51 protein-coding genes and 1 riboswitch (2 of these 52 running past the window's edge) are annotated in these 57,671 nt (G+C 43.8%); of the genes, 14 read left to right on the top strand and 37 right to left on the bottom strand.

Annotated features, from left to right (window positions below):
- A protein-coding gene (locus MKX46_RS20260) for a nucleotidyltransferase domain-containing protein (protein ID WP_029517593.1) crosses the window boundary here: on the bottom strand, window positions 1-587 show its 5' portion. 232 nt of this gene lie to the left of the window's left edge; only the first 587 of its 819 coding nucleotides appear in the window; the start codon lies at window positions 585-587; its stop codon lies beyond the left edge, outside the window.
- Window positions 588-606: 19 nt separating this feature from the next.
- Window positions 607-2,175: a hypothetical protein gene (locus MKX46_RS20255; RefSeq protein WP_029517594.1), complete on the bottom strand. Its 1,569-nt coding sequence runs from the start codon at window positions 2,173-2,175 to the stop codon at window positions 607-609.
- A gap of 199 nt (window positions 2,176-2,374) precedes the next feature.
- Here MKX46_RS20255 and MKX46_RS20250 point away from each other — a divergent pair, with 199 nt between their 5' ends.
- Together MKX46_RS20250 and MKX46_RS20245 are read left to right on the top strand one after the other, a co-directional pair.
- Window positions 2,375-3,700, top strand: coding sequence for a helix-turn-helix transcriptional regulator (locus MKX46_RS20250; RefSeq protein WP_029517595.1), 1,326 nt, complete (start codon window positions 2,375-2,377; stop codon window positions 3,698-3,700).
- Window positions 3,675-4,475, top strand: a complete 801-nt coding sequence (locus tag MKX46_RS20245) for a WYL domain-containing protein (RefSeq protein WP_340931420.1) — start codon at window positions 3,675-3,677, stop codon at window positions 4,473-4,475. The genes MKX46_RS20250 and MKX46_RS20245 overlap by 26 nt, the downstream gene beginning before the upstream one ends.
- Window positions 4,476-4,560: 85 nt before the next feature.
- Here the strand turns inward: MKX46_RS20245 and MKX46_RS20240 are convergent, their stop codons facing one another.
- From MKX46_RS20240 to MKX46_RS20190, 11 genes are all read right to left on the bottom strand, one after another.
- Entirely contained in the window at window positions 4,561-5,538 is a 978-nt protein-coding gene (locus MKX46_RS20240; RefSeq protein WP_341071696.1) for an aldo/keto reductase, read from the bottom strand.
- A 339-nt stretch (window positions 5,539-5,877) separates the two neighbouring features.
- A complete protein-coding gene (locus tag MKX46_RS20235) occupies window positions 5,878-6,636 on the bottom strand; it encodes a TraX family protein (protein ID WP_340884460.1) in 759 nt (252 codons plus the stop codon).
- A gap of 46 nt (window positions 6,637-6,682) precedes the next feature.
- On the bottom strand, window positions 6,683-7,462 hold the full coding sequence (locus MKX46_RS20230) for a LytR/AlgR family response regulator transcription factor (protein ID WP_029517599.1): 780 nt from the start codon (window positions 7,460-7,462) through the stop codon (window positions 6,683-6,685).
- Window positions 7,459-8,697: a sensor histidine kinase gene (locus MKX46_RS20225; RefSeq protein ID WP_230585094.1), complete on the bottom strand. Its 1,239-nt coding sequence runs from the start codon at window positions 8,695-8,697 to the stop codon at window positions 7,459-7,461. Before MKX46_RS20225 ends, MKX46_RS20230 begins: the two co-directional genes overlap by 4 nt.
- 228 nt (window positions 8,698-8,925) lie before the next feature.
- Complete coding sequence (locus MKX46_RS20220; protein ID WP_230585093.1) at window positions 8,926-9,522, bottom strand: accessory gene regulator AgrB; 597 nt, start codon at window positions 9,520-9,522, stop codon at window positions 8,926-8,928.
- Between the two features lie 9 nt (window positions 9,523-9,531).
- Entirely contained in the window at window positions 9,532-11,325 is a 1,794-nt protein-coding gene (locus tag MKX46_RS20215; RefSeq protein WP_081317629.1) for an ABC transporter ATP-binding protein, read from the bottom strand.
- Window positions 11,326-11,339: 14 nt separating this feature from the next.
- Window positions 11,340-11,897 (bottom strand): DUF5823 family protein, encoded by a 558-nt coding sequence (locus tag MKX46_RS20210; protein ID WP_341071695.1) that lies wholly within the window; start codon window positions 11,895-11,897, stop codon window positions 11,340-11,342.
- 15 nt (window positions 11,898-11,912) lie between these two features.
- Window positions 11,913-13,184 (bottom strand): lanthionine synthetase C family protein, encoded by a 1,272-nt coding sequence (locus MKX46_RS20205; RefSeq protein ID WP_107735013.1) that lies wholly within the window; start codon window positions 13,182-13,184, stop codon window positions 11,913-11,915.
- Between the two features lie 10 nt (window positions 13,185-13,194).
- Complete coding sequence (locus tag MKX46_RS20200; RefSeq protein WP_341071694.1) at window positions 13,195-16,278, bottom strand: lantibiotic dehydratase; 3,084 nt, start codon at window positions 16,276-16,278, stop codon at window positions 13,195-13,197.
- Between the two features lie 4 nt (window positions 16,279-16,282).
- Window positions 16,283-17,224: a S8 family serine peptidase gene (locus MKX46_RS20195; RefSeq protein ID WP_341071693.1), complete on the bottom strand. Its 942-nt coding sequence runs from the start codon at window positions 17,222-17,224 to the stop codon at window positions 16,283-16,285.
- A gap of 66 nt (window positions 17,225-17,290) precedes the next feature.
- Window positions 17,291-17,452, bottom strand: coding sequence for an epilancin family lantibiotic (locus tag MKX46_RS20190; RefSeq protein ID WP_080561132.1), 162 nt, complete (start codon window positions 17,450-17,452; stop codon window positions 17,291-17,293).
- A gap of 326 nt (window positions 17,453-17,778) precedes the next feature.
- Between MKX46_RS20190 and MKX46_RS20185 the strand changes: the two genes are divergently transcribed.
- Complete coding sequence (locus MKX46_RS20185; RefSeq protein WP_256026159.1) at window positions 17,779-17,907, top strand: hypothetical protein; 129 nt, start codon at window positions 17,779-17,781, stop codon at window positions 17,905-17,907.
- 944 nt (window positions 17,908-18,851) lie between these two features.
- Here the strand turns inward: MKX46_RS20185 and cysK are convergent.
- Window positions 18,852-19,775, bottom strand: a complete 924-nt coding sequence (cysK, locus tag MKX46_RS20180; protein WP_029517608.1) for a cysteine synthase A — start codon at window positions 19,773-19,775, stop codon at window positions 18,852-18,854.
- A 216-nt stretch (window positions 19,776-19,991) separates the two neighbouring features.
- Between cysK and MKX46_RS20175 the strand changes: the two genes are divergently transcribed.
- Together MKX46_RS20175 and MKX46_RS20170 are read left to right on the top strand one after the other, a co-directional pair.
- The gene (locus tag MKX46_RS20175; protein WP_029517609.1) at window positions 19,992-21,200 is read left to right on the top strand and encodes an MFS transporter; all 1,209 of its coding nucleotides are present in this window, start codon (window positions 19,992-19,994) and stop codon (window positions 21,198-21,200) included.
- Window positions 21,201-21,329: 129 nt separating this feature from the next.
- The gene (locus MKX46_RS20170; RefSeq protein ID WP_165149987.1) at window positions 21,330-21,821 is read left to right on the top strand and encodes a DUF1036 domain-containing protein; all 492 of its coding nucleotides are present in this window, start codon (window positions 21,330-21,332) and stop codon (window positions 21,819-21,821) included.
- 124 nt (window positions 21,822-21,945) lie between these two features.
- Here MKX46_RS20170 and MKX46_RS20165 read toward each other — a convergent pair whose 3' ends face one another.
- From MKX46_RS20165 to MKX46_RS20155, 3 genes are all read right to left on the bottom strand, one after another.
- On the bottom strand, window positions 21,946-22,944 hold the full coding sequence (locus tag MKX46_RS20165) for a glycosyltransferase (protein ID WP_235307374.1): 999 nt from the start codon (window positions 22,942-22,944) through the stop codon (window positions 21,946-21,948).
- 54 nt (window positions 22,945-22,998) lie between these two features.
- Window positions 22,999-24,036 carry an aminoglycoside phosphotransferase family protein gene (locus MKX46_RS20160; protein WP_340933858.1) on the bottom strand — a complete coding sequence of 346 codons (1,038 nt, stop codon included), beginning with the start codon at window positions 24,034-24,036 and terminating at the stop codon, window positions 22,999-23,001.
- 146 nt (window positions 24,037-24,182) lie between these two features.
- A complete protein-coding gene (locus MKX46_RS20155) occupies window positions 24,183-24,875 on the bottom strand; it encodes a pectate lyase (RefSeq protein WP_029517613.1) in 693 nt (230 codons plus the stop codon).
- A gap of 554 nt (window positions 24,876-25,429) precedes the next feature.
- On the opposite strand from MKX46_RS20155, the gene MKX46_RS20150 reads away from it, so the two are divergent.
- Window positions 25,430-26,002, top strand: a complete 573-nt coding sequence (locus MKX46_RS20150) for a shikimate kinase (RefSeq protein WP_029517614.1) — start codon at window positions 25,430-25,432, stop codon at window positions 26,000-26,002.
- 104 nt (window positions 26,003-26,106) lie between these two features.
- Here MKX46_RS20150 and aroD read toward each other — a convergent pair whose 3' ends face one another.
- From aroD to MKX46_RS20135, 3 genes are all read right to left on the bottom strand, one after another.
- Window positions 26,107-26,871, bottom strand: a complete 765-nt coding sequence (gene aroD, locus MKX46_RS20145; protein WP_069012909.1) for a type I 3-dehydroquinate dehydratase — start codon at window positions 26,869-26,871, stop codon at window positions 26,107-26,109.
- Between the two features lie 102 nt (window positions 26,872-26,973).
- Entirely contained in the window at window positions 26,974-28,230 is a 1,257-nt protein-coding gene (locus MKX46_RS20140; protein ID WP_341071692.1) for an MFS transporter, read from the bottom strand.
- Window positions 28,231-28,359: 129 nt separating this feature from the next.
- Window positions 28,360-29,271 carry a LysR family transcriptional regulator gene (locus MKX46_RS20135; RefSeq protein WP_069012907.1) on the bottom strand — a complete coding sequence of 304 codons (912 nt, stop codon included), beginning with the start codon at window positions 29,269-29,271 and terminating at the stop codon, window positions 28,360-28,362.
- Between the two features lie 216 nt (window positions 29,272-29,487).
- On the opposite strand from MKX46_RS20135, the gene MKX46_RS20130 reads away from it, so the two are divergent.
- Both MKX46_RS20130 and MKX46_RS20125 read left to right on the top strand, forming a co-directional pair.
- Window positions 29,488-30,678, top strand: coding sequence for an MFS transporter (locus MKX46_RS20130; RefSeq protein ID WP_029517617.1), 1,191 nt, complete (start codon window positions 29,488-29,490; stop codon window positions 30,676-30,678).
- A gap of 29 nt (window positions 30,679-30,707) precedes the next feature.
- Window positions 30,708-31,598: a shikimate dehydrogenase gene (locus MKX46_RS20125; protein ID WP_029517618.1), complete on the top strand. Its 891-nt coding sequence runs from the start codon at window positions 30,708-30,710 to the stop codon at window positions 31,596-31,598.
- A gap of 151 nt (window positions 31,599-31,749) precedes the next feature.
- Here MKX46_RS20125 and MKX46_RS20120 read toward each other — a convergent pair whose 3' ends face one another.
- The 8 genes from MKX46_RS20120 to MKX46_RS20085 all read right to left on the bottom strand — a co-directional run bounded on the left by MKX46_RS20120 (window position 31,750) and on the right by MKX46_RS20085 (window position 40,369).
- On the bottom strand, window positions 31,750-32,976 hold the full coding sequence (locus MKX46_RS20120) for an RtcB family protein (RefSeq protein ID WP_165149979.1): 1,227 nt from the start codon (window positions 32,974-32,976) through the stop codon (window positions 31,750-31,752).
- A 243-nt stretch (window positions 32,977-33,219) separates the two neighbouring features.
- Complete coding sequence (locus MKX46_RS20115) at window positions 33,220-34,656, bottom strand: metallophosphoesterase family protein (RefSeq protein WP_341071691.1); 1,437 nt, start codon at window positions 34,654-34,656, stop codon at window positions 33,220-33,222.
- Window positions 34,657-34,904: 248 nt separating this feature from the next.
- Window positions 34,905-35,906 (bottom strand): Gfo/Idh/MocA family protein, encoded by a 1,002-nt coding sequence (locus MKX46_RS20110; protein ID WP_029517621.1) that lies wholly within the window; start codon window positions 35,904-35,906, stop codon window positions 34,905-34,907.
- 197 nt (window positions 35,907-36,103) lie between these two features.
- The gene (locus MKX46_RS20105; RefSeq protein ID WP_013308920.1) at window positions 36,104-36,745 is read right to left on the bottom strand and encodes a deoxynucleoside kinase; all 642 of its coding nucleotides are present in this window, start codon (window positions 36,743-36,745) and stop codon (window positions 36,104-36,106) included.
- On the bottom strand, window positions 36,745-37,365 hold the full coding sequence (locus MKX46_RS20100) for a deoxynucleoside kinase (protein WP_029517622.1): 621 nt from the start codon (window positions 37,363-37,365) through the stop codon (window positions 36,745-36,747). The genes MKX46_RS20105 and MKX46_RS20100 overlap by 1 nt, the downstream gene beginning before the upstream one ends.
- A 144-nt stretch (window positions 37,366-37,509) precedes the next feature.
- A complete protein-coding gene (locus MKX46_RS20095; RefSeq protein ID WP_029517623.1) occupies window positions 37,510-38,109 on the bottom strand; it encodes a response regulator transcription factor in 600 nt (199 codons plus the stop codon).
- Window positions 38,106-39,239 (bottom strand): sensor histidine kinase, encoded by a 1,134-nt coding sequence (locus MKX46_RS20090; protein WP_029517624.1) that lies wholly within the window; start codon window positions 39,237-39,239, stop codon window positions 38,106-38,108. The genes MKX46_RS20095 and MKX46_RS20090 overlap by 4 nt, the downstream gene beginning before the upstream one ends.
- 68 nt (window positions 39,240-39,307) lie before the next feature.
- A complete protein-coding gene (locus MKX46_RS20085; RefSeq protein WP_029517625.1) occupies window positions 39,308-40,369 on the bottom strand; it encodes a fatty acid desaturase in 1,062 nt (353 codons plus the stop codon).
- A 213-nt stretch (window positions 40,370-40,582) separates the two neighbouring features.
- Window positions 40,583-40,667: riboswitch (ZMP/ZTP riboswitch) on the top strand.
- Window positions 40,668-40,780: 113 nt separating this feature from the next.
- Here MKX46_RS20085 and MKX46_RS20080 point away from each other — a divergent pair.
- From MKX46_RS20080 to MKX46_RS20070, 3 genes are all read left to right on the top strand, one after another.
- Window positions 40,781-41,647, top strand: coding sequence for a bifunctional 5,10-methylenetetrahydrofolate dehydrogenase/5,10-methenyltetrahydrofolate cyclohydrolase (locus tag MKX46_RS20080; protein ID WP_029517626.1), 867 nt, complete (start codon window positions 40,781-40,783; stop codon window positions 41,645-41,647).
- Window positions 41,644-42,279, top strand: coding sequence for a cyclodeaminase/cyclohydrolase family protein (locus MKX46_RS20075; RefSeq protein ID WP_069012904.1), 636 nt, complete (start codon window positions 41,644-41,646; stop codon window positions 42,277-42,279). The genes MKX46_RS20080 and MKX46_RS20075 overlap by 4 nt, the downstream gene beginning before the upstream one ends.
- A gap of 214 nt (window positions 42,280-42,493) precedes the next feature.
- Complete coding sequence (locus MKX46_RS20070; RefSeq protein WP_341071690.1) at window positions 42,494-43,996, top strand: stalk domain-containing protein; 1,503 nt, start codon at window positions 42,494-42,496, stop codon at window positions 43,994-43,996.
- Window positions 43,997-44,112: 116 nt separating this feature from the next.
- Here the strand turns inward: MKX46_RS20070 and MKX46_RS20065 are convergent, their stop codons facing one another.
- Window positions 44,113-45,105: an ABC transporter substrate-binding protein gene (locus MKX46_RS20065; RefSeq protein ID WP_341071689.1), complete on the bottom strand. Its 993-nt coding sequence runs from the start codon at window positions 45,103-45,105 to the stop codon at window positions 44,113-44,115.
- Between the two features lie 194 nt (window positions 45,106-45,299).
- Window positions 45,300-45,692: a winged helix-turn-helix transcriptional regulator gene (locus tag MKX46_RS20060; RefSeq protein ID WP_068938572.1), complete on the bottom strand. Its 393-nt coding sequence runs from the start codon at window positions 45,690-45,692 to the stop codon at window positions 45,300-45,302.
- Between the two features lie 144 nt (window positions 45,693-45,836).
- Between MKX46_RS20060 and MKX46_RS20055 the strand changes: the two genes are divergently transcribed.
- Window positions 45,837-46,511 (top strand): NAD(P)H-dependent oxidoreductase, encoded by a 675-nt coding sequence (locus MKX46_RS20055; RefSeq protein WP_069012902.1) that lies wholly within the window; start codon window positions 45,837-45,839, stop codon window positions 46,509-46,511.
- Window positions 46,512-46,612: 101 nt separating this feature from the next.
- On the opposite strand, the gene MKX46_RS20050 is transcribed toward MKX46_RS20055, so the two are convergent.
- The 4 genes from MKX46_RS20050 to MKX46_RS20035 form a co-directional block, all read right to left on the bottom strand.
- Entirely contained in the window at window positions 46,613-49,462 is a 2,850-nt protein-coding gene (locus tag MKX46_RS20050; RefSeq protein ID WP_318628233.1) for an S-layer homology domain-containing protein, read from the bottom strand.
- Between the two features lie 422 nt (window positions 49,463-49,884).
- Window positions 49,885-50,592, bottom strand: a complete 708-nt coding sequence (locus tag MKX46_RS20045) for a hypothetical protein (RefSeq protein ID WP_029517090.1) — start codon at window positions 50,590-50,592, stop codon at window positions 49,885-49,887.
- A gap of 136 nt (window positions 50,593-50,728) precedes the next feature.
- Window positions 50,729-51,655 (bottom strand): hypothetical protein, encoded by a 927-nt coding sequence (locus MKX46_RS20040; protein WP_029517091.1) that lies wholly within the window; start codon window positions 51,653-51,655, stop codon window positions 50,729-50,731.
- A 383-nt stretch (window positions 51,656-52,038) separates the two neighbouring features.
- Window positions 52,039-52,455: a MerR family transcriptional regulator gene (locus MKX46_RS20035; protein WP_029517092.1), complete on the bottom strand. Its 417-nt coding sequence runs from the start codon at window positions 52,453-52,455 to the stop codon at window positions 52,039-52,041.
- A 339-nt stretch (window positions 52,456-52,794) separates the two neighbouring features.
- On the opposite strand from MKX46_RS20035, the gene MKX46_RS20030 reads away from it, so the two are divergent.
- Window positions 52,795-53,835, top strand: a complete 1,041-nt coding sequence (locus MKX46_RS20030) for an NAD(P)-dependent alcohol dehydrogenase (protein ID WP_250267495.1) — start codon at window positions 52,795-52,797, stop codon at window positions 53,833-53,835.
- A 580-nt stretch (window positions 53,836-54,415) separates the two neighbouring features.
- Here MKX46_RS20030 and MKX46_RS20025 read toward each other — a convergent pair.
- The 3 genes from MKX46_RS20025 to MKX46_RS20015 all read right to left on the bottom strand — a co-directional run bounded on the left by MKX46_RS20025 (window position 54,416) and on the right by MKX46_RS20015 (window position 57,140).
- On the bottom strand, window positions 54,416-55,795 hold the full coding sequence (locus tag MKX46_RS20025; RefSeq protein ID WP_318628231.1) for an amino acid permease: 1,380 nt from the start codon (window positions 55,793-55,795) through the stop codon (window positions 54,416-54,418).
- 382 nt (window positions 55,796-56,177) lie between these two features.
- A complete protein-coding gene (locus MKX46_RS20020; protein WP_341071688.1) occupies window positions 56,178-56,624 on the bottom strand; it encodes a GNAT family N-acetyltransferase in 447 nt (148 codons plus the stop codon).
- A gap of 48 nt (window positions 56,625-56,672) precedes the next feature.
- Window positions 56,673-57,140, bottom strand: coding sequence for a MarR family winged helix-turn-helix transcriptional regulator (locus MKX46_RS20015; protein WP_039272432.1), 468 nt, complete (start codon window positions 57,138-57,140; stop codon window positions 56,673-56,675).
- 197 nt (window positions 57,141-57,337) lie between these two features.
- Between MKX46_RS20015 and MKX46_RS20010 the strand changes: the two genes are divergently transcribed.
- A protein-coding gene (locus tag MKX46_RS20010) for an SDR family NAD(P)-dependent oxidoreductase (protein ID WP_340954341.1) crosses the window boundary here: on the top strand, window positions 57,338-57,671 show its 5' end (the start). Its footprint extends 542 nt past the window's final position; the window shows 334 of its 876 coding nt (coding positions 1-334); the start codon lies at window positions 57,338-57,340; the stop codon falls past the right edge of the window.

Here is a 57,671-nt window from a genome sequence, read left to right as displayed (position 1 = left end):
AGTTCCTCTAGCAATTCTACGAATTCCATTGGAGGCATGCTGTTGTGACGTTCAATCCAGCTACAGGCCAGCAACGGGCGCAGCACGTAAAAATACTTTTTAATCTTCACCTGTTCTCCCTGCAAATAATCCCGATAATTTCCCCGCGCCATATTCAGATAATGGTACATGCAGGACTTCGGAGAGAAGGTTAACGGCGAGATCGCACGAATCTGATCAGCCACTGCATATTGCTCCAGATAGGAAATCGGAGATTGCAGCCATTCCAGCAAAGGCGGATTGGATTTGCGAAACAATTGGAGCGCCTTTTTTAAATCCCAGCCGTTTATATCCAGCAAATCGCTGATTGGCCGTTCAATCACATCCCGCTTATCAAAAATAGATAAATACCATTCTATGGGTCTTACATAGATAAATCGTACATCATAGTCACTGTCCTGTGAAGGAAACCCCCACGCCCGACTACCTGATTCACAGGCGTATACAATGCGCACCTGCTCCGCTTGCTCCAACGCGCGCAGCTCACGCAAAATCGTCTCACGCATTTCCGGTTGAATGAAACCCTGCCCATGCTTCATATCCGTCATGTTGTTCCCTCCCTTATCATTAAAGTATTTCCCGAATCTGTTCTCTAATCGACTCCTCCGTTTCATCTATCGATAAGCGGCGAAGACGCTCTGTCGTTTCCTCTCCCCACATCTCAGAAGGCCATTCCTTGAGTACATGAAGTGCTGCATGACGATTGGAGATCACCGGACTCCAAAGTCCGGCAGCAACTAGCTCTTGTCCCATTCCTTCGTAAGAAGACAATAGCTGAAGCAAAATACCCAGACATTGATGCGCTTCATACTCCGGTCCAAAGCCCGGCACATCAGCAGGACCAGAAGCAATTTCTTCCAGAGGCAAGTGCTTTTCTGCAAAAGCCACCAGCTTACGAGCCCGCTGTTCATCCTCTGTCTTGATGAGTTCAAAGTATAGATTAGGCTTGACTGGATATTTACTTAATTGATCAAATAGCACGGGCCATACATCTAGTGCTAGCATTCGAGCTACGCGAATGGCGCAGTGGAGATGCGGTGAATCTGCATACTGCAGTTCCTGCTCTACCGGCTTCACCCACTGCGGATCGTCCATCATCTGCTGGCATATTGACGCGTAACGTTTACGTAATTCCGGCGTCCATTCATGCTCATAACGTGCCTCCCATGAATCGTCTTCTTCATCGAGAAAATCCGCAATATCCATGATGATCGTAAAATGCTTCACAGTCGTACACATGGTCTTAGCATGGCGAAGGTAGTTGCCTATGACCATAGTGGCATGCTCATAATCGTCTATACTTTCCGCAGGTCCGCCTGCTGCCAGCAAAGCCGATAGAATATCACCCGCCCCGTCAAACAACTCCTGATCAATGTGCGGTACAGCGATGGCTGTATGCAGTTCGCCTTTATGAGCACACTCATAAGCAAGATACTCATACATGACATTGTTGCGGAATCCTTCCCTTAATAACCAGTCACGTATTTCCTGCCGCGCAGGCTCCAGCCGTTCTACTACGTGAATACGTCCCCAGCCATGTACCTGTGAGGCTAAATTATACAATTGTTCGTTGGCCTGCTCCGAAATATTACGGATAGCTACAGCTGCATATAGCGTGAATTCATCATGCTTGGCTAGTGTTAAAATAAGTTCGTGGTGCTGATCCGTCTCCAGTAATCCAAGCAGCGCAATACCGACCTTCACCACATTGCGATGTGCTCCGTGTTCAGCCAGCCAACGTGCTTCCTCATACAATCGATCCGGCTGAATTGCTGGATGCTCGCGCACCGCATCTAGCAGCGGATCAATCAGGCTGAGCGCATTTTCCTCCATCAAGCGTACATACGTCTCACGTCTCGTCTTCATCCCTGGCTTGCGGCATTGTCTGGACAACAACTGCGCCAGATCCTTAATTTTGTCAGTCTCTCCATCTCCGACAGCGCCATGATGCCCAAATGCTCCATCCAATCCTCCTGCCACCCAACGCATCGTGTGACCTGCCCAATATTCTTCATCATCTGGTAAATGATCATCCGTAAGCCTGCCCTGAGGGTCCAGTCCCTGCTTAATCGTTTCATAAATCGAAAGCTTACCTACCCATGGATATAACACTTCATTTTTGCGTCGTCCAAACATGTTGCATCACCCTTCTGTTATGTATTGCTTCTTATTTCATCGTGCTATCTTATACTCCTATGATGCTTTATTTTGGAAGTCGTGAACATGGTGAAAGTATTACAAAGATGAATAATTTCCCTTTTTCCTGCATCCCTTCCCTGTTAGAATAAAGGGATACTTGCTTTCGGAGAACGGCAACAGAAACGGGGAATGCATCATGGCGAGAGAAAGTTTTGATAAAGAAATTCAATTCCTGCGTATGCTCACATTAACAAGCGGCGCCTATAATCGGCAGCAATTCGCAGATAGACTGGGCATTTCGGTACATACCTTTGATAAAACAATCCGGCGTCTCAAGGAAATTGTCCAATCGGTACAACAGCAGTTGCCTGCGGAACACGGACATGATTTTAATGAGATGCTGCGCTTTAATTATTACGAATCGGCTGATCCATTATTGTTATTTCTGTTTCGGGCCAAATCGCTCAAGGAATCGGAAAGCGTCCGCTTATCCCTTCTGCTGACAGCGCTACAGTCACAGCCTATGACCACCATGGAACTATTGGATGCTTGCTGCAACGGGCTGCCTTCCGACAGTTCACTACCGGATGAGAAAACGATTCGTTCCGATCTGAAATATCTGGTTGAAGTCGGCGTCGTTCGCAAGGAACCCGGCGGCAGACCTTACCGCTATGCTGTCCGCAACGATCTGGTGACAGAACTGACGGACGAGGAGCTGCTGGACTTATATGATTTTGTAGACATTATGGCCAACACCCAGCTCCCCTCTGTACAGGGATATCTGCTGCGAGATCATCTTAAAAAAGCCATGCGCCGTCAGCTCGGAGATCGGGAGATGGCCGAACCTTTTTTATATAAATACCACTATTATTCACGCATTCTGGACGAAGCCCATATTCATCCGCTTCTACACGCCATTCGGCAACGCCGCTGTGTAACTTTTTTATATTTTTCGACATCCAAACGAAGCATGTACGGGTCACAAAACACAAACCCGCTGTTTGAAAAAGAGACCGACGGCCGTGAACACACCATTCTGCCCCTACAAGTCATCTATGATCATCAATATGGACGTTGGTATATTCTGGGTCATGTAGGCGGTAAAGGAATCATGAAGTTTCGTATGGAGGGCATGACTCAATTGGTGGAGGGCAAGCCTGTACCAGAGCAGTTTCATGCCGATCTGCTAGCGGTGTTGGAAGAAAAAATGCGGTACAGCTGGCTTGTTGATACGGGTCGTCCTGTGAAGGTGCGGGTACGTTTTTTCAATCCTGAGGGCGCGAAGCGCAACTTTATTCGGGAACGTGTGCTGTCACAGGGACAATGGGGTACGATCGCGGAGGAGGAAAGTGAATCCTTTATCTATGAAATCACAGTGAATGGAATCACTGAGATTAAACCGTGGATTCGCAGCTTCGGATCAAGCTGTGAGGTATTGGAGCCTCAGCGGCTACGGAAGGAATTCAGACAGGAATGGAAGGAGCTGCAAGCCTATTATGAGCCTGTTCGAGAAAATATTTAACTACCAGATCGTCTCACGGCTGGATGAATCGGGCGCTTTTGCTACCACATCACAGGAAAGAATTTGGCTCAAATCTATGCTTGCAGACTCGGCAGCGACAGAGGCTTTTACCCCGGCTACACTTGATAAGCTTCGGCAATTACTTGCAGACGACGAGCCGCTGGAGGCCGATGGAAGTTTGCGGGAAAAAGCAGGTATCCCTGCTGTATCGGTATACCATCCACTCTTGCGTGAATTGCGTTCCATTCTGCGATCCCGTTCTGGCATCTGTGTGACCTACAAACTGCGCAACGGACGCTTGCATGAGCGAATGTCCGGTTTTCCATATAAGCTGGAGTTTTCCATGGTCAAAAAAGAATGGAGCCTCCTGTGGTATAATCGCAGACACCGCGCGCTCATGTCTACCAAGCTATCTAATATCGTGAACATCACGGAAGATGAGCTTCTACCCGAAGAGGCCGATAAATTCACCCAACGTATACTCGGTATACTGGAGTCGCGCAAGGAACAGGGCATCATCGAAATTGTTCCTGTATATAACGGTGAAATGTCTCGTATTTTATATGCTTTTTCCTGCTTTGAAAAAGAGGTCGAATATGTTCAGGAAGCAGATACCTATCGTATTACACTCACCTTCCAGGCAGACGAATGTGAATATATGCTATCCAAAATCCGTTTCCTTGGCAAACGTGTCAAGGTCGTCCAAGGCTCACGGCTGATCTCACGAATGAAGGAAACAACCGCCAAGGCCCTTGCACGCTACGAAGAGGAATAGCTACTGAGGCAATATGAGATGCATCCATGTAAATAAACCCTCCCCTCGTCTGTTAATGAGACGAGGGGAGGGTTTATTAAACGAGTTACGGCAAGGCTTGTCCGCGCGCACTGACGTACAATTGATACCATTCCTCGCGGGTCATCAGCTCGCTCTGGCGTTCCGCATCCTGACATGCTTGGATTCGTTCAGGATTGGCGCTGCCAATGACAGGCTGAATCCGTGCTGGATGCTTCATAAGCCAGCCAAGAACGATCGCTTCACGTGTCGTTTCCTTTTCAGAAGCCAGCTTTTGCACCAGCTCTGCCGTCTTAACGACATACTCAGGCGCCCCTTCCAAAGAACCTCCGCTAAAACGTCCCTGCGCCAGCGGTCCCCAGGCTTGGAGCTGAATATCCTCGGTTTGGCAATATTCCAGCAAACCTTCGCCAAAATGTACATTCGTCCCCGTCTGCTGGTTCACATGTACGGTCTGATCTACAAAATGCAGATGCGCCAGGCTCATTTCCAGCTGATTAGCGATCAACGGCTCCGTTAGGCTCCGCTCCAGAAAACGAATTTGGCTTACATTCATATTAGAGACGCCAAAATGCCTTACTTTGCCGGATGCCTTGAGCTCACTGAACGCTTTCGCTACTTCTTCCGGCTCTACCAGCGGATCGGGGCGATGCAGCAGCAGGATGTCCAAATATTCCGTACCGAGGCGCTTCAGGATACCATCCACGGACTCCATAATATGAGCATATGAGAAATCAAAACGGCCCGGGAGCGTACCATCCGGCAGAAAAATGCCACATTTGGACTGAATTACGATTTGTTCACGCAAGCCCGGCTGTCCCTTTAAAATCCGGCCGAAAATCTCTTCCGCTTTCCCCATACGATAGATATCCGCATGATCGAACATCGTAATCCCGATGGATCGTGCAGCTTCTACAGCTCTTTCTGCTTCAACGACATGCTCCTGCGTAAACGGCGCATGGCTCCATTCACCACCAAAAGGCATACAACCAAGCGCCAGCCGACTATCGGAGATTCCACGTTTCTGTAAAGGCATAATCTTCATGCTTCTCCTCCTTTAATCTTCAAAATATTCCCTGCTTCATCCACATATGAAGAGTCCGTGGGACCGCTATCACACACCTATTTTACCACTTACTTACGATCGTGTTCGACAATGCTTGTATTGAGTTCAGTCCTTCCACAGCATACTGAAGAAAGAACTGATTCACCTTAATCGTTATGAAATCCGGGACGAGGCCAAGCAAGGTATTTTTGCGTATATTGGCGGACTTTCACCGCCAAGTTATCATTCATACCGATCGCACTATATAAAAAAATAGACGGAAAACATGTCGTTTCCCGTCCAATTTTTTTATTTTAGTTACTTATTAGACAGCCCTTCTTATATGTAATAATCAATAGCCAACTTCAGCAGATAAAGCGCGAGCAAATGCAGCGGATAAAACAAATAGAAGAAGGTTCGTGAGCCTTTTCCCCTCTCTCCGTTATATCGGGATAGCAGAGGGAGGGCAAAAATACAGGCCCCGCCGATCGCAAACGGATAAAGATATTCGTTCATTGTGCTGGCGTTGATGCCCATGATGCTGAGCGAATCGGGAACAGCCCATATAATGATGACTCCGAAAATGAACATAAGCGCAATTATTGCAATAATCCATCCGTTGTAAATCTTCTGTTGTTTGCGAGCGACATAGAAAGCTAGAACCAGTAACACTCCAATTACACTCCAGTCTCCCAAAAAAGAGACTACGCAAAGAGCCGAAATCGCCAAGTATTTAAGTACAGAATTGGTCGTGTTGTCATAGAACCATATTGCCAGTAGGCCCATCAACAACGTTAGCATGATGTTTCCCGAAGTATACCAATCTTTAAATACCAATCCGTAAGGCACCACACTGGCTAGCCCGGTTAGAGCAAGGCGTATTGTATATTTTTTGAAGCTTCTGGTATGGATATATCCTTCGGCTACAAAAAAAGCCATGATAGGCAATGTAATTCTGCCTACCACCTGAAAGCCCAAAAAATCGGCAAAAAATAGCCCTCCAATATGATCAATTAGCATTGCTAATACTGCAATTAATTTTAAACTGGTGGCATCAATGCCCTTCACCTCTGCTTGAACGGATAATCTTTGTTCCATATTCCTCCCCTTTTCTTCCCGAAGGACTATGCCCTCCATATCTATTCTATTCGTAAACAGGTCTGTTCAGGAGGCTCCGGTCTCCCATCTTATCTAAGAGGTGCTTCAACAATTGGCGGGAAACGGGAATAATGCGCCTTGCTTCTCCGGAATTCTGATTGGTTTGAAAAATGATCTCCTTCTTGCTCTTATCTATAGATTCCACCTTCATCAGGTTTACGATAAATGCCCGATGACACCGGAACAACCTGGGGTCCTTAGCCTCAATATCTTTCAGATCGCCGTAAAACTCAAGAGTTCTGTTTTCGGAAACCAGACGGATTTTGTGGGGAACACCGGTTGTTTCAAAGTAATAAATGCTGGAGAAGGAAATTTGAAATTTCGTAAATTTATTGTCGAGTATAAACCAATCATCGACATCCAACACAGGCTTTCTTTGATGGGCAACAGCAAGAACGTCTCTTACCTTTTTTTCCATTTCATCCTGAGTAGCATCCTTGATAATGAAATCAAGAGCTGCTACCTTGTATTGGAAGGTAAGCGGAGACAGATGACCGTGGGTAGTTACAAAGACAATATGCCCATACATATCATATTTTCTGATTTCTTGGGCAACTTCCAGTCCCTTCATCTGGCAACCCGAGATTTCAATATCAAGGAAATACAAGTTATTCGCACAAGCTTTAGATTCAAAAAGCAGGAGATCCGGCTTACTGGTGACAATGAGATTGCTGCAGCAGATGCCAAGTTCCTCGCAGCTTTTACGGACCATCTTTTCCATTATGCGCTGCTGGATAAACTGATCTTCCAGGATAAAAATATTCATGATGTCGCTCTCTTTATAATTAATGTTTGCGTGAAAAAATCCGGTTCCTTTTTGGTATCCAAAGTTACATACTTGTTGCTGCGCAGCACCTTTGCTATATTGTACAAGCCAAGACCCCGATTGTCCGCTTTCGTTGAAAAGTTCCGTTTGTAGAGATCATTCACCTTAATCCCGTCAAGTGCAGAATGATTATAAGAGTTTCGTATCGTCACCGTCTGAATATCGTCTTCATGGATCAGTACAATATTTATGGACGGATTGCAGGTCTCTAATGCCGCATCGATTGCATTGTCCAGGAAACAAGAGATTACTCTGCAAAGGTCTATAATATCCATATACATTTCACTGATACCGCTATCAATTTCCAGTTTTACGTCAACTCCACGCTTCTTTGCCACCAGCACCTTGGATGTAATAATACTCTTGAGCTCACTCACGTCCAGATTAATCAGGTTATCCAGACTATAGGAATATCCGTTCAACTGTGAAGCAGTAGGTTGGATAGAACTCTCATATATCCGCTTGATCATCGACAAATCCCCAGTTCTGATCCCCTCGTCCAGCATTAACAGGATATTGGTATAGTCATGTCTGAAGCCGCGGATGTCTTCGTACATTTTTTCAATCTCCATAATATAAGCCTCCAGCTGCAGGTATTGTTCCGTCTTGTTCTTCTCTAGCTCACGTTCACGCAGGAAGCGATACAGCCAATTGATCGTCATCAGGAAGATGGAGGTCAAGCCGATCAGCATCAACACAATCTTTAATCTGCTTGGATACGGATTGTTGCTTTCACACTCCGAATAGATAATGAGTCCGAGTCCGATGATCCCCAAGACTAAGATTAAAGAAGCTCCGACGATAAGCTTAATCCGATATAGCTTCAAAAGCCTGACCGCCGGAGTAGGAAACAAATAAGACACAAGCTTTCGGAGCGCCAAGTAGATCAGCGGAGGTGAACAAGCGGTTAGGAAGGGCGCCGTCCATTTGTTTTTATATTCATAAGGAACCGCATAGCTGATTACCGTTATGAAATAACCCAGCAGTGTCGTAATAAAGATGGTAAGGATGGCATAGAAGCCTATGACCCACAAGGATTCATATTTGTCGGTCAACCACCCGTATAATGCCAGTAGCACAAATAGAAATAGGTAAACAATCAGTCCGAAGTTATTCAGAGCTGTTATTCCGATAAAATAATACATGACTAAAAACAGCAGCAGCTTATAATTCATACGGAAAACGCTTAGACCATTGCCGCTGACCATATGATATATTACAAGATAGCTGGTGTATTGCAAAAAATAAATGCCGGATGTAATCATTTTTTGTTCAATTTCCAAACTTTTGGGTTGACTGGTTCATAGAACAACCCGAAACAAATCCCTCCTCCTTCACCTCTTTTACTCATATGCTCCAGTAGCTTAGCCTTGAGTCTCTGGGTATGGTTATTTCTGTGTTCTTTAATATTCTTGATATTGTTCATAATTGGCATAACTCCTTCTCATTATGGAATAGAATACTGGTGTGATGACGACTGCTTCAAGAAACAGCCCGAATATTAACCAAGGATAAAAATCTAGTGCGATGGCCACGAAAACAAACACTATACTTAAAAAGATAGCTTGTAATCTGCATGCTCTTCTTAACTTCGGATCTACCAATGGATTGCACTCCGTATCGGCCGGAGCGTATCTGGCAATCAGAATGATAGAAAGCAGACAGAGCGTCGCCAAAAAAAAGCGGTTCCATTCTACTTCCTTTAAGAGCCAGGGAACAAACACAAAGGTCAGTAGACTGACCCAGGTGCAATGATGCGACTTGCGAGCATGCCAGCCAAAGGACTTTCGCCGGACCACTGTATAGGAAAGCAGCATCGCAGCCGTTTCGGCTAATACACCGAGCAAACAGGCACTGACCAATACAAGAAGTATTTTTTCTGTGCCAGCCAGTATGTTCTCTAGATAATAAAGCACATAAGCACGCTTCTCCGCTTCCAATTCTTCGTCTTGAAAGTATTTATCAATGATCCACGTTGACAATTGATGATACAACGCCACCGCCCCTCCCTAACTTAATTGTGTGGGAAGCTGGAATTGAACATAATCACGATATTTATCATGCCAACTCATTAATTCGTGATGCGTGCCTACCCCCGTTACTTCTCCTTTATCCAAAAAGATTATCTGGTCCGCTTTGTAGATGGTTGACAAACGATGAGCGATAACAATGGTCATTTTATTCTTGGAGAGAAGCTTGATTACATCATGTACAAGCTGCTCTGACTCGCTATCCAGATTGGCGGTAGCTTCATCAAACAGCAGAATCTCATGGTCTGAAAGCAAGCATCTGGCAATCTGGATTCGCTGCTTCTGTCCCCCCGATAATTTGACTCCCCTTTCTCCAACAAAGGTATCCAAACCATCCGGTAATTGATAAATTACCTCCTTCAAGCCTACTGTATCAAGAGCCGCATAAATCTCATGGTCATCCGCGTCTCTGTTTAGGCCATATACCAGATTGTCTCTCACTGATCCTACCAGTAAGTCACTATCCTGCATAACATAGGATATTTTGCGACGCCATTCTTCCGTCCTAATCTTATCCAAATATACATTATTGTAATAGATTTCTCCATTATATTCTGAGTAAAATTTCTCTATTAAAGAAAATATTGTTGTTTTTCCCGAGCCGGAAGGCCCTACGATCGCTGTAGTAGTACCGCCTCTGAAGGTTAACTCCACGTTGGATAATACCGGTTGGCCCTGGTTGTACGAGAAAGAAACATTGGCAAAATGCAGGATATCCGAATTCTGATCATGACTTTTCATGTCCGGCACACTGCCTAACTTTTCTTGCTTCTCATCCTGCTGGTTATATATGGTATAAATTTCCTTGCTTGCTCCCTTGGCCTTCTGATACTGCGAGAAAAAACTGCTGAGCTGGGTCAGAGGCGAAACCATTGTAAACAAATAAAAGATCATGGATACCAAAGTACCTGTAGTGATATGTCCAGCGGCAATGCCGGCGCTTCCATACCAAAACATTCCTACCAAAGCTAGCATGATGATAATTGTTACAATCGGCTCAATGACAGCTGACAATATTCCCTCTTTGATGTTCAAGCGAAAGATACGTCCAAGTATCTCCCGAGTATATTTCATTTCAAGCTTTTCCGACGTCGTCGCTTTAATGAATCTGATGTTATAGAGAATTTTGGATAACTCACCGGAAAAATCTGCGGCTGCATCCTGTGCCTCAATCGCTACTCTATTCATCCTTCTTCCAATGGGATAGATTAGTAGCGCCGTTATAGGAATCAGAGCAACGAGTACACTCATTAATCTCCAATCCAACACAAATAACATGATGATGCAACCAGTGACCATCAGGACATCAGCCAGAATAGAAGGCAGAGTGATAGCCAGAAAATTACTTACAATAGCAAGGTCGTTCGTCATTCTGCTGATGATTTTGCCGTTCTCGTTGTTATCAAAATAATTAACCGGCAAATGGATAATTTTTTCCCAAATTTTCAGTCGCAGTTCCTGAAAAAACTTGCTCCCCACATATCTGAGGAGCAGAGAAGACACGGCGTTTAAAATCCCTCCGGCCAGAAACAGCGAAATAAGCACAGCTGCGGTCTGGATCGTCAGCTCCATAGCTGAGATCTTATCGACAAGCTTGCCTGTAATGATCGGCAATACTAATGAAAAAGCGGCGGAAATCAGTGTAAATACGATGCTCCAAGCAAGCGCAAGCTTGGGCCATCTCGCAATTTTGATTAACTCCAGCAAGGAATGGGCCGTTTGTTTTTCTTCACCAATCTTTTTATATGCCGTGCTCTCCATATTCAATTCCATTATGGCTTAATCACCTATTTCTCTTTGTGATTTTCGTATTCTAGCAAAAACTTCATTGCCATTGTATAGACACCTGCGGCTATCGCTACTATGACAATATAGGAGAGCGACAGCTTGGTTCCTATCCAGTCCGTTTGGTTGCTTAATTGGAACAGTAAGAAGCACACGGCGCTTCCGGCAAGAAACTCCAAAGAGTAGGAGAATTTCCGCCCTCTCTTCAACCTATCTAGTATAATATCCACTATAATTACAGCGGATGTAAGCATAAAAGAAATTTTATACAGCATAATCTTATCTCCAGCAACAATCTGCTGATCCTCAAAACTTGCAAAGTATCTGGCCAAAATTGTACCGATTACTAGGTATAATACGACAACTAGCACATTTATTCCGACACATTCGGCTGTGCTGTAGGTAATAGTCCCTTCGCTTCGTTGAACCAGGGTCGCTGCCAAGCTTGAAATAAACAGGACCAGAAACCAAATATAAAAATATGCATCCAGTTGAAAAGAGAGAAAATCGGTAATCAGTCCCACCATGACTGTAATAATTTCTTTTAATAAAATGAACATTACCGTCTCCTCCTTTTAGCTAAATACCAGCATCTGCTTCCATGTACTCAAGTTCTCATTATCACAGGTCAGCAGTGTCAGCAATACACCTGCACATCCATCGAGCAGCCCTACTTTATCGAGAGATAACGGATCATCGACGCTTCCCTCAAGGTCTGTAAAGGGTACTGCCTCTTGAGTATTCCGGTATGATAACATACGATGCAAAAAATCATTCTTGAACGGTATGGCTGCCGTACGGCTGAAATGGTGCTGAATCAGGAGCAAGCCTGCATAGCCGTGACAGATCGTCGGTGAAATTACCTTTCTTAGCGAATCTGGTCTGGAGTAGACGGTATTGAACAATTGCAGAGCCTGCTGCTGCAGCGCTTTGTCCTCCAGGGCCAATCCCAGCCGGAACATAGCCACAGAAGCTCCCGGTGTGCCGTAACACCATGCATCTCTGTGATAACCTGGATTCCGACTAGTCTCTGCGGATTCATCCGGTGTGAACATATTAGGTATGACAAGGGTGCCGTTCCACTCTCTGATATTTCCGAGTAGAAAAGTCTTGGCAACTTCCAGTACTTCTCTCAATCCTGTTAACGGGTAGCGGCGGAGATGTGCAACAGCCAGCAAATTAATGGCTCCTGTAATTCCGTGCGCCATGCCAAGATTATAGTAAATGGTCTGTTCGGGAAGTTCCCCGAAATGTCTCAGCTTGCCTACAGCATCCGTAATCAGTTGAAGGATCTTAAGGAGCACCGCATCCAGCTTCCCAGCGTATCTGTCTTGGCGTTCCTTAACCTCCATTAATGCAGCTGCAATCCCCGTCCATCCTGAAATCAAATCCAAGTCGCTATCCTCAATCAAGGAGTCTTCCAATTTCCCCCTTGTCTCCTCATAGAATTCCCCATAGCTGCTAAGAAACATATCCAGCGTCTGTGAGAGCACATTCGTATATCTTGTTGAACCTCTTGAACACTCGTTGAACAGATAAATAACACCTGCCAATCCGGTATACAGTGACAATGAATGGAACGGTATATTGCCGATTAAGCGCACAATCTCCTGATTGTACTTGAAAGCAAGCGCATCCCACCCTTCCCCCGGGTAGACTTCATCTAGTTTATCCAGAAGAAGGCTGATCCCGGGATATCCTGAAGCCAATGATATCAGCTCCATTTCAGGGTAATCATGCATGGCGTGCTTCTTGATTAGCAGGGTTACAGTATCTATATCTTTGTAAATTTCTGCGCTTTGTCTGACTATTTCAGATAAATTTCCCGGGACTTGTTTGACCGCCATAAGCTCCTCCTCAATAAGCAACATGGTATTTGCTTACCTGTAAATAATCTTCCAAACTGTAGTAGCACAGGTGTAGGGCAAGCTCTTCCTTTTCCCGGTCCAGGCCGAACACTCTGTTGCAGAACATGTGCATGATGCTGAACATAATATCATCGTAATAATTGGTTCTGTCGTCAGCTTCCCGGATAGCCGTGAAATATGCAGCGTATTGCCGCAACCTGTCGCCTGTATCGCTTGCTGGCAAGGATATGGAACGGGTCTGTTGAATTCTTTGGAATAGCGCTTCTTTGTGTTCCCGATACTCCTGTCTGAATTTCTTTGGATCAATAATCGCAGCCATAGCCTTCAATTGATCTTCTGCCAGCGGATACGCGCAGTTCACAACCTCAAAAAGTCCGGTACAGCAAAATAACATCTGATCGGTTGCATTAATTGACCTCTTGCCTGCATAATAGCCTGAAACTAGATAAGAATCGATAGCAAATAACCTCTCCGCTTGTTCAATGAAGGCTGCGCCGCCATACCGCAAAATTTCAGGCCGGTAAGGAACAACCGAATAGGAACTAACCAATCCGGACGAGGTTACAGTATTCAGGAAATCAAAAACATAGTTCAAGGCCGTGAAACGCTGATGCTCTACGCTTCCCGACATTTTGCACCTTAGCCTGATATGCGGCTCCTTATCTGCATACTGGACAAAAAAAACCTGGTCAATGAAGTACTCGGCGCTATTGTCCATGAATGTCTTAAATGCACTGCCCAGCAAATCGGTTAGCATTTCCTGATTGTAATATACCTGCAGGGATATCCAATCCGAACCTGGATAATAAACGGCATTCACCGAAGAACTCAGCACTTTATTTAAGCTTTTATCGGTAGCCTGTGCAGACAATCTGTCTATCGGCAAGTACTGAAACATCGGGCTTTTGCAAAAAAATACGCACTCCTCCATATATCGGTTAGCGGAAGCGAACAATTCTTTCTCCGTTTCCATAATAACGGCCGCCTTGCCTTCCGGATTCCGGGTATATTCTTTGTGCAAAAGCTTTCGATGATGATGGCGATCCAAATCCAGCAACAGCTTATTGTCCAGCTCCACCAAATATACATATCGCGGAATGTTATACTTTATGATCCAATCCTCCAGAAAGGACAGAAACTGTTCTTCGCTCTGGAGCTGTTTATCCGCATATAATGTCCATTTTTTGGGACAGATGGTGATATTTTTATAGGTTACTCTCGGTGTAAAAGAAGAATCATAGAGATACTCCTCCAGATGGGACCATCCGGTCTGATACTGCAGATTAATATCATTCAGAAACCGGATCAGATAAGGCGCCAGCTCTGTATTGTACATGCTGCTGAGTTTGGGAAATACCAGTTCGCCTGTTTCCCTGTGCTTCAGATAAAAGTATCCCGAATCCTCCACCCCTACCAGCAGCTGGGAAACATCTAATTTCCGATTCTCGGGAAACGTGGCCATATCCATAGATTGGTCTGGTGTCGGGCCTGCCGTCATAATATTAGTTATTTTGGGACTGAATGGGTAAAATGAGATTTCAGCGGCGCTCTCCCCTGCTTTCTGATCCTTCGGGTTCCTGACAAAATTGAAGATTTCATCACGGCTATCCTTGTCAAACATGTAGGCAAATCTTCCGAAGCTCTGACACGCTTCCAATGATCCGGCTCTGTTGTTTAAATAAAACGTAACTTCACCTTGCTCATTCTCCATGCAGGAATAATACAAATCGAACGAGACATGGACATTCTCCAGACTCAATTCAGACAGCTGTTGGATTTTGACCTCGTCAAGCACGATATCCGAATGATTGACAAGCGCTTCGGTCTGCCACTCCGCAATTAGCGCCTTAAGCTGTCGGAACCTGCCTTCATCCTTGTGCCTGTACTTATCTCCGTTCTGGTAGTGGCTCTTGTACTCTTCAGGTTTGCCGAGCCCCAAGGTTTTACTGAACAACTGCAATAAGGGCACTTCTTCATATACTCCGTACTTCTCAGTAAATTGCTGACGATAGTCGGAAAGTGTATCCTCTTTCCTGTACGTAGAAAGCATGCTCAATATTGAAGCTATTTGGGCCAACGATTGCCTATCGCTGTCCGACAATAGAATTTCATTTACCTGATTCAGTCTTACGTCTATTTTGACCAAGTCGCCCTGATAATCGGGAAGGATAAGCTGGACTAGTTTTCGGACAGCCTCAATGCCTTCGCGTTTGACCGCAGCAACTGTAATGTCCTGAATGGCTTGTCCAACTCTCTCCAAAATATCTGAGTAATATGCTGCCTTGGGAGTAGCAAGCAGCTTTAGTGTACGTATCAGATGCGCCAGAGGAGCGCTATCCCGAGGATTGGGAATCATCTCACTTACCAAAAAGCCTTGTTCTATCAATTGCTGCAAAAAATCTGTGCTGATCGTGTCATCCACGCCGAAGGCGTCTTTTATAGCTTGCATAAGCTGCAGAAAAGTCTGCTGCTCTTTATCAAGGATCTTCATGATGAAATCTATGACCGGGGTTTTGAGAATAGATATATTTTCAGTGCTTCGTTCCTCCTGATCTGCTGCAAACAGAGTCTGATAAGAGATGACGAGCCTGTGATGGTCAATGTAAGAGGTGTTATTTACACTCAGTCTCAATTCATTGCGGACATCCGCATCCCCATGGAAAAGCCCTATTAAGCGGTAAATTAGGCTATAATCCGGAGTTGCCCAGACGACATGTTCCCCGGCGCCTCCCGTTTTTCCAAATCGGGAAATGCCTACTCCCGCGAACAGTCCAAACGGTGTTGGTCTACAAATTGCCCGCGAAATGAACTTGCTTAGACTTAGGATAAGATTCCGCTTTTTTTTGGACTTCAATGTTCTGCCTTGTTCCAGGCTTTGCAGTGCAGCGTAGGTCGAGGGGCTGGAGACATAAATGGAATCTATCAACCCCTGCTGCTGAACGAACCGTACAAGTCTGTCAAGGTATTCATCATCATCTAGTTGTTCATGATCAAATATCTGCGTATAATACTCCATGCCAAGCAACGTTTTCCGGTACATGTAATTTTCCGAGATTTCAAAGTTCTCCAACATGCAATCAACCTCTCATCTGTCTTAAAGCACGAATTGAACCGGCAAGGCTTACTTCATAATAATTCCGCTGAACATCAATCAGTCTCGCGCCTTGACGGAGCAGACACTCCATTTCTGTGCGTCCGGCATTCATCCCCTGCGCGATAAGCTCTCCGCTAAGAGAGGCAACAACTCCGCTGAATAAGGCGCTGGCAATACTCGTACCGATACCCACTGTGTATGCTTTGTCAAATCCCAGCACTTCATATAAGTAATCCTCTGTGTCGAAGCTCGATTTGGCAACCATTACCCAATCATTGTTGTAATTGATTTCATACTCATCACCACTCGGCGCAAAAAATTGATCGTTGAGCGTATTGCTGAACCCGGAGATATCCCCGTTCTTATTAGTTGATCCAATTGGGTATACTCCCTTTAAATTCGCAGGTACTCTGTACTCCTGCGTAATATCGCGTCCATCGTTTCCTGCGGAACAGACTACCCATATGCTTTGCGCATTGGCGCAGTCAACCAAAGCCTGAAACCTATTGAACTCGAATAAGTCGACCTCATATTCTGTACGATAGCTGACGTTGATAATTGGATATCCTTTAGCAATACCCTCTTCCAGCGCTCTATACAACCATTCAAGCTTGCTTATTCCTTTTTTGTCCGTAATTTTGTAGACAACAACCCGAGCGAAAGGGCATATCCCCTTCAATATATATTTGCCGGTAACAGAGCTAACCATTTGTGTACCATGCCCGACGTAATCGCTTAGACAAGGCTCATAAGGTACAAATGACTTGCATTCTGCCTCAACTAGATTACCTTGGATCTCTGAGTGGGATTTATCGACGCCTGTATCAATAAACAGGATAGTAAGCGGCTGACCAACAGTTGCACCACAACTAAAATGATCGGTCAGCCGGGCTACATGCCAATTGTATATATTAGGTTTTATCATGCAATCTCCATAATGTAAGTAGGGGTAGCCTATTTCACTACCCCTGACTTACGAATCGCTTATGAATTATTTACAATTGGAACAAGAACCGGTACAGATACAGGTAAGAGTTTTACATACTGCTTTGGATACCTTAATGGTTGTTTTGATGATTGAAGCTTGTGGGCTAAGCTCACTGGCCTCATAGCTCTTTCTTAAATCAAGGTCAAACATTTGATCTACTTTCATTTTCCTCTTCCTCTCTGAATTAGATTATAATAAACATGATTTCAGTGGTACCCCTAAATCACGTTTATTGTGAGTGACCGTATGTCATATCTTGCTGTCGATGAATAAAGAATATATCTAATTCTCCCGTTTTTTATACTTTATTCCTGAAAGGTATTCCAAACCTCCTAAATTGCAGTCATTTTGCTGCCCATGCGGCATGGCATAAAAAAATACCGACACAGAGCGAAACGATTGACGCTTAGAGCATGGCGTATGCTTGCAAGAATCCGATATGTTCTTATACAGGTGTCTCGTATAAATCGGCTGAAGAAGAGATGCTTAGCATGAAGCGCTCGTCCTATGGCTACGATGTGCTGGCTCTTGTGGACGAACTGCGATTCAAACAGGACATGACTGTAAAGGAACTGACTGACGCACTACAGGCATCCCAACAAGTACCCAAAATCTGTTGAGCGATATCAAGCTCTTTTTGCTGCATCTCGATGACCATATTCGTACGATACTGGCCGAAACGACGGAACAAAACGGTGACGTTCTCTTGTCTATGGGTGGAGTCCAGCCGGAAAAAGGCAATGAAAAATTGTACGTCTTGCGCGAAGTCTTTAGTGGAAACGTACTAGCCGCCAAAAATATGAAAAGTGAGGCAGCGAGCGATCGTTTGCTGTTCAGTCCATTTAACCTCTATAGGTGCGTTCGGAAGAGTTGTGGCCTGATGGTGTGCGAGTGGTCACAATCGATACGTGGACAACCGATCAACCCACTTGCGTAGCCGCTGCATATTTTTGATAAATAGCTTGAATTGGGTATAATCGCTGCACGAATATTAGAGAAGCCAAAAAATGTCAGCGTACATTATACTATTTTCCACAACCATTTAAGCAGTCAACTAATAAGTTGACCCGTTTGAGGCAGCTCTTGCTGAAATGGATAATAGGCTCGGTGTTTCCTTCTCTGATTATTTGGGTTTTTCAAGAGGATCCTGAAGAGACAAATAAGATCGAAGAACGGAGCATGAACCGTGAGACTTTTAAAATTCTCACGATTATAAGCTATAATCGACAATTAATAAGCCACAACCTTATGGATTTTGGCTTATTAATTGTCAGGAGTGAAATTAACCTATGAATTATGAAAAGGATGTATTCAATGTCTATGTTCCTCCATTGAAAAAGAATCTACTATATCGCTCCCATCATCCTTTATTCTTTCAAAGATAATATTTCAAGGTCGAGCTATAATAGGCTAGTGAAGAAGTAGGCGCTCCAGGAGTCATCTTGTTATACTTGTGTATTCTTGATTGCCATATCGCCAATTCACTTTTGTTACTTCGCTTAATGAGGCTGGATCATACTACATATAAATGAGTCGAATCACTTTGGTCCCAATCCACATCTTTTTATCCGAATATCCCCATGCTCAGATATCGCTCTCCGGTATCCGGGGCAATGCAAAGTACCCGTTTGCCTGCTCCCAAACGCCGAGCTTCCTGAATCGCCGTCCATATCGTAGCTCCGCTAGAGGGGCCCACCAGAATCCCTTCCTGGGCAGCAATCGCCCGTGTCGTAGCAATCGCATCCTCATCCGAAACCTGCACGATTTCGTCATACACTTCCGTATTCAGCACGGTGGGAACAAAGCCTGGACTGGTGCCAACCAGCTTATGTGGACCGGGTTTTCCCCCAGATAGTACTGGCGAGCCCTTCGGCTCAACTACAACAATCCGCAGATCTGGCAAATGCTGACGCAGCACTTCACCCGTTCCCGTAATGGTACCGCCCGTTCCCGAAGAAGCGACGAACACATCCAGTTTCCCTTCCGTCTGTTCCAAAATTTCAAGTGCTGTGGTCGTACGGTGGATATCGGGGTTTGCCTCATTTTCAAATTGATGCGGGATAAAGCTCCCTTCAATTTCAGCCCCCAGTTCAAGTGCCTTGCGAATTGCTCCTGGCATCCGTTCTTCTGCTGGTGTCAGTACGACCTCAGCCCCGTAGGCTTTTAAAATGTTGACCCGTTCCTTCGTCATATTCGAGGGCATCACCAAAATCGCACGGTAACCTCGGGCTGCCGCATTCATCGCAAGGCCAATTCCCGTGTTGCCACTCGTCGGTTCAATAATGGTGCCTCCCGGCTTTAGATGTCCTGCCTTTTCCGCTTCGGCAATCAGGTTGCCCGCCGCCCGGTCTTTAACACTGCCGCTTGGATTAAAATACTCCAGCTTCACATACACTTCCGCATCCTGCGGCCCTGTGAGCCGTTGGAGCCTTACACAAGGTGTATCTCCTATTAAATCTGTAATACTATATACCACTTTAGGTGCCATCGTTGTATCCTCCTTGGATCGTTCCTTACAACGTTATTTACGATCTTCATATCATACTACCAAAATAACACACTTGGCTCCTTCCTACCTGTCGCTTTTGTAAATTACATAAAACTTATCAACTTAGTATGTAAAATTCTTGCAAAATGGGTCGCCAGATATCGCCTGTAGTGATATACTCGCATTACTATTTTTTCAGGAGGATACAAGACACTTATGAGTACTCAAGAAAATATGACAGCAAACCGCTTCCCTCCCTCCTTGCTATGGTTGACCCTTGGTGCCTTCGCCATTGGCATGACCGAATTCGTCATTATGGGACTACTGCCCAATGTAGCCCATGATCTTCATGTTACAATTCCGCAAGCCGGGCAGTTAATTACCAGTTACGCACTTGGTGTGGCTATTGGTGCACCTGTGCTTACCGTATTAACCCATAAGGTACCACAGAAAAAGCTGCTATGTCTGCTAATGATCATATTCATTTTAGGCAATCTTTTTTCCGTCATTGCTCCCAATTACGAGTTTCTGATTGCGGCCCGTATGGCTACTGCATTATCGCACGGAACCTTTTTGGGAGCTGGTTCCCTGATCGCTGCCCGACTGGTTCGTCCTGACAAGCGTGCGGGTGCTATTTCTATGGTGCTGACCGGTTTGACCGTGGCGAACATTATAGGCGTACCCTTTGGTACCTTTATCGGACAACAACTCGGCTGGCGTGCTTCCTTTGGAGCCATTGTGGTCATCGGCTTGATTTCTCTGTTTGGTATCATTCGTTATATTCCGGTGATTCATCAGGACAAGCCTTCCAGTCTCAAACAAGAAGTCCGAAGCCTGTTTAATCCAAAAGTGCTGCTGATGTTGCTCACAGGTGCAGTCGGTTGTGGCAGTCTGTTCACTGTCTTTACGTACATTACGCCTTTGCTTACGGATATTAGTGGCTTTGCCGAGCATAGCATTACCTGGATTCTCGTCCTGTTTGGCCTAGGGGTAACGATCGGCAACATCGTTGGCGGCAAGCTTGCGGATTGGAAACTGCTGCCATCCCTGATCGCAAACTATGCTGTACTGGCTATTATTTTGGCCATTCTGACGTTTACGCTTCAAAACAAGGTACTGGCGGTTATTACTGTCTTTATCTGGGGCATTGCTGCGTTCGGCATCATGCCGGGTATTCAGGTTCGCATCATGAATCTGGCCTATGAGGCTCCTTTGCTTGCCTCTACCTCCAGCCATTCCGCATTGAATCTGGGCAACGCAGGCGGCGCTTTTATCGGGGGAGTTGTTATTAATCAAATGGGGCTAGCCGCTATTCCATGGGTTGCATCGCTAATTACTGTCGGCGGTCTGCTACTCATGGTAGTTAGCTACATTGTGGATCGCAAGACAGCTCATACTGAAGCGATAGCGGAGATACAATCATAGAATCGTTTAGCAAGTTGGACGTAAACGAATGGTTCATTTTTCATAGATTGAGAGATATTGTCCACTCTCTTCTTCTACATTCCTCATAGTATGACATTGTAATACCAATTTATGAGGAAAGAAGTGTGCATGATGAGCCTTTTTTTTACAAACAACACGAGTAACACCATCTATGCTGCCTATGCTTATCCTGATTCCGACTGTCATCCCATGAATTATTCTAAAATGGGCTGGTATCGGCTAGAGCCTGGTGATACGAGAGAAGTATGGAGCGGGTCTGTAGGGGGAACCACATTCTATTATTATGCTGAGAATCACTCCAATAGGTGGCGTGGTACGTACCGCACACGGCTTCCGAGAAGTACTGACCATGATTTTCATTGGTGTTGGAACGATAGCAGTGGATCATCCAGACGAGTGGGGATGCGCCGACTTGCCATTGATTCATCTGTAGACAATTACACTGTTGAGTTCAGCAGAACCAATCAAAGCTTACTGTCAACAAAGAAAACTCGTAGAGCATTACCTTCCAAATCGGAGGACTCCGGCATTAACAGAATTCCGAGAAGACCGGTTCGCTTTAAAAAAGGAACCCCGGTTCCAGTAAAGTCCAAACGATAAGTCAATGATGAACCGTAACCCGCAAGATGGAATTTTTGAAAAAAAGTGACCCCCTTGCGGGTTATTTTTATTTCACTCTGGATACCCAAACGCGAGTTGCAACCACAGTATTATGCCTCGCTGCTCAGCTTAACCAATGATCAAAAAAGTCTCGGTATCCCTGCTTCATCACCTGACTTGAAAACTGTTCCATGGCGTATGCCTGATTTTCTGTAGAAACCCGACGGGGTGAGGCGGCAGCCATATTGACCAGCTCAAACCAGTTTTTCTCATTCCCTGAAAAAGAATGCGTAGAGCTGATATGTCCATAGCAAGGATGCTCTGGCTTAACCACGATTTTACCCATAGCGAGCGCTTCGGTCAGCGGCATGGCGAACGTATCAAATTTGGAGCAGCTCCAGTACACCTTCGCCGTGTTCATCAGCGCAAACACCTCATCTTGCGTCAACGCAAATTGAAGTTTAACATTGTCCGGGATATCATATTTCTTCATACTTTCCTTGTAGCGTTCACCGCCAAATACCATATAGACATCCTTGTCAGGATTATGCCTCGCATACTCCAGTACCAAATCCGGACGTCGGTTCTCCTCATCTCTACCAATCCACATCACCCGGTTCTCTACCACTTGCGAGGGATCAAAATGCTTTTCCACCAGCCGCTCATTAAATCCGATCGGGATGACTGTCACATCGGTTACGCCAAACTTCGAAGCCATCTCCTGCTTGAGAAAGGCAGTCTGTACGATAGCCTTGTCCACGATCTGATAAAAAGGCTTCATCATTTCATAGCCTGTCAGTGCCGGATCAGGAAAACTATGCGGAAAAAGCACGCTGTTTTTAAAAAACATGTTCAAATAGGTAAAGCCAGATACCGTATAAATAACGTGCTCAATCTGCTGCTCATGGAGTTGGTCCAGTACGATGTCATAATTGACCAGGTCGCCTTTTTCGTGTTCATAACCCGGAAGCCAGTCATGACTGCTCACATGGCGCTCCGGTGATACAAATACGATGTCCACCCCCAATTCCAACCCGATCTGCTTCAGACGCTCTGCAAAAATACGTGGACCCTGTGCTTCAGCAAATTGTATTTTTCTCATGACCAAACCAACTTTTTTCATGGATATATTCCCTACCTTCTTTGGCTAACTAAATACGGTCTATGTCTTAAGCTACTATCTACATCGCTGGGCTTGTCCCCAATCCATCATTACAGCACACTGGTTCAAACAGGCTAACGTTTCGTCCAACTGGGACTCTAATTGCTCTTTTGACCATTTGTCGCCGTTTCTATGCAGGTGCGTTCCAATCCTTTGCAAATCACTTGTGATTAACAACAGCATCCAGAGCGAAAATACCACAGCAAACATGCCATATTCCAGCATAAAAGCCGTTCGATCCACTCTTATCCCCAACAGCTCCAGCTGCTCCACGTAGGTGTCCAGTATACGAATACGCAATTCGGACGTCATGCGTCGGGGAAACAACGGATGGGACATGTCGATCAGGTGATATACATCCCACAGCGGTGTGTTCAGATGAGTATGCTCCCAATCCAGCACCATAAGCCGTTCCCCGCTCAGCGCATAGTTCCCCGGATGAAGATCACCATGAGACAGTACAAGCTGCTGTGAAAAAGATACATGCTCCAGCTGTACATACATACGCTGCATCTGTTGCTTAGATAATCCTAGTGAGCTGCAAAGCTGTAACACATCCGGCTTGCGCGTGTATAGCTCGGAAACCATCTCCTGAATGAGTGGCTTTGGTCCCCGCAGCGGTATCCCAGCAAAACGATCCGTCGGCAAAGCATGCCACCATGCAACAAGTCTAACAGCTCGCAATAAAGTTTCGTCTGCGTGTAGATGATGTAACGGACCAAGATCCTCAAAAACCATCCATTCTTCTCCGCCATCCACACCTGCATCAGACCAGGCTAGCAATCGGGGATAGATCGGTGATAACGCAGGAAGCACATGCTCATACACCCATCTCTCCCGCCCCTTCTGATCATCGTTGGTTAGCGGTTTAAATATATAACTTTCAGAGGATGACACGTAAAAACGTTCCACATGCCGGCCATTCGTACCTGTATATAAAACCTCACGATTCCGCACCAGCGTATCATTTAAGGTACCGTCAACATTCACATATTTATGAAAAGGATTCATAGCCACCCAACTTTTTTGTATAAAATGTAATAGCACGATCATATCACAGTCCTCGTTCCGAACGAAGCCCAGATCATTTTGGGGTAACTCGCTGCACCCAAAAAGGGGCTTGCCCAAGCAGATCATACGACCTGTTGGGCAGCCCCTTATCACATCCGTACTCCTATCCTTACTCTCTTCTATACCAATTAATATTGAGTATTGCCGGATTCACTCGTATTACTGGATTTAAAACCTTTGAACAATTGTTTTACATTATGATAACGAGTATTCGTAATTTTAGCTTTGCTGTTAGGACCGTCCGATCTCAGGATCGAGTCCTTTACATTGGAAATATCCGAGTTATCCAAAGTCATATTCACTCTGAATGTAGAGCCCCCAAGTTGGCGAACCAGCTTACCGATATCATCGGCTCTAAAGTTTTTAATGTTAATCGTACCTTCGGCATTAATTTGGAATACTTTATCATATGCGTGGAACGCTCCACCACCCGTAATGTTTACCGTGCCTGGTTCTTTAAGCGTCAAGGCATCTTCACCGACATCCTCCCACGTTACGTTGGAGATTGTGCCGTTGCCATATACATGCACCCCATCCGCAGCAGGGGCAGCGATGATCACATTTTTCAGTGTTGCATTATTTTCAAGCTTGAAAATAGGCTTTTGGGCCTCTTTCTGGCTTCCATCTCCCAAGGTATCGGGATCAGCCACTACAGTCTTGCCTTTACCATCGTAAACTTCTCCAGCTTTAACAAGTATGGTCTTATGAACGACTTCTGGAGCTGCATGTGCAGAATAATTGCCGACAAATAAGGCGACCAACATTCCTGATAAAGCGATACTGATTCCCTTTTTCAATACGTTAGCTGTGTTTGTTTTCATGTCAATTCATCCCTCTCGTAGATATTTTTCATTGTTCCAACTCTTCGTTGACTAGAACGTGTAGACCGTATCACCACCTTCGCACAATGAACCCAATGACCGATACACGTCTATAAAGCATCATTCAACTATTTGCATATGTATACTTGGTTTTTGGTTCAAAGTAATTTTGTCTCATAAATTATATAAAGCACAAATTGTAAATAGAGCGATTACATTTACAATTTGTATAATTCTATTATAATCACACTTCCAGTAATTTCAATATATTTCTCGGCAAAATATGTCCTTTTTTTCAATTTAGTACATAAAATTGCCTCTTTTATACTTGTACAAGTTTGTTTTTCTTCAATTTACACATTAAACAATACTTGAATACCTTGTTTCGTTTGCCTGCTGTTTATCACTTAATTGGTATTCAGAGTCCCTTTTATCGTATACCTCATTGCTGATGTGATCTATACTATTGAATGACACGTTTGATGAACGTATAATGTATTTAGTGCTTTGAAGCGTTACATCTCAACATTACTGGTGAGAAAAGAGTGGTTATCGTGCAAAACAATAGTGAGATTCCATTAAAAGAACAAAATATTGTGCTCATCGGCTTTATGGGTGTAGGTAAAACAACGATCGGTTCCCATCTAGCGCGCAAGCTGTATCGCGATTTCGTGGACATTGACCAGGAGATTGAACAAGAGTACAACATGCCAACAACAGAGATTTTCAAGACTTATGGAGAGAAGCGTTTCCGTGAGATTGAAAAAGAGCATATTTTGAAGCTGTGCAGCAACACACGCCTTAAAATCATTTCCGTTGGCGGTGGTGCATTTTTACAGGAAGAGGTGAAGCAAGCTTGTTTGGCTTCATCGATTGTTTTCTTCTTGGATTTAAATTGGGATTCCTGGAAAGATCGGCTCAAGATGCTGATTGACACCCGTCCTAATCTACAAAACAAGACTTTAGGGGAAATTGAGGATTTATTCCGTTCCAGACAGGACATCTACGCGGTGAATCACTCCAAGATCGATACAGATCAGTTGGATGCGGAAGAAGTCGCAGACTATATTATTCAAACGCTGAATCTAGGTTGGGAGTTATATGAACCTACTCGGGGATTGAATTAAGAGTTACACCAAAAAGGAGGGCTCCAGCATGCTTATCGCATGGGGGCCCTCCTTTTTGGTTCACTGCGGATATATTACTGACTGGCGAGCATGCCATCCGTCTTTTAAGAATGGCTATGCAGCACCGTCAATATCTCTCTCAGTTCAGTGACAGGAATCTGCCCCGGTGCGGAAGCTTTCTTAGCGGCACCAAAGGTCAAAGCCGAACCAAACAGTTCTCCGGTCAGGCGGCTCACGACACCTTTCCCCGCCATCGACATCGTAATAATCGGCCGATCTGCATGCTCTTCTGCCATAGTACGCGTGGCATCCAGCAAAGTGAGCACATCGGCTGTATTGGTCGGCATCACTGCTATCTTAGGCAGATCGCCTCCCAATTCCTGCGCCTTGCATAATCGGGAAACAATCTCCTCCTTCGACGGCGTCTTATGAAAGTCATGATTAGATATAATCACATACACGTTATGCTTATGTGCTGCTTCTACCAGCGTCTTCACATCAGCCTCCTCATTAAAAAGCTCTACATCAATAAGTTCGACTTGCCCCGTTGCGGCTATTGTACGATTCAATTCCACATAACTCGCCGCACTGATTTCCTTTTCTCCGCCTTCCCGAGCGCTACGGAACGTAAATACGAGTGGAATATTGGCTAAAATAGACCGAATTTCATGTAAGGCAGCCTTTACCTTTTCCAGATCCTCCACATGTTCGAAAAAATCGACTCTCCACTCCACGATATCCAGGTCGAGCGTACGTAAATAAGTAGCTTCTTCCTTCAACTGCTCCAACGTTTCTCCCACCATGGGCACACAAATTTTTGGCGCTCCTTCACCAATCAGGACATCTTTCACCTTTACGATTTTAGCCATCTCTTTCTCACTCCCAAATTACAGTTTCAAGTCGAACATGTACAATAATTCATAGTATAACGCATTCTGAATAAGCATGCAGATGATATGATCCAGTCGTCGTTATTTGGGTTCAAGTGCAATTTTAGGCGACAATTTGCGACTTGCTGGAAAAACTAAACTGTACCGAAAATTAACAAACACCGCCAGTACGATCCCTAGCACATTCACAATAATAGCTAGCATAAAAACACTCGATATCTGAGAATGTTTCAACAGAAAGCCTGTAAACACAGGAATGATCGTGTATGAAAGCGAGGTTGCTGTATAAACAAACCCGGTAATCTGTCCTTTTCGTTGACTAAAAAATTCACTCATTACGGTTAATGTTAACTGAAGTACACCTGATATTGAAAACCCGATAACACTCGCACAAATAATGGAGGCAGCCCCTGACTTGAAAAGGAGAAGCGCTCCAAAAGCCAACAGGGAAATACATGGATAAATAAGAATAATGTGAACTGGTTTAACCCATTTTCTTAACACAATGACCAATACAAACACGGAAACCAGCGAACCCATATTGTAATAAACTAATAATCTGAGAGACTCTGATTCGGTCATACCGATAAACTGTTGTCCAAAAGTAGGCAACCATAACTGCACAATATAAAGCAAGGTAGGTCCCGTAAATCCGAGCAAGATAAGGCATAGCCCTTCCTGCCAAAACCGCGGCTTACTCCGGTCATTTGCCTCCAATTTTCCCGCTAGGCTTGATACAGAATTACCGCCACTTTGCCCCTTGGCGGGCTGCACGCGCATGTCTGGGAACTTCATTTTGAACAAGTACATTGCATTCAAAGCAAATATGAGGGCAGGTAAAAAGAAAGAGAACCCGTAGAAAATATCGTGATTCATAAAAAAGATAATCATTAGCGGTAAAAATGCCGCCCCAACGGATATAAAACCTCTCACCAATACTGTAGCCGAACCAGAGGATTGGGGGAAAGCTTCGATCAGCGCTGGATAAGTACCTGAATCAAGAAAAGAATTCGCTACGCCTGCCAGCACAGCCAGTACGATCGCCATCTCAAAGCTGGAACTCAGCGGTATACCGACCAAGAATACAGTCATCAGTAGCCCGGCTGCCACAATAAACGGTTTGCGACCATAACGGTCGGAGAGCACCCCGGATATGTACAGGGTAAACAACCTGCCAAATCCCATCGCAGAAACCAAGAGACTGATGCCCGCCTGATCTGTATGCAAATGCTCTGTTAAAAAGGACATGTGCGATGCCAGCATAATATTAAACATGCCGAACAAAAGATAGTTTACATAAAGTCCTGTCGCCACTGGAAAAGAAGTACGTTTCATCATGAATTCACCTGCTTTTGTAAGTAAGTCTTGTAGTATCAAAACGTGAATCATTTCACATTGCTTGCGTCGATGATGAAGTATAGAACACAATTTAAAATTTATCAAGTTTAAATATTGCGAGACTCCGGCTTAGACACGCTGATGCGTTTTCAGATAAAACTCCTTGCCATAACTTAGGGCAAAGTTCCGAAACTCTACTACTGCCGGGGATAAATATCTATTTTTAATGCTGGCTAGGTAGATAAAACGCTCGTATTCTGGATTAATAATAGGCAATGTTTTGACGTTAAAATAATCTAACGATGAAATGCGGGGCATAACTCCGATCCCGTAATTGATAGACACCAGTCCTGCCATTGCCGTATCTTCTTCAATCTCGCAAATAATCTGTGGCGTAACGCCCGCCTTGGCAAACAAATTCTCAATAATGGGCCGAACCCCACTCTTTTTGTTGAAGAAGATCACCGGGTAATCTGCTGTATCCTTGAGATCAATTTGGTCCAGAGAAGCCAGCGGATGATCAGGTGAAACAATGACCACCAGTTCCTGCTGAGCCAGCGGAATAAACTCCACATCCGGTTCATTTTCTACGTGAGAGCAGAACGCCACATCATAGTGTTCCTGCTTCAGGCCTTGAATAATATCGTTCGTATTCCCTTGGTGAAACGAAAAGGAAATGTCTTTACGGGCATCCAGAGCTGAAAAGGCTTGGATTATTGCTGGAATGAAGTGTGAACCTAGTGTGTAAATGAACGCCAAATCTATATTACCATGACTTGGACTCACTAATTCCCGTAAGTTATGCTCCCCCTTTTCCAATTCATCCATCGCGTGCTCCACATACTTCAGAAAAAATCGTCCGTATTTGTTTAACCGAATATTTCTCCCCTGCTTCTCAAACAGATGAACGCCCAAATCCTTTTCTAATTCTGAAATCGCATGACTTAAACTGGGTTGAGTGATACATAGCCGCATAGCTGCCTGAGTAAAATGCTCCATCTCCGCAAGTACACGAAAATATTGTAAGTGCTTCAGGTTCATAATTATGTAATTCCCTTCTTTAATTCATATTTTAAATTATAGACCCAAACTATGAAAAACGATAAAAATATGCATTGGATTTATAATATCACCCCTTATATAATTAAGACATAGACATTATGTGAATATTTTCACTTGTTTGTGGGCGTACTTTAATACACCTGGACGATGCCTACCTAGGCCATTGATCTAAAATTTATGTTGGGAGTTACACTTATGAAAAATCCTTATATCAGAATGGCAACAGGGCTTTATATCAACTATTTTCTTCTGGGTATGATTAATGTTATTCTCTCGTCGAATATGAGCTTTCTGACCGTGCAATTGAACACGGATAAAGCAGCCATCGGCTATCTGGTGTCAGCGATTGGAATCGGTAAACTGCTCGCTCTCGGAGTAGCCGGAAAAATGTCAGATAAATACGGAAGGAAACCACTGATTGTTATTGCATCATTTGCTTATTTAATCTTCCTAATCGGTATTCCGCTTGCACCTAACTACACCTTGGCATTCGTGTTTGCCATTATCGCAGGGCTCTGCAACTCGATGATGGATGCGGGGACTTATCCCGCACTCATTGAAGGGTTCGGAAAAAAAGCCGGGTCTGCAACCGTCCTAGTCAAAGCATCCATCTCGATCGGTGCCATTGTTATTCCTTTCATGATTGCATTTTTTATTAATCACGATATGTTCTATGGATATTCCTTCTTTATTCCAGCAGGAATTTATCTGCTGAACGGGATTTTCTTGTCAATGACCGCTTTCCCCAACCACAAAGCCGAGGAACAAAAGGCTCCAGCCGAGACTGGTCAATCAACGGATTCGTTCCACAGCGAGCCTAAGTTTTGGCAAGAAGGTTTGTCTCTGATTATTATCGGTTTTACTTCAACTGTATTGTTCATGATCGTGCAGCTATGGCTTCCTACCTTTGGACAAGAGGCTCTTGGCATGGACAAAGCCAGCGCCATTAAGCTGCTTAGCTACTATAGTATAGGTTCACTAGTTTCCGTTATTTTGTTGGCTATGGTACTTGGTAGATTCATTAAGCCCATTACCGTCATGATTGTGTATCCGCTTATTGCCCTGCTTTCTTTGCTGGCTTTAATTGTATGGCACAATCCTGTCGCTACCTTGATCAGTTCATTCTTAATCGGCTTGTCTACCGCAGGCATATTCCAAATTGCCCTTACGGTAATGACGGAATTTTTCCGCAAGAACAAAGGAACTACGACTTCTCTCGTAAACATAGCAGCCAGCCTATCGTTCATCCTGATGCCTTTGGCTACCGGGAGCATGTCCAAAAGTCTGGGAATTACCTCCGTATTCATTCTGGATATTGCGATTGCTGTAGTCAGTATTTTGCTGGCCGTGTTTGTTGCTTATCGATATAAAAAAGTGTTTCATTAAACTACACACGTTACTTGGAGGCTTATATCATGAAAAATGCTGGACGTATTGACGGAAGAACACAATTAATCGGACTGCTAGCTACACCGATCGGACACTCTTTGTCCCCGGCTATGCATAATCTTGCGTTTGAAAAGCTGGGCCTAAATAACGCGTATATGGCCTTTGAAGTAGGCAATGAACAGCTTGAAGAGGTCGTACGGGGGATGCGCGCTCTGAACATACGCGGTTATAACGTGTCCATGCCTAACAAAACAGCTATACTCCAGTATCTTGACGAGCTAGACGACAGCGCTAAATTTACAGGTGCCGTCAACACTGTCGTGAATACGGATGGTAAGCTGAAAGGCTACAGTACAGATGGATCAGGTTATGTTCGTAACTTGCAGGAGAACGGCATTGATCTGAAAGGTAAGAAAATGACACTCGTCGGCTCAGGCGGTGCTGCAACGCCGATTGCTATTGAAGCCGCTCGAGCTGGTCTCGCTGAAATTTCAATTTTCGCTCGTAATGACCAGTTCTTTGCCCGGGCGGAAGAAAATGTCCGTATGATTAATGAAGAGATGAAACATGCCCAAGTCAAGGCGAATATCTATGCATTAGAGAATCAGGAGAAGCTGCGTGAAGAGATTCTTACAAGTCATATTTTCGCTAATGGTACAGGTGTGGGTATGAAACCGCTGGAAGGCAAAAGTGTAATTGAGGATGTGTCCATGCTTCGTTCCGATCTGATTGTAACCGATGTAGTATACAGCCCAGCTAAATCCAAGCTGATGGAACAAGCTGAATCCGTAGGTGCAACCGCCATTAACGGTCTGGGCATGATGCTGTGGCAGGGCGCATTAGCCTTCGAACTGTGGACAGGCCAAGAGATGCCAGTCGCTTATATTAAAGAACAGCTTTTTGCTGATCAACTGTAAGATTTAGAGCTGCTCAACAAGCACATCAAGCCATGAGTTCCTTCTATTATATACGCATATATGTACTTTAAAGACGATGCTCGGCGAATGAACACTTCTGCCGGGCATCGTCTTTTTTATGGGTACAGCCCCGTTCTTCCTTCTCTTTTCATTAATCCTTATACGGGTCAAACTCATTGGCCCCAGCCATGCATACCCCGATTGGCTTCAGCACATGCATAACTTCCACGGTCTCGGAATGAGCGTCCAGTACCTCGCGCAGTTTGCGGTAGACGAACGGACTTTCGTCTGTACCTGCTCCGCGCAGCTCGACACCGTAGTTCCGAACAGCCTCCTTCATCTGTACATCCGTGATTTGTCCACCACTCCGTGTGCGGGTTTTCCAATTCATTTTACCGGCTGCCTGGGTACGACTCATAATACGACCTGCGCCATGGACTGTACTATAGTAGGAATCCCGATTTTCTACCGAATCTTTCCCACGCACAATCACCGAGATATCGCCCATGCTTCCTCCAATAAAGCCCATTTGGCCAGGGGCCGAGGGGGTTGCGCCTTTGCGGACTACAATGGTGTCGCGTCCATCATGCTGTTCCTTCCACGCGTAATTATGGTGGTTATGCACCGTAAAATCCGCTTCGGTCCCCATAATACCAAGCACTTGTTCTATCACATAGTCACGTCCCGCATACGCATAGCGTCCGGCAAGGCGCATCGCACGGTAGTACATGTCTCCCAGCTCACTGTTCATATCCAGCAGTACAGGCGGCTGATCCATATGTTCTCCCGGCGCCTTTCCGAGAAACTCCCGTCCTGCAGCCAAATTTAGAAACCCGCTTGCTGTTTTGTGCCCAAAGCCTCGGCTGCCGAAATGATTGGCAATCCAGACCTGTCCTGTCGCTTCCTCCACAAATACATCAACAAAGTGATTACCACTCCCTACTGTACCCAGCTGTTCCCTCGCCAAGGACTTCAGTTTGTCATGTTCTTGTTTCCCAATCGCCGCATATACTGCCCAATCTGGGTCATCGAACAGCTCATGGTCTACCTGAATTGCATTCACACGGCCTACGCCAAACGAAATATGACGTGCAATCTCATCCATCACGGCTGAAATACGTGGCATAATATCTGCGGCAAACAGCTTGGATCTTACCGCCTTATTCCCGCAGCCGATATCATACCCTACACCTGAAGGTGAAATTTGTCCGTCATACACCATCACACCGCCAATCGGCTGACTGTAGCCTTTATGATGATCTGCCATCAGTAGCGCCTGAATCACATTACCATTTTCGGCACATGTGCGGGCTTGAGATAGTGCTCCCGGGTCAGGTGATCCCCATACGCGTACTCCATTGATTTCTTGATAAGCCATCGCTTTATCCCTCCATATTTTGCAAGAAAATTTCTATATGTAAAATTGACTACTTTTGAACTTTGGATCTCTTAATAGCATTATGTACGGTTTACCCGCTTCCGAACAGGGCGTAAGTATTACAAGCACAACATCAGACGTCTCTATAAGAAAGTCCCTATAAGAAAATGAAAAAGGATATCCATGCAGCCGACCAGACTGTAGGATATCCTTTTATGATTATTTAGAAACCATTAATCAATTTTACTGATATTTTTTGATGATTCCGAATTGATCCACAATAAAAGGTTTGGCATCATTTTTGTTTTGATCAATTTCGTACGTTACGGCTGTAAGTTTATTTTCGTCTACGGTGATGCCAACAAAATTCTGTACCTGTCCTCGTACAGGTCTACGATTGTCACTCGGATCCGGGCCATATACTGCCGCATGATTCTCTTCAGCTAGTTCAAAGAGATTATAGTACTTATCTCCAAGTTTTTCACTCGGGTTCTTGTAGTAGACTTTGGGGCCAGCAGTTGCTGGGATGACATAGATACTTCCATCCGGATTCACACTATATTCAATCTTCTTATCATTTAATGTATCTTTTAATTTGGTTGACGTTGTTGCTTTACCCTCTTGGTTGATTGGTTTCGTCCGAGCATAAATATGATCGTGCCCCTGCACGACAAAGTCGATATCAAGTTTGTCCATGAGTGGAGCGATTTGGTTACGAACTCCATTGTTATCCATGATGTCAGAATCTGTTGCATGGTTAGAGGTAGTGTAGGGACCTTTGTGAATGTTAACAATGATCCACTTTGCACCTGCCCTTTTGGCTGCCGCAGCATCTTTCTTTAACCATTCAACTTGATCTTCAGAAAAATTGGCATATTTCTCTGAGTCCTCATTGGAGTTCAGTACGATAAAGTGAGCATAGCTGTAATCAAAGGAGTAGTACGCTCCTGTTTTAGTAGCAGAACCAGCTGGTTGATTAATATTAAAGTGATCATAAAAAGCGTAGTTCTCATCCTCATGATTACCTGCTGAAGGAACAATGGTTGTATTCAAAAGACTTTTTTGTGAATGTCCCAACAACCAGTCCCACTGCTCTTCTTTGGTACCGGTGTCTACGATATCTCCGTTGTGGACTACAAACTGAGCATTACCTACAGTTTGAAGTGCTTTTTCGAGCGTCTGTGAAGACAATATGGCTTCATCTTCGCTTTTCGCTTGTGTATCAGCTAAATCAATGAAGGTAAATTCGCCGCTCTTAGGAGCCGTTTGAAACGTACCTGTTTCGCTCCATATCCCGCGCGCTGCATCACCCACACGATAATAATAAGCTGTGTCCGCTTGAAGACCTGTAGCTACAGCTTTATGGACAAGCTCTTCTGGAGAATTGGTCGATGGAGAAGAAGTCCCTTCAAATGTAAGAGCACTCGTAAAATCAGCTTCAGAAGCCGTTTTCTTGATTACTTGAACAGTGCTCTTCGTGGAAAGTTTTGAAGTATACCAGGTAAATCCTTTGGAACCTTTTGTGTCTCCATAAAATGTAGCTGTAACTTTACTAATACCATGATCTGTATTCCCTGATGACTCAGCATGGACAGGCAAGGCTGACATGCCCGTAATCAAACCTAGTGCAAGAGCAACAGACATAGATGTTGCTGACCATTTTTGAAACTTCTTAAACATGTGTACACTCCTCTGTGTAGTTAATATGTAAAAGTTATAAATATGATCATATCAATCAAATGTTAATACGTTGTTTTAGGAAATATAGTAATTTGTAAAAACGAGGTGTTAAGTGACCTAGCGATTGAGGAGAAGGATAACTGCTTTACCCTTTTAGGGCTACAAAGCCAAATAAGGCTAACCGTATATTTGCAAAGTTTGCAAAATCGGCAGCCCTTTGTGCATTGCAATTTCGATCATTCCACTGACTAATGTGCAGAAGTATTTTTCAAATCTGCTTCATAACGAAGGCCGAATTGTTGTCTTGCCTCCTCCATCACTTCAGCGACTGTAAGTGAACACTCCAAAGAGTTAATGGAACTGTTGCGTTCACCAATCTTGATCAGATCTATAAATTCCTGAATTTCATAATACATGGGCTCACGCGTCTGAGCTTTGGTCAGATCCTCAATCGTGCCGTCCCGATAATGAATTTTCACCTCATAGGGCTGACTGATTTTGTCGATCACCATCGTTCCATTCTCACCCTGAATTTCAGCAGGCAGATAGGAATCTGTAATTTTGGAATACATGACGATAGCATCCATATCAGGATACTTCATCACGATACTGCCCTCGCCATCGACACCAGAGGATAAAAGCACACCAACCGCCCGAACCTCCTCAGGTTTGCCGAACAAAGTCACCATAGGATACAAACAATACACGCCAAGGTCCATCAGGGAACCATTGGAAAAGGCCGGGTTAAACGCATTCAATACCTTACCTTGCTTAAAAGCATCAAAGCGGGAGGAGTATTGACAGTAGCTTGCAAAATAACGCCGAACCCGGCCTATTTTATACATATGATCCTTTATTATTTTAAAGTTAGGCATAAGTGTGGATTTAACGGCCTCCATCAGCAGAACATCGTTGTTGCGCGCGGCTTCGATCATACTCTTCACCTCTGCTGCATTAGACGCAAAAGGTTTCTCACACAACACGTGCTTTCCGTGATTCATACATAAGATCGCCTGCTCCGCATGTAAGGAATTGGGGCTGGCAATATATACGGCATCGACCTGGTCACTTGCGGCCATTTGCGCCAGGTCTGTAAAAACCTCCGGCTGGCTGTTATATTTGTCAGCAAAAGCTTTGCCCTTATCCTCTGTGCGTGAGTATACCGCCGTCAGGGAAAATTCGTCCGTCTCCATCGCAGCTTGAATAAACCTCTCTGTTATCCAGTTGGTTCCAACAATACCAAAACGCATCACAGTATCCCATCCTTCCCGTGAGTCATTACAATTCATATGTACCTATTCTCGCATTCCAGCCTAAACTTGTCCACTATACCGTTAGTCATATCTCGTGCTTCAACATGTTTATTCGACAAAAAAAGACTGCTGTCTATCAGCTTAATTTATACTGATTGTACCACAGTCCCTGTCAGTTATTTGGGGTTATATCTCTATTTTTTTGATATTACTTTTCCTACTTCTTCCAAAATAGCATCCATGGAAGCAGGGTCATGTACATCATACTCATCAATGTTCAGACGCAGTACAGGACAGGCATCAAATTCGTTGATCCAATTGGAATATCTGCGATGCATTTGCTCCCAATAAGAACGCTCGGTCTGGATCTCCATCTCGCGACCGCGCTCCTCAATCCGACTCAGAATGGAGGGCAAACTGCCTTCCAGATAGATCAGCACATCAGGGTGAGGGAAAAACGGTGTCATCACCATCGCCTCAAACAGGCTAGTATACGTTTCATAATCGGTAGGATTCATCGTTCCCTGATCGGCATGCATTTTCGCAAAAATGCCTGTATCCTCATAAATAGAACGATCCTGCACAAAGCCTCCACCAGACAGGAAAATATTCTTTTGTTCCTTGAAGCGTTCCGCGAGAAAATAAATTTGCAAATGAAAGCTCCATCTTTCGAAATCGTGATAAAATTTCTCCAGATAGGGATTATGATCGACCTGCTCCAAAGAGGTTTTAAAACCAAGGCGTCCGGCCAAAGCACCGGTCAACGTGGATTTACCTACACCCACTGTGCCCGCTACCGTAATCAAGGCATTTGCAGGAATGTTGTAATTATTCACTATATAAGCTCCTTTACATCGGAAACAATTTGTTTAAATTGTGCCTGATTTTCTACAAAATCAATTTCATTCCCGTTCACGGTCAATATACGAGGGGAAGGGGACTGTTCAGCGAGAAACTGCATGCCTTTATCATAATCTATGATCAATTGCTCCAGATAGGCAGGGTCCATCTCCTGTTCAAAAGAGCGTGCACGCTTGCGAATTCTCCCCAGCAAGGTATCCAAATCTGCTTTGATATAAATGATAATGTCCGGCTTAGGCATATCATCTGTGAGCAAATGATAGATTTGACGATATTTTTCGAGCTTCACACCCTTAAGCGTACGTTCAGCAAAAATCAAATTCTTGTAGATATGATAATCAGAAATAACAGGCTGAGCTTTCTCGATATATTGCAGACCAGTATCCTCCAACTGCTTATACCGATTGCAGAGGAAGAACATTTCCAACTGGAAACTCCACTCATCTATATTCTGATAAAATTTATCGAGAAATGGGTTCTCCTCGACAATCTCTTTGATTATCGGCCAATGTAGCTCGGTTGAAAGCATCGAAGCTAACGTCGTTTTGCCTGCTCCGATGGGCCCTTCAACGGCTATAAATGGGGCTTGTTTCATGCGGTTCTGCTCCTCCTTGTACTCCAGTCCATCCTGTGGACAACTATCCTATTGTATCACAAGGTAGTACGCTAAAGGCATACCAAATCTATGGATAAAACAAAAAAACAGAGCGCTATATTTGCTTCATAGCGTCTCTGTTTCTCATTTAAACCAACCTTTTTCATTAAAACGTGTAATCGCTTCGATCCGGTTACTGACACCCAACTTATCGAGAATGACTGAAATATAATTGCGCACCGTCCCTGTCGTTAAATACAGTTCACCAGCAATCTCTTTTGTGTTCTTTCCGTCAGCGATGAGCGCCAAGACGGTCTTTTCACGCTCTGTTAGCGGGTTGACTTCGGCATAAGCATCATCGACCAGTTCCGGAGCATAGATACGCCGACCTGCCATAATACTGCGAATGGAGGAAGCCAGCTCTTCACTGGGACTGTCCTTGAGTAGATAACCGTGTGTCCCCGCCTTGATCGCTCGTTCAAAATACCCAGGGCGGGCAAACGTAGTTAAAATCAGCATCTTGCAGTTCAAGCCTTTGAGTTCTTCAGCCGCATCCAATCCGCTCTTTATTGGCATTTCGATGTCCATAATGCATATATCCGGTTGATGCAGCTTCACCAGTTCTATAGCTTCTTCCCCGTTGCTTGCTTTTCCGACTACTTTCATGTCCTCTTCCAAGTCTAGCAGAGAAGCTAGAGCACCCAGCAGCATACGCTGGTCTTCTGCAATGACAATTCGAATCATGGCCCCACCTCCTCGTTCGGCTTTTCAGGGATATTGGGCACTTTAATGACCAAGGTCGTTCCCTGATCTGAACGCAGCTCCATACATCCGTTCACGAATTCGAGCCTTTCCTTCATACCTTGCAGGCCGTTTCCACGAAGGGTTCCATTTTCTCTCGTAATACCGACTCCATTATCCTGAATCCGAAGAGTTAATTCCTTACGAGACGGCTCAATCGTGATGGAGCAAGCGGTAGCTCCACTGTGTTTCACTACATTGGTTACGGCTTCCTTCATACACATGCTAAGAACATTTTCATTCATTAATGATGTATGCTCCAGCTTCGGGTCTCCCTCTAGAGTTAATTCAATGTGAGCAGCCTTTAAAATCTGCCGAATACGTAGCAGCTCATCCTCTAGTCGCATACCGCGCATTTGAGTAACCATTTCCCGTACCTCTTTTAACGCGCTTCTTGCCGTGAGACGAACATCGTTAATTTCGACATGCGCCCGCTCCGGGTACTGATCCATCAGTTTGCCCGCCAAATCGCTCTTCAGCCCAATGAGTGACAACTTCTGACCTAAGGTATCGTGCAGGTCACGCGCAATTCTTTGCCGTTCCTCCAGCTTAATCAATTCCGATATTTTCTTATTGGCATCCTCCAATTGAACTTGGAGCCGATCGCTTTTGTTGCGATTAAAATTCGTAATCGGAAGGAGAATCACACCGATCAGATTAAGCAGGATAAAAGGAATCTGTTTAATAAAAACGGGATTCTGAGAAACAAAACCATAATTGATCAATCCAATCGTAATAACCATTAAAATAATATACAGCGTCGTAAATGCAGCCTTACTTTTAATATTACCGATCAAATAGGCGATAAATATGGAAAAGTACATATAGCTGAACAGCAGTGTCATGGTAATCGATATGGCAATCTGTACACTGGTCCAAAAGTATATGAGCCAGCCTTTTGAGACAAAAGCCAGTACATAACATGCAAAGAATACCAAAATAATAGCAGTACCCAAAATAATATGACCTGTAGATGAAGAGCTAAAGTAGTAAAAGGGCAGGATGTAAAAGACGACCCAAACATAAGGGCTAAGCCCTGTATTTCTTTGGAAGATCTGATACCATTTTTGCATCCTGCCCACCCTCTTCTACTTCACATGACTTATATTCCTTATCTTATCATACCAGGTTTTGTTCAACGTTATTTTCTTTCTGTGCCTACAACAGGTGTAGGCATGGGTTTCGTAACTGCAACACGTTTGCTGAGGAGCGGCTTCACTTGTTTAAAGGTCAAAAAGGTTTTCGTATTTTCATCCCAAAGTCGGAACTTCAACGATTGCAGACTGCTACTCACTGTGATCGTGGTCGCCTTTTGAAGTAACGGTGTCGCTTCATGTGCTTTTTCCAAATTATAATTTGGAACTTTGGGACTCAGGTGATGAACGTGATGAAATCCGATATTGCCCGTAATCCATTGCAATACTTTAGGAAGCTTGTAGTAAGAACTGCCTTCTACGGCTGCATTAATATAACTCCACTCTTCATCGTGCTCGAAATAAGAATCCTCAAATTGGTGTTGTACATAGAATAGCCAGATTCCCAACATACCGGATACAAAAAAGATAGGTGCCTGTACGAGAAGGAAGGCCTGCCATCCAATAGCCCAGCACAACAGTGCATACAATGCAACGATGGATATATTCGTCACATGAGTGTTCATTTTTTCCTTGCGTTTGGCTGTCTTGATATTAAAGCGATAGGAAATCAAAAAAGTATAGATCGGACCTAGTCCGAACATAACCCAAGGATTTCGGTATATGCGATAGGCCAACCGTGTCCATGTGGAAGCCTCTGTGTACTCTTCTACCGTAAGCACCCACATGTCACCTGTGCCTCTTTTATCCAGATTACTGCTGGTTGCATGGTGGATCGCGTGACTATTTTTCCATTGGTGATAAGGGCAGAGCGTAATAATACCTGTAATCGTTCCCACAATGTCGTTCAGCTTGCGGCTTTTGAAGAAGGATTGATGACCACAATCATGAAAAATAATAAACGTCCGTACCACAAACCCCGATGCAACAATGGCAATGGGAAGCGTCAGCCAGTACGAAACCGACAGGCTAAGATAAGCAGCATACCACAATAGGATCAGTGGACCCAAAGTATTGATAAGTTGCAGAACGCTGGATTTCGTGTTTATTTTCTCGTAGGGAGCCATATTTTTTTTCAATTGGGCTAATGGGAGTTGTGTCATACTCATTATGATCCTCCTTAAAGATGACGCCTATACCTTGATCCTGTTAGGCGTACATGTTGATCTAATCTCAGTATAAGGAGAACGCTCTAGGCGCTGTAGTCATAAACGTCAGTTCGTGTATATGACATTTGTCATATAGACAAGTAACATAACCCGTTTTCCAAATGTTCGCGGGTTTCTTTTCTGATGATTGTTTGTTAAAATATAAGGTATAATAACGCTGTATGTGACTGGCGAAGTCAGTGGAATGAACCACGAGGGAGCATACAAAAAAAGCGTACCGTTCGCCTGGGAGAAGTATTTGCAGAGGATTCGTCTGTCTTGACGACCTTGTGCAAATACTTTTTTTCGTTTTACAAGACCATGACACCCTGTTGATTCCATTATGCAATAAATTCAGAGGAGGCTCGGACTATGGCTATTATCATGAAATCCAAAGAAGCAGCTGAGCAAGTATATGCAACGATCCGTTCACAGGTAGAAGAAATGAAGCAGCAAGGACACCGTCCCCATCTGGCAACCCTATTGGTAGAAGGTGATCCGGCATCTGCATACTATGCACGGACCAAGCAAAAAATAGCGGAGAAGCTGGGCATCTCATTTCATCTCCATACGTTTGATCGTCATGTTAGCGAAACCGAGCTACTGCACCTGATCGGCAGTCTGAACGATGCATCCCATGTACATGGCATTATGCTGGAACTGCCGCTTCCCCAACATCTTTCCGCCTCCGTTATTAAACAATCCATTGCCCCCTACAAGGATATTGATGGGATTACACCCGATAACAAGCTGGCTACTGTAACAGGTGACGCCGGACTATATCCCGCAACACCTCAAGCCTGTATCGAGCTGCTCAAGCATTACGGTCACACATTGGCAGGCAAAAATGTCACGCTCGTGGGCATCGGACAGACAGTGGGACTTCCCCTTTTCCACATGTTGCAAAGAGAAAACGCCACCGTTACCGCCTGTCATGCAGGTACGCGTGATATTGCAGAGCATCTGAGCCATGCAGACATTGCCTTCGTGGCAGTCGGATGCCCTGATGTGATTACGCAAGATATGGTTCATCCCGGTCTGATTTTGGTAGATGCGGGAATTAATGAGACGCTAGAGGGAAAAATAGTGGGAGATGCCGCTTTAGACGTGGGGGAAAAAGTACATGCTATTTCTCCGGTTCCCGGCGGTGTTGGCACCTTAACGACTGCGATTTTGTACAAAAATTTGCTTAAAGCGATACATCTGCAACACTACTCCAGAGAGGTGGTTTACTCATGAGTGAACTGTCGTGGAATCATTCCATCGGACATTTTCTGAAAGAGGCTGCAAGTGCAGCTCCTACCCCTGGCGGAGGAAGTGTATCCGCACTGGCTGCGGCACTAGGCGCGGCTATGACCTCCATGACCGCCAACCTTTCACAAGGAGAAAAATACGCGCACATCCATGAACAAATCACGGACGTCATTAGCAGCATGGAAAGATTGTCTACACATTGTGAGGAATTAATGGTCGCAGACATCCAATCCTTTGAACAGTATATGACTGCCCTGCGTTTGCCCAAGGAAACAGACGAAGAAAAGCGCTATCGTACCCATTCCTTACAGACAGCGGTGATCGCTGCCATTGAGGTACCCATGCGCCTGCTGGAAGTATGCCGAGACGGATTGTCGCAAGCCTATAACATTGTGGAAGTGTCCAATAAAAATGTGATTTCGGATCTTGGCATCGGCGCGATCCTGTTCGAAGCCGCCGCTCAATCTGCCCTGCTTACCGTCGACATTAACCTTGCTTCGCTGAAAGATTTGGATGTCAAACAATCCTACGAAGCTAAAACAGCCGCACTCCTCCGTGAAATCGGACAAATCAAAGAACAAACCTTATTGATGGTGCGCAGCCGAATAACGGGCTGACCATTGGAAGAACCCGTCCCAAGTCATATTCTGCTTCCATGCTCAAAAAATAGCCTCTCAAACCCGCCTCTGCTCGTGGGTTTGGAGGCTATTTTATTGGAATCCAACGATTTGTGGAAAACTTTTCTATATATTCTTCGTCTATTGATAAGGAGATATTCCCCAAGTCGTTATTTAACCTTATATACATTGATGAAGAAATGAGGAAAAACGCATGAAAAGACGTACTCTGTTAATCAGTATGATCACGCTGTTATTGTTCAGCTCCAGTGCATGGGCGGCCGGTGATGAATCGGCGTCCCGTATTCGTTCATATGATTCCGGGAGTCTGATTCAATCCGATGGAAGCTTGTGGTTATGGGGCTATAATCAATCCGTACCGACTCGTGTAGAGGATAAGCCAAACGTTGTAAGAACATTTTCGAATATAATCCAGGAAGGCGATCTGATATTTACCTTACAAGATCATTCCGCCTGGTATGTGCCAAGAAACAACATTTCTGAATCCGTGAAATTCATTTCTCTGGAAGGACTACCAAACATCATAAACGTGCGTATTATGAATGATCATGTGCTCGCCCTAAACGCCGAAGGAACCGTATTATCCGCTGATCGAATCGAAAATGGTGGCAACTTTGCTCCTTTTCAAACCCTATCCGGCATCGAAAATGTTACAGAATTGGATAGTTACTATGAAAAAAGACCGCAATATGAGGAACGCTGGATCTTCTTGAAGAAGGACGGAAGTGTATGGAAAAATACAAGGTCCTTGCAGGGCTTCGAGCTTGTTCCATCATTAAAGGATATTACTGCTATCTCCAAAAACATAGCCTTAAAGAAAGACGGTACTGTATGGACATGGCCCAAAGAATTTGATAAAAATGTAACTCCGTCCGAAACTTTATCCGTATCGCAGATTCAAGCCTTATCGGACATCAAAATAATTAAGACCAATGGAAGTTCCAATCTCGCGATTGATCGACAAGGACGGTTATGGTTCTGGGGTGAAACGGTCACAGGTTACTCAGATAATACAACCTATCACAATGAAAATACCCCTGTGCTATTATCAGGAGTAAAAGATGTTAAAGACGCCTTTTTCGCCGAACGCTCCATACTCGCCCTCACCACAGCTGGGAATGTATATGTTGCGTCTCTAGATGGTGAAAAGTTACCATCCAACGCCCCCTTTACATTGCTTGCTAAAAATATTCAAAGTATCAAAGCAGGTCCACGGCACGTAATCATGCAAAAAGCAGATGGGGCCTTATGGGGCTGGGGTGTCAACAAACACGCGCAGCTAGGTATAGGAGACTATGAGTTTCTGTATAGTTCACCAGTTCCTGTACAAAAACCGATTCTTGTCCGTCTCAATGGTTCGCCTGTCTCTCTGAGTAATGGTGTCATTACCCGCAACGGGCAAGCGTTTATTCCCCTTCGTTCTGTTTTTGATAAACTGGGGGCCGAGATCGCTTATGATTTCAACAGCAAAATAGCAAAAATAGATCAGTCCAAGGCAGAAGATCACCCTGTCTTTCTAGAAATAAATTTCAAAACCAGCCAAGCAAAAGTGAACGGTAAGGCTGTAAAGCTTACCAATCCGCCCTTCATGGTGAATGGTATTGGTTATCTTCCATTAAGGCTGATCAGCGAAACGCTGGGGGCCAAGGTAGATTGGATACAAAAAGAAGATACTATTGAAATTACGACAAAATAGTAAATCAAAAACCAGTCCAAACATGATTCATGTTGGACTGGTTTTTAATGCTATATACTGTGTATAATATGCGATCTCTTATCTATTTCAACAATTTGTTATAGCGCAGAATCTGCTTATTGTTTAGCTTTATTCTCTTTTTCTCTTTCGACCAGCATATCTACGATCATATCAATCTGTCCTGTAATAGCGATTGGATCATAGCGATAATACGTATCAAAATCGTTAAAGAACACTCTATTGTTCTTCACCGCAGGAAGATTCCCCCATACAGCGGACGACTTCAGTTGCTTGAGCGCGTCACCCTTTTTCTCGGGATCATACGTAGTCAGGAACATATAATCTGCGTCATACTGCGGCAATACCTCCATCGAAAGCTGTACCGTTTGTTCCTTGGAGTTCATTGTTTTCTTTGGCAAGTTCAGTTTGAGCGCATTGTACACGGCTTGTCCACCGCGACCCGCATTGTCGCCAAAGATCCAAAGTGCATGCTTGTCCGTCAGCTCATACAGACCGAAAGTTGCCTTTTCGTCAATCACACCTTTAAGACGTGCGCGACCTTCAGCGGCCTTTTTATCAAATGCAGCAATAAATTGCTCAGCCTTCTCCTTTTCCCCGGTGATATCGCCGAACAGCTTGACCGTATCATAAATATTAGTCGTCGTGCCGTACGGAATGTACAGGGTAGGTGCAATTTTAGACAAAGCCTCATAATTCGTATCCTTCATAACCACGATCAGATCGGGTTTGAGTTCCAGCGTCTTTTCCAAATTGGTCGGATCACCCACCTCTTTGGTTCCTTTTTCCTTCAGCAAATCGGTCAGAAAAGGATTTTGAAACGCAGTCGGCTCCACACCCACCACGTTAGCACCCACGGACAGCAGTTCTCCGCCGTAAAAATCCGTTACAATACGCTGTGGCTTAGCAGGAATTTGAATATCCCCTTTAACCGTATTAAAGCTTCTAGTCTCTCCAGTAGTAGCTGACTCTTGCTTATCTCCTGAAGATGAAGCCGGATTACTCCCATTATTATTTCCGCTGCAAGCGCTGATGAATACAGACAATACAAGTAACATAGCTGTCATCATAAAATACGATTTTCTTCTCAACTGATTAGCCCCCTATATATTGTGGAGATGATCTCCCTGATACACATGATAATGATTATCAATATCGTAAGAAATATATCAAGCGTCGTCCTTGCTGTCAACTGAAAAACGAACTTTGTACATTCCTCCTTAATAAATCAAAAGACCTGCCAAAATGATGGTCAGGTCTTTTTCGTGGAGCCGTATTCAAAAGCCTACACATTGGGGCTAGGTTGCTGAAGGCTGCTTTCTGGTGATCGCTGTTTTGTTTTATATTCTTCTCCCCAATCTTTCATCAAGTTAATAATCGGGATGAGCGTTTTTCCGAATTCGGTGAGAGAGTATTCAACCTTAGGCGGAACCTGCTGGTATACTTCACGGTGAACGACACCATCCTCTTCCAGCTCGCGCAATTGGAGTGTCAGCATACGCTGGGTGATCCCCGGACAGATCCGCCGAAAATCACTAAATCGCTTAGTCCCATACATAAGATGATACAAAATAATCCCTTTCCATTTGCCCCCAATCACGTCCAGCGTGAACTCAACTGGACACGCCTGATCATTTCCAGCGGTACATTCCCCAAAGCCGCCTTTCCGATTACGCATAGGCTTTTCTCCTCCTTAGTATCATTTTATATACTACAGCACATTAATGTGCGTACTTCAAAAACGGTCATGTATATTCTAATATTAAGCATGTCACTTGGTAAGCGTCAATTTTAATCAACATCCATAAGGAGTGGAATAACGATGGAAACCTTAGCTACTACTAAAGATCAAATCTTATCCGCATACGAGTTCAGACATGCAACGAAGGAATTTGATAGTCATAAGAAAATTAGCGATTCCGATTTTGATTTTATTCTTGAAACCGGTCGTTTATCTCCAAGCTCGTTTGGCTTTGAACCCTGGAAATTTGTTGTCGTTCAGAGTAAAGCTATGCGTGAGAAGCTACTGCCTTACTCTTGGGGGGCCCAAAAACAACTGCCAACAGCCAGCCATTTTGTACTCATCCTCTCTAGACTTCCTGAAGATATGATAGCCTCCTCCGATTATATCAAGAGTATGATGGAGAACGTGCAGCAATTACCAGCTGAAGTGATGCAAGGCAAAGAGAAAGTATATGACGCCTTCCTAAAATCAGATTTTGCGCTGGAGGAAAACAAAAGAGCCTTGTTCGAGTGGGGCTGCCGACAAACCTACATCGCACTGGGCAATATGATGACTGCCGCAGCCCAAATCGGCATTGATTCCTGCCCTATCGAAGGTTTTAATAAACAGGAAATCGAACGCATCCTCTCTGAAGAAGGCATTATGGATGCCAAGCATTTCGGTATTTCTTGTATGGTGGCATTTGGCTACCGTCTCAACGAGCCGCGTGGCAAAACTCGGCGACCTGTAGATCAGGTTATTGAGTGGGTGTAAAACCTTTTCTCTAAAACAAAGGGGTGTCCCCACAGCCATTTCGATGGCTTTGGGGACACCCCTTTTTCATAAAACCTCAGCTCTTAACTCTTTCCAATTACTTACTGATAATTTACTTCTTCTGCAAAGTAAATATCCTTCAAACGATCCTTTACGCGTTGAATTTCATCCGCTGTTAAAGGAGCAGTTGGACATAGCTTGAAGTTCCTTCCGGTGACATAGCTTACGTCCGTGTGACCATCCAAGTTGTAGTCCATCTTCGGAACCGGTTTTCGGGTATAATCGGTAAAGTCAATAATGGACCATGCCGCATCTCCATCCTCTTTGGATAAAATAATCCGCTGTGAGGCATTTTCGGTCCACAAATAGCGCAGATTTGCTGGTGAATTATTGGAATCCATAGCCGTCTTAATACCTGAGCCTCTAAACATGAGCGTAAACTCCGTATGATCATTATTGGATCCTGCTACCGATTCATAAATCTGTTTCAGCCCGTCCACGCCTACAATCTCAACCTTGCGATCAACAGGGAAGTGGTTCACAAAATTCTCCCATATTGGAGCCATGTTATGGGTGTTGGCAAGTGCGTTGATGTCCAAAATAATGGACAAGTAGCTTACCGTATTTATACGTTGATAAGGGTTATCCAAATATTGCTGTACTATATACAGTTGTGGTGCTGCATCCGTCTCAGTCACATATGGGTCAAGCGGATGAAGAGTCCAGCGTGAGGAATCTTTCGTATAGCGTGATCCAATCGGATCAATCGTAACCGAGTTCATGAATACGGTACCGCTATTATCTGCTAGTCCCTGTGCGGGAACAATTGGATTGTCCTTATGGGACCAGTAAGGCATCAATGGAGAGCCCTCACCATACATACCGTTCACATTATATTGTGTAGCCGACCATCCCATCGCGGAAGTAATCCGATAGTGATCTTTAAGCCATTGAGTCTGTTCGGGATTTACCGTAAAGCTGGTCAATGATTTCGGAAGATACTTCCGATATTGGTCTGTATCCATGCTTTCAAACACCGATGGTGATCCCATTGTACCGGATTGGTGCAGCTCATTGAATGCATTGTAACGATACATATACATCCACTCGTCCATTCGAGCTTCCCAAATAGGAAACTTTAACTGGTTCGGATACCCATCCAACATTCCGACTTCATCTCCATACTGATCGACGAATGCCAAAACCTGTTTAAGCTGCGGGCGATTTGCTTCTACAAAAACAAATCCGTTTTCCATCGCCCACGTCACTTTGACATTGGGACCAAAGTGGTCCATCAGCAATTGACGCGCTTGCTTGATTTGATCTACCGTCGTCGCGCTTCCCTGCAGCATGATGGAGACAGCAAAGTATTGCTTTTTGCGTTCCCCGGGTTCTACCGTTAATTCCGCATCAGATGTGAAGTGAACCCCTTGAGATGGCGACTCAACCGTGATCTTTAATGGAATGACCGAGTTTACTGTCGGAATCAAATGCAGGTTGGCAATCTTCCCATCCTCATCAAATATTCCTCTGGAATCCTCTACCCGAAGTATCAAGTCTGAGGGCAGCAATCCAGGAGCTATAACCTCTCCATTAGCATTATGAAATACGTAGGACATATTCCAAGCAGCAGGATCTAAAGTAGCAGCCTCTGAAATGGTATACGTAGCCAAGTATACGGACCTGATTACGTTCGGTGGCTCTGCCGGCGGAGTCTTCCCTTTCACGATTAGCTTGGCCTGAGCTGTAAGGACCTGATAAGGTTTGGCAACGGTGACCTTCATTTCTACAGGAATGAAGCTGTCCGCAACCGGAATATTTTCGGGATGTGCAATTTTCCCTTGTTCATCAAAAATACCTAACCCATCACTAAATGTGTACGTAACACTTGTGACGCTGGCAGCAGGAATGCTTACGGGTCGCCCTTTATTGTAGAGCTGAAAAGATAGCTGATACGAAGGGTATGTCTCCGGTTGATTTACCAGCTCCTGCGCCTTGATCACGACCTCATCTACCAGAAAATCCGAAGAATGATCCGGTGGATCTACCGGAATTACTGGTGGTTTGGGTTTAGGTCCCGGCGGTGTCACCGACGGTTCCGGCTTCGGTTCTGGTGGTGTCACCGGAGATGCTGGTGAATCAGGGCTTGGGCGATGCCTTTTAGGCTCCTCGACTTCCGAATTCACAGGTTGTTGACTAATTTCCGGTGTCACATCGACCTCGATCTTCTTCGATTCTTGTTGGCTGGTCGTCTGAGGCATCGTTGCAGTTCCATCTCCTAATGACCCTAGCAAACGCTTGGCACGTTCTCTCAGACCGTCACCGCCTAACCATATTCGATAAGCAACCAGCGTGGCATCCTGCCGTCTCACAGACTCTTTAGGATGGAAATAGTGATTCGTATCTCCCTCGATCAGTTCCAGCCGTTCCATCAGCCATACGCTCGTTTGTGCATAATCTGATATATCAGATTGATCCACAAAACTGGATATACCAGCCGATCGGGTATCTTCAGTAACACCAAAATAGCGGGCATACCAAACGGCCATATCCTGACGAGTCATATTGTGCTTGGCACCGAATAATTGATCACTAATTCCTTTCGTAATGCTCTCTTCCTGTAAGGCCTGTACATAAGGTAGAGCCCATGGTGACACATCACGAAAAGAAGTTACGCCTCTGTTATTCGATGTTCGCTTTAAGGTTTTAGCGAAAATGCTTGCCCATTCCTGTCGCGAGATAAAATGTAAAGGTCGAAAGCTCCCATCCTGATATCCCGTAACATAACCTTGAGCAGCCATGGCCTCAATCGCATCAGCTGCATAGGAATGTTCGATATCGTTAAAGGCTCTGTCCGCAAAAACAGGCGCACTATGTATACAGAACAACCAGACAGCCAGTAAACCAGCCATGTAATGCCTAATTTGTTTTAACTTTTTTTCATAATTCATTATTCGGAATCATTACACCTCCTTTACTAGATAGCACTGAGCCACTTTCGCCTGTACTTTCATATCAACTTTGAAAATTAGTCTCTCTTGTTTTCAATCGGTTTTTCATTACTGTTAACACCAAACTGTATATACTTGAATTATCGGAATAATCTCCCTAGGATTGAATAAAGCCAGTAAAAAAAGTAGTTTTGGCAATCTACTATCCTGTTTATTCACCATCTTTTTTTAAGCCGTAATTCCCTATCACTAAACAATGGTTTTCATTGGTAATTAAATATTTATCATCTTTTTGTGTTACTATGTTGATCCCGTATACAAATAAAAAAAGAGATAACATCTGTATCCGCATTCGCTTGAAGAATACAAAATGTTATCTCGTTCTCGTGTACATATATACTTATAAAATCCTGTCTGCTGTTTTAATTCTCTTTAAACTCAGAACCCTTATAAACATAAAAGTAGCCGTTTAAAGCCCCATTTTGTGGATAGGCAGCAGGATCTTTGCCTTTTATTTGACCAACCAACTCTCGATTTATAAACGCAGGGGGGCCTTCCTCAACTAGCGCTTCAGCAGACATTCCAGTGATTGATTTTACTGTGTTGGACCAGAATGTAACTAAGTAGACATCGTCAGCATTAAAATGATAGCGTCCTTCACTTGGAGTTCCCTCATAAAACAGCTCTGCCAAAGAAGCTGCCTCAGATCCTCTCATAAAAATTCGAATCTCATCGGTTCCGTTCCATGTATGAGGAACTCCACCTTTTGGATTAACGTATTCTACAGTTTCTGGCTCCTTGTCGCTAATAAAATCAACAACTGCATATTTATAAACCTCATCTGTTACACTCTTGGTTGCAATTTCAGTTGTTTTCTCTGTTCTATAGCCACTGAACTTTCCATACACATTCGGGGTTTTGCCAATAGCAGCTAAGGCCTTTTCCTGATCCATGAATCCGGCTCTTCCAGCTACTGGTGTCAGCCTGTACGTCTTGATTTCAGTCCCCTTGTACTGATCCCAAGTGTATTCGTAATAATATTTCGCATAAGATACTCCACTGTTCCAGCCTACGGATAACAGCATGAGAATACCTATCATGAATACTAACGGCCATTTTTTCAACTTCATACCCTCAACCTCTTTTCTCCAAGTACACTCAAATCATCATTAGCATTATAGCTTTTCAATAAATCTATCGACAGTTAAATATTAGAAGAAAGTGTGGATAAATTATGTCCTTGATAATTTACTATTTGCCTGTGTTTTACTGATCGGTTGCAGCTTTGAGACGTTTTTCCATTTCTGTAGACACCATAATGTTTAATAGCCCCATAAGATTATTGGTCTCATCTCTTGCTTTTTGATAGGCCGCAGCGAAGGCTTTTTCATTCGCGGCAGGGTTTTTAATGTCACTTAGTTTCTTCCACTCGGGCTTAACGCGTTGATCGTACATATCGTACAAGCTGATGTCTGTAGGTGTCTGGGCAACAGGCATCATAGACTCAAATTTCGAGGCAACCTTAAAAAATCCCAGCGTATTTTGGACCGATGGACTAGAATAATCATGCGTCTTCATCGCTTCTTCTAAAATATGAAGTCCCTCTCGTGACAAATAGAGCATTTTGACGAGTCCTCTTTCAGTATTAGAGGTTTCCTCCCACTTCTTGTAGGACTCACCTGGAGCAACTCCCTCTGTAAAAAAATTATAAGCTTCATGAATAAATTCATCTGTATTCAGGTGGATGGGTTCTTCTGTATATAAATTCACGACAGAATCACTGTAATTTGCAATGTTTACATGTTTCCCAGTTGGATCGGAAACCCGCCGAATCGGATGATCCTGCACTCGTACCAGTCCATAACGATCGGCAAAGGTAAGAAGCTGCTCCTGCGTCGTATTTAACCCTATTTGTCCTGCTGGCTGATCGGGTTTCGTTGCTTCTTTAGCCACGTCGGAATACGTCTTTCCATTACTTTTTGTAGCTTGGTCTGTAGTATTGCTCACAACACCATCCACACCAGCCTGTTCCGCATTGTCCGCCTTGGCATTCTGGGTAGTCGTAGTGGTTGCCGTTGCTGCTCCAGTCGTAGATTCACCTTCAATTTGCTTCTTGGAGTCACCGCATGCGGTCAGCATAGCAGTTAAACTTATTACAGCAGTCAACAAAATAATATACGCTTTTGCCTTCATCAGTATCTTCCTCATTTCCTTATGTATCATTCTTTCGTGGTTTGATAGTAGACTTCAATAATATGGAATTAATCTTATCAAAAATAAAAATGAGAGAATACTGGACCATACTCCTGATTATCTTCGATGATTCTATAGTAATTCGTTGTTTTCTGAACTAAAGTCGTGGCTCTCAACCTACATAATGGGCAAATTGCCCGTTGACTTTCGGAATACTTGATCCTCGGTACTACTCCTGCCTGTTCAAGTTACATCATATTTGGTTCCTAGTTTTCTAAAACCGATCGTGCTGTTTTAAATCAGTAGGTTGTAGTAAATCGAATATTACAAACGAAAGCACCTGTAATTCATATAGAAATGGATGAATTACAGATGCTTATCTATTAGTTAGTAATGAGACTCCCTATTTTATTGTTTTTATGAATATTTTCCGTTCCGGCATCCAATGCAGTTTTGTAATATGAGCATTTATGTTCAATAACTTCCATTGTTTTTTTAAGTTCTTCCATTTGTGCTTCTACAGTAGCTTTTCGTTCCATAAACATGTCATATCTTTGTTGTAGTGTGGAATCCCCACCAGAACACCAATCAATGAAATTTTTAATTTCTTTGATCGGCATCCCGGTGGATTTTAGACATTCAATTATTTTTAAAGCGTCGATATCGGATTCTTTAAATAATCTTGTTCCGCTAGATGTCCGTTCTACAAAAGGCATAAGTCCCTCTTTGTCGTAGTAACGCAAAGCGTATGCTGTAAGATTCAATTCTTTTGCAACTTCGCTGATAGAATACGTCTTCATCATGTATCTCCTATTCTTAATGACATAGACTTCGAGTTAACTCTATGATATAAGAGGGATTCTATCAAGTTATTTGTAGAATGTCAAAGTCCCCTTATAGGAAAAGTAGAATCAGATGCTATCTAACGAAATATAATTAGCAAGAAAACAACATTACTGAATAGAGGCTTATAAACTTCGCTTGACTTAGAGTTAACTATAAGGATTAACATTGATTTGCAAGAGAAAAAGTATAAATGGAAATGAATGAAGGGGAACTTCAACCGACTTCAGCTAGTTTTCAATTTATACCGATATAACTGCATTCTCTTGAAAAATAAAAATAATTGGAGGCTATTTATGATAACTGCTAAAGCACGAGCTGTCGATGGCCCAGACAAACCGTTTCGATCGGCTGAAATTAAACGACGGGATCTTGATTCACACGATGTTCTGATTGAAATTAAATATGCCGGCATATGCCATTCTGACATCCACACTGCTCACGGCGAATGGGGCCCAGTGAACTACCCTCTCGTACCTGGACATGAAATTGCAGGGATTGTCACGGAGGTAGGATCTGAGGTTACAAAGTACAGCGTTGGTGACCGGGTAGGGGTTGGCTGTATGGTTGATTCCTGTGGCGAATGTGAGAACTGTCGTAAAGGAGAGGAACAATACTGCCTTAAAGGAAATGTCCCTACCTATGCTGGTGTTGACAAATACGGCGAGCCTACACAAGGCGGATATTCTACCCACATTGTCGTAACTGAGGATTTTGTAGTGAAAATTCCAGATAACATTGAGCTTGACGTGGCTGCTCCATTACTTTGTGCAGGTATTACGACTTATTCACCGTTGAACCGCTGGGGTGCTGGTCCAGATAAAAAAGTGGCCGTTGTGGGAATGGGAGGCCTTGGTCATATGGCTATCAAGATTGCACATGCTATGGGTGCTGAGGTAACCGTTCTATCCCAAACATTAAAGAAAAAAGATGATGGCTTGCAATTTGGTGCGGACCACTATTATGCTACAAGCGAACCAGAAACATTTGAAAAACTTGCTGGGCACTTTGATTTGATCATTAACACGGTAAGTGCTGCCATCGATATGGATGCTTATTTTGCACTACTCAATCTAGACGGAACTTTGGTGAATGTCGGTGCCCCTGGGGAGCCGTTGTCACTAAATGTGATGTCCCTTATCGGACATCGCCGTTCATTTGCTGGTTCAATGATAGGAGGCATCCGTGAGACACAGGAAATGTTGGATTTTTGTGCAAAACACAATATTGTTCCTAAAATTGAAGTAATTTCGGCCGACCAGATTGACGAAGCCTACAAACGAGTGTTAGCTTCTGATGTGAAGTATAGATTCGTGATTGACATTAGCACAATGTAAGCTATGTAAATCATAAGTTATACAAGTGATTTTAATTTTGAAGGTGTCCCCAAAGTATTACTTGGGACACCTTCACTTTATTCTGTGTACCATCCTATTGTCCATTTCCTCTTTTTGCATTTATTTGTAATCCAAAGATTCCACCCTTAGAATATAATACATTAGGAATAAATAGGAAGGTGGAACTTATCTATGTTTAAGAAAATGGATATTTACAAAATCCTCACTTTAATATTTGCATTAGTTGTTATGATCTCTTCCTCTTTATCACTCGCATACCCGGACACCTATAGGGACTCATACAAAATCACGCAATTTTTTCTAGGGTTTATATTTTTATTTTCGGGAATTACAGAGTTTAAGGCCAATCGTAAGAGTATAGCAATAATCAACTTCTCCATTTTCGTTCTCACTTTTTTTGTATTTGTATTTACACTTGTAGTGCGAACTGGATAACCACACGGTTCTATACCTCAGTAACAACCTTTCCATAGCCCCTCCCTCGTCATGTAAAAGAAAAGCCGAGCGAACTCAGGTCATCTGAATTGCGCTCGGCAAATGTTACGTATTTAGCAATCTTTTAGTTTTCCTCTAATTCTTCAATTCTCTGCCGCTTTCCTATGCCAAAGACAAAATATCCAACAATGACGATCGCCATGAATATTGCCCCGACAATCAACGGCAAGCGTGTGTCTGGATTAAACCACATTCCAACGATCACAAGCAACAAAAAGACAATGGTGATGTAATTACTGATTGGAAAAAAACGAGATTTAAAGGTGTGATCCTTCATTTCATCCTTCCACTTTTTCCTGAATTTAAATTGGCTGATGGCTAATGCAAACCACGGTACCATGCCTGGGAGAACACTGGCGCTGTAAATGTACAGAAACAGTTTGGAATTAGGCATTAAGTAGTTAAATAACACTCCTACCAGCAGCAAAGAAATGGTCGTAATAATACTATTTCTAGGAACACCGCTTGGGGAAACTTTCCCGAAAAACTTGGGAGCTTGTCCGTTCTTAGCTAATGTATATAACATTCTGCCCGCACTGTAAATACCACTGTTGCAGCCGGACATCGCAGCTGTAAGTACAACAAAGTTAATGATACCCGCAGCAGCCACAATTCCTACCTTGGCAAAAGTCAGAACAAATGGGCTACCGATCTCTCCAATTTGGTTCCAAGGATAAATTGTAACAATGACAAAGATTGCACCCACATAAAAAATCAAAATACGCCAGATGATGTTTTTAATGGCTTTTCGCAGTGTCATTTTCGGATTTTCAGCTTCACCTGCCGTAATACCCACCATCTCTATCCCTTGGTAAGCCGCTGTTACAATGCAGAGTGCAAATAGAAACCCTTTCAAGCCACCTGCAAAGAAGCCGCCATGGCTGAACAGATTGGATAGACCTATCGGTTGTCCACCGTTACCGAGTCCAAAAAAGATCATCCCCGTACCCACTACTAGCATGAAGATAATAGCGACAATCTTAATCATGGCAAACCAAAACTCAAATTCTCCATAAAATTTCACAGCCGCCAAATTGGCCAATGCAATAATAATTACACCTGCCAAAGCCGGTAACCATTGCGGGATATCTGGGAACCAGTAGCCCACATATACCCCAATCGCAGTGACTTCCGCCATCCCTACGGTAACCCATAAAAACCAATAGCTCCAGGCGGTCAAGAAACCGGCTAAGGGGCTGATATATTTATGAGCAAATGTAGCGAATGAGCCTGTCACCGGTTCAAGAATCAGCATTTCCCCCATGATCCGCATGACAAAAAACATAATAATCCCAGCTAAGAGATAAGCCAACAGTACTGAGGGACCTGCCCATTTTATCGTACTTGCCGACCCCATAAACAAACCGACGCCAATCGTGCCTCCAAGCGCAATCAACTCAACGTGCCGTGGCTTTAGCCCTCTCGTTAATTGTTTCGATTCCAAAAGAACGCTCCCCTTCGTATATGTTCATCATCAAACGCTAATGATCCGGAAAACTGCCCCCAAACATTATTAATTTTTCAGACTGACGTGGTCGTGAGTGAACGACTACAAAGTAGTTCCACGATTCTTAAATATACAAGGAAACCACGTCCTATTTACCGTCCAAACCTTACTGTTTCTAAGACCGAGTCCGTAGCATTAGATGCATTGTATGACAAAAAACGCCTAAATACAACTGCTAATTAACAGACATATTTAGGCATGAAATGGAAAGGAAGGTGATTCATGTTTTCTGAACAATGGTCAATTTAATGCGATGCATTAGAGTACTAAACACAACTAGTTTTTCAATGATAAATATCACGATATTAAGCCTATGTATTTATTTAAGATTTTTTATAAAATTTTTCTGATCCTTGGTAAACATATAGCCACGTCGTTCATAGAACCTGTGGGCCTGTATCCGACTTGGGTGAGATAACAGTTTGATCCCGGAAAATCCATGGGACTTTCCCCACTGTTCAAGACGCTCAATCAACATGCTACCTACACCTTGATTTCTATACTTTTCTTTAACAACAAATCCTAGTATATTCACCAAAGATTCAGAAAAAAGTAATTCATGTGGGCTTCCATGAATATATCCTAATACCTCGTTGTTTTCTTCATAAACAAAGATCATATCTTTTGATTCCTTTATAATCCTTTCAATCTTCCCTTTTACTTTTACTTCAGGAAATAGATCTAGATTGGGATTAAAGTCTTGGTTTAACAAATAAATATCATGATAATCAGTTCCCCTAATTTCCCTAACATTTTTTTCTTTCACTTTTGAAATGCCCCCTATTTTCATCATCCGATGCTTTATATCGAATCATTACTCCTCGCGCTCTTGCCCGTTAAAACTCTTCAGCATATCAATAAACGCTTCAAGTTTGGAATCCTCCCATGTTGAAATGCGTTGATAAAACTCATTTTCTTTTTCTTTTAAAGCTTCTAGGGCTTTTTCACGACCATTAGCTGTCAGGGATATTAACACTCCCCGACGATCCTCAGGGTGAGTTTCACTTTTTACATAATTCAAGTGTTTAAGCTGAGTAACAAGTCGGCTGACAGAGCTTCGATCCATAGCGGTGGATTCCGCCAAAAATGTAGCGCTTGCCGGACCGTACGAAAGAAGGCAGCGTACGATCAGAAAAGCCGCAGGTTGTAATGATGGATCGAAAAGTGCCGCTGTTCTTACATTGAGTGCATGTGACGCGCTTATAAGTGCATTAAGTTGTTCACCAAGATTCAGTTCTAATTGCTCTCTTGTAGAATTTGAATGTTGAGTTTTATGATCCATATGTCTCCACCTTATTTGAATGAGTTTGAATATATTTGACATATATCAATCAAAATACATATACTTGATATATATCAATCATATTTTCGGCTTTGATAAGTGTCAAGCAGAAGATCTACAGTATAAAGCATCTACAACCTTAAAGCGTAAGCATGAATAAGAATGTAATTGGATCGAGAATTAGGAGGATGATGTATATGTCGACATACCCGACTATTGTAATCACTGGTGCTACTAACGGTCTTGGACAATTAGTAGCAATTGAATTAGCCCAACGCGGAGCGCATCTAGTCTTAACAGCCAGAAATGAAAAGCGTGCTGAAACGACTAAAAATGTTCTAAAAGATCTGGCGCCAAGTACAAAGGTAGACTTTTTTTTCGGGGACTTGTCTCTTATGAAAGATGTCAGGCGTATTGGTGATGAAATTAAAGCTAATTATCCAAAGATTGATGTATTAGTGAACAATGCTGGATTACATGGATTTGAACAGCGAATAACCTCAGAGGGTTTGGCAGAAATGATAGCCGTAA

Source organism: Paenibacillus sp. FSL P4-0113 (genome assembly GCF_038009305.1).
In the GTDB taxonomy this organism is placed as follows: Bacteria; Bacillota; Bacilli; order Paenibacillales; family Paenibacillaceae; genus Paenibacillus; species Paenibacillus polymyxa_D.
Note: the sequence above shows the minus strand (reverse complement) of the source record. Positions and strands in the feature narration are given on the sequence as shown.

What these genes read in the sequence shown, in the direction of transcription:
- MKX46_RS20255 (WP_029517594.1), bottom strand. Translation starts at nt 2,175, where the DNA reads ATGTTTGGACGACGCAAAAATGAAGTGTTATATCCATGGGTAGGTAAG.
- MKX46_RS20250 (WP_029517595.1), top strand. Translation starts at nt 2,375, where the DNA reads ATGGCGAGAGAAAGTTTTGATAAAGAAATTCAATTCCTGCGTATGCTC.
- MKX46_RS20245 (WP_340931420.1), top strand. Translation starts at nt 3,675, where the DNA reads ATGAGCCTGTTCGAGAAAATATTTAACTACCAGATCGTCTCACGGCTG.
- MKX46_RS20240 (WP_341071696.1), bottom strand. Translation starts at nt 5,538, where the DNA reads ATGAAGATTATGCCTTTACAGAAACGTGGAATCTCCGATAGTCGGCTG.
- MKX46_RS20235 (WP_340884460.1), bottom strand. Translation starts at nt 6,636, where the DNA reads ATGGAACAAAGATTATCCGTTCAAGCAGAGGTGAAGGGCATTGATGCC.
- MKX46_RS20230 (WP_029517599.1), bottom strand. Translation starts at nt 7,462, where the DNA reads ATGAATATTTTTATCCTGGAAGATCAGTTTATCCAGCAGCGCATAATG.
- MKX46_RS20225 (WP_230585094.1), bottom strand. Translation starts at nt 8,697, where the DNA reads ATGAATTATAAGCTGCTGCTGTTTTTAGTCATGTATTATTTTATCGGA.
- MKX46_RS20215 (WP_081317629.1), bottom strand. Translation starts at nt 11,325, where the DNA reads ATGGAATTGAATATGGAGAGCACGGCATATAAAAAGATTGGTGAAGAA.
- MKX46_RS20210 (WP_341071695.1), bottom strand. Translation starts at nt 11,897, where the DNA reads ATGTTCATTTTATTAAAAGAAATTATTACAGTCATGGTGGGACTGATT.
- MKX46_RS20205 (WP_107735013.1), bottom strand. Translation starts at nt 13,184, where the DNA reads ATGGCGGTCAAACAAGTCCCGGGAAATTTATCTGAAATAGTCAGACAA.
- MKX46_RS20200 (WP_341071694.1), bottom strand. Translation starts at nt 16,278, where the DNA reads ATGTTGGAGAACTTTGAAATCTCGGAAAATTACATGTACCGGAAAACG.
- MKX46_RS20195 (WP_341071693.1), bottom strand. Translation starts at nt 17,224, where the DNA reads ATGATAAAACCTAATATATACAATTGGCATGTAGCCCGGCTGACCGAT.
- MKX46_RS20190 (WP_080561132.1), bottom strand. Translation starts at nt 17,452, where the DNA reads ATGAAAGTAGATCAAATGTTTGACCTTGATTTAAGAAAGAGCTATGAG.
- MKX46_RS20185 (WP_256026159.1), top strand. Translation starts at nt 17,779, where the DNA reads ATGAAGCGCTCGTCCTATGGCTACGATGTGCTGGCTCTTGTGGACGAA.
- cysK (WP_029517608.1), bottom strand. Translation starts at nt 19,775, where the DNA reads ATGGCACCTAAAGTGGTATATAGTATTACAGATTTAATAGGAGATACA.
- MKX46_RS20175 (WP_029517609.1), top strand. Translation starts at nt 19,992, where the DNA reads ATGAGTACTCAAGAAAATATGACAGCAAACCGCTTCCCTCCCTCCTTG.
- MKX46_RS20170 (WP_165149987.1), top strand. Translation starts at nt 21,330, where the DNA reads ATGATGAGCCTTTTTTTTACAAACAACACGAGTAACACCATCTATGCT.
- MKX46_RS20165 (WP_235307374.1), bottom strand. Translation starts at nt 22,944, where the DNA reads ATGAAAAAAGTTGGTTTGGTCATGAGAAAAATACAATTTGCTGAAGCA.
- MKX46_RS20160 (WP_340933858.1), bottom strand. Translation starts at nt 24,036, where the DNA reads ATGATCGTGCTATTACATTTTATACAAAAAAGTTGGGTGGCTATGAAT.
- MKX46_RS20155 (WP_029517613.1), bottom strand. Translation starts at nt 24,875, where the DNA reads ATGAAAACAAACACAGCTAACGTATTGAAAAAGGGAATCAGTATCGCT.
- aroD (WP_069012909.1), bottom strand. Translation starts at nt 26,871, where the DNA reads ATGGCTAAAATCGTAAAGGTGAAAGATGTCCTGATTGGTGAAGGAGCG.
- MKX46_RS20140 (WP_341071692.1), bottom strand. Translation starts at nt 28,230, where the DNA reads ATGATGAAACGTACTTCTTTTCCAGTGGCGACAGGACTTTATGTAAAC.
- MKX46_RS20135 (WP_069012907.1), bottom strand. Translation starts at nt 29,271, where the DNA reads ATGAACCTGAAGCACTTACAATATTTTCGTGTACTTGCGGAGATGGAG.
- MKX46_RS20130 (WP_029517617.1), top strand. Translation starts at nt 29,488, where the DNA reads ATGAAAAATCCTTATATCAGAATGGCAACAGGGCTTTATATCAACTAT.
- MKX46_RS20125 (WP_029517618.1), top strand. Translation starts at nt 30,708, where the DNA reads ATGAAAAATGCTGGACGTATTGACGGAAGAACACAATTAATCGGACTG.
- MKX46_RS20120 (WP_165149979.1), bottom strand. Translation starts at nt 32,976, where the DNA reads ATGGCTTATCAAGAAATCAATGGAGTACGCGTATGGGGATCACCTGAC.
- MKX46_RS20115 (WP_341071691.1), bottom strand. Translation starts at nt 34,656, where the DNA reads ATGTTTAAGAAGTTTCAAAAATGGTCAGCAACATCTATGTCTGTTGCT.
- MKX46_RS20110 (WP_029517621.1), bottom strand. Translation starts at nt 35,906, where the DNA reads ATGCGTTTTGGTATTGTTGGAACCAACTGGATAACAGAGAGGTTTATT.
- MKX46_RS20100 (WP_029517622.1), bottom strand. Translation starts at nt 37,365, where the DNA reads ATGAAACAAGCCCCATTTATAGCCGTTGAAGGGCCCATCGGAGCAGGC.
- MKX46_RS20095 (WP_029517623.1), bottom strand. Translation starts at nt 38,109, where the DNA reads ATGATTCGAATTGTCATTGCAGAAGACCAGCGTATGCTGCTGGGTGCT.
- MKX46_RS20090 (WP_029517624.1), bottom strand. Translation starts at nt 39,239, where the DNA reads ATGCAAAAATGGTATCAGATCTTCCAAAGAAATACAGGGCTTAGCCCT.
- MKX46_RS20085 (WP_029517625.1), bottom strand. Translation starts at nt 40,369, where the DNA reads ATGAGTATGACACAACTCCCATTAGCCCAATTGAAAAAAAATATGGCT.
- MKX46_RS20080 (WP_029517626.1), top strand. Translation starts at nt 40,781, where the DNA reads ATGGCTATTATCATGAAATCCAAAGAAGCAGCTGAGCAAGTATATGCA.
- MKX46_RS20075 (WP_069012904.1), top strand. Translation starts at nt 41,644, where the DNA reads ATGAGTGAACTGTCGTGGAATCATTCCATCGGACATTTTCTGAAAGAG.
- MKX46_RS20070 (WP_341071690.1), top strand. Translation starts at nt 42,494, where the DNA reads ATGAAAAGACGTACTCTGTTAATCAGTATGATCACGCTGTTATTGTTC.
- MKX46_RS20060 (WP_068938572.1), bottom strand. Translation starts at nt 45,692, where the DNA reads ATGCGTAATCGGAAAGGCGGCTTTGGGGAATGTACCGCTGGAAATGAT.
- MKX46_RS20055 (WP_069012902.1), top strand. Translation starts at nt 45,837, where the DNA reads ATGGAAACCTTAGCTACTACTAAAGATCAAATCTTATCCGCATACGAG.
- MKX46_RS20050 (WP_318628233.1), bottom strand. Translation starts at nt 49,462, where the DNA reads ATGAATTATGAAAAAAAGTTAAAACAAATTAGGCATTACATGGCTGGT.
- MKX46_RS20045 (WP_029517090.1), bottom strand. Translation starts at nt 50,592, where the DNA reads ATGAAGTTGAAAAAATGGCCGTTAGTATTCATGATAGGTATTCTCATG.
- MKX46_RS20040 (WP_029517091.1), bottom strand. Translation starts at nt 51,655, where the DNA reads ATGAAGGCAAAAGCGTATATTATTTTGTTGACTGCTGTAATAAGTTTA.
- MKX46_RS20035 (WP_029517092.1), bottom strand. Translation starts at nt 52,455, where the DNA reads ATGAAGACGTATTCTATCAGCGAAGTTGCAAAAGAATTGAATCTTACA.
- MKX46_RS20030 (WP_250267495.1), top strand. Translation starts at nt 52,795, where the DNA reads ATGATAACTGCTAAAGCACGAGCTGTCGATGGCCCAGACAAACCGTTT.
- MKX46_RS20015 (WP_039272432.1), bottom strand. Translation starts at nt 57,140, where the DNA reads ATGGATCATAAAACTCAACATTCAAATTCTACAAGAGAGCAATTAGAA.